The following is a 41,816-nucleotide window of genomic DNA, read 5'->3' on the forward strand; positions in this document are numbered from 1 at the left end:
AAACCGTGAGCAACGCTTCGCGAGCATCGAAGACATATCGGACTTCGTGACCTTCGAACTCAAGGAGTGCCGCGAGCGCTTCTACGCTGTCGCGATTGTCGTCAACCAGCAAAATTCGTTTGGGCATGGGGTACTCAATAGCTACGGGGAATGGCGGCCGTCGTCGGATTGCCACGAGCCTGTTCACTGAAAGGGCGCCGTGGTTCGTGGGCGAATTCGAGTGTACGCCTTCCGTGCTTTCGGCTGGCGGGTCATGACGGGGGTGGTTGCACCCGAAACCAAAATCTACTGAGCCGTGCTGGTTCAAATCACGGGTGCTGCCGCCGGACGATCTACAGAGAAACCCCAGGGCTCCCTCAAGAACTGCTGCCCAGTGCCGTTATTGCGTGAAGACCGCCTTCGGTTTGAATGTTCCGAAGGTTCAGCCGGGCCGGTGTATGCTAGCCGGTCCGCAAAAAGGCCTCTTCAGCCGCATTCAAGGTGGCCAGATAGCAGGGCGCGTCGTCAGCGTCCCTGGCTGGAAAGTTGAGTGGGGTATTCAAGTCATCTTCGTACGACGGAGACACCGTGATTCGACATGGTCTTGGCGGGTTGTTGCTGGCGCTATGCTGCATCGGCAATGCGATGGCGGCTGGCCCCGACTGTTCGCGTTCCTTTACGCTAGCTTTACACGATCACGGTCTGCTCTATTCCGTCGACACGGACAGCGGAATCGACAAGGACTTTGCCGACGAACTGACTCGCCGCAGCGGTTGCCAGATCAGAGTCAGCCTGATGTCGCGGGCCCGGATCTGGAAGCTGATCGAGTCCGGCGCACTTGATTTCAGCCTGTCGGGCATCGCCAACGACGAGCGCAATCAGTACGCGGATTTCGCCTGGTACTTCAGCAACAAATACTATCTGCTGGTGCGCAAAGACGCCGGAATCCGCCGTCTGGGCGATTTCGAGCACAACGATCAGTTTCAGCTCGGCGTGATCCGCAGCTTCCGCTACAGCGAGTCGGCCAACCGGCTGGTCGATACGCTGTCGGCTGAAAATCGTGTGAGCCAGGCCGGCGGTCTGGAGCCCCTGTATCAGGCGCTGATTCTGCGGCGCGTGCAGGGCATGATCATCGAGCCTTTCGACTACCCTGCAATCGACGAAAAGAAAATCCGCGACGTGACCAGCATCGTGGAGTTCGACGACCCCGCCATACCGCATGGCCTGATCATGTCGAAGAAGGCGCTGCCGCCCGCCGAACGGGAAAAGTGGCGCGCTCTCGTGAATGCAATGCGCGCGGACGGCACGGTTCTGCGAATCTTCGAGAAGTATTTCAAACCTGACCTTGCCCAATCGATGGTCAATTTCCAGACGCCGCCGTGAACTGGACGCGCCTCGTCCTGCTGCCGCTCCTCGTCCTGTCCGCGTCACTCAGCGTGACGTGGACGCTTTGGGACCATGAGCGGCAAGCTGCCCGTCATGAACTCCTGAGCCAGTTCGACTTCTCGCTGGGCGATGCCGTCAGCCGGATCGAGCAGCGTATGGGCACGTATGAACTGATGCTGCGCGGCGTGCAAAGCCTGTTCGCCGCCCGCGGGGAATTCGACCGCGAGCAGTTTCGCGCCTATGTCGAGACGCTCAATCTCGACTCCAACTTCTCCGGCATCCAGGCCATCGGCATCGTCGCGTGGGTGCCGGGCGCGCAAAAGGTCGTGCATATCGCCGATATGCGCCGGCAAGGTGCGCCCGGTTACACGATCAACCCGGAAGGCTCGCGCGAAAACTACGCGCCCATCATCCAGCGTGAGCCGTATATCGGCATCAATCGGGCGCCGCCGGGTTTCGATGCGTGGGCCGACCCGGTGCGGCGGCGCGCGATGGAGCAGGCGCGCGACTCCGGCATGGCGACCCTATCCGGCAAGGTCCGTCTGGCAGTGGATGCCGAAACCGGCGCGCGGCCCGGTTTCGTCATGTACCTGCCGATCTATGCGCGAGGTCAGCCGCAAGAAAGCGTCGCCCAGCGCCGCGCGCATCTGGTGGGCTGGGTCTTCGCGTCTTTCCGGATGCACGACGTCATCGCCAGTCTGTACGGCGAGCAACCACCCGGTCTGACGATCGCCATCTACGATGGCGTCGAACCGTCGCCCGCCGCGCTGTTGCACAAGACACCCGAGGTGCCCGGCCATCATCTGGCTGCGAACATGTCGGCCAACGAATATCTGGTCGTCGGCGGACATGACTGGACGCTCACGATGACTGCCCAGGACGACTTCAACGCGCGTTTCGGCCGTAACGCAGGGTTCCTGATCGCCAGCATCGGCACGGGCCTCAGCCTGCTGCTGGCACTGCTCACCTGGCTGATGATGACCGGCCGCGGGCGCGCCATGCGGCTTGCCTCGGCGATGACCAAAGAGTTGCGCGAGAACGAGGAGAAATTCCGCGCGATTGCCGACTGCACCGTCAACTGGGAAATCTGGTGGGGACCCGACGGCAAGCCGCGCTGGATCAACTCTGCGGTGGAGAAGTACATCGGCTATACGGTCGACGAGTGCATGGCGCTGGCGGATTTTGCCGGCACGGTGATCTGTCCGGAGGATATTGCGCGCGTGGCACCCGAGTTCGAGAGGGCGCTCCAGGGCTTTCGCGGCGACGACCTCGAATTTCGCTGCCGCCGCAAGGACGGTTCGCTGACGTGGCTTTCGGCCTCCTGGGTTCCGATCACCGATGCCAAAGGCGCTTTCATCGGCTTTCGCACGAGCGGCCGCGACATTACCGAGCGCAAACAGATCGAGGCTGAGCTTCGAATTGCCGCCGTCGCATTCGACTCGATGGAGCCGATGATGATCACCGACACCAGCGGCACGATCCTGCGCGTGAACTCGGCGTTCACCGAATGCACGGGCTATACGGCCGGCGAGATCGTCGGCCGGACACCGCGAGCGCTACGCTCGGATCGTCACGACGCGGCGTTCTTCAAGGCGATGTGGAAAGCGATTCATCGTGCCGGCGGATGGCAAGGGGAGGTATGGGATCGTCGCAAGAATGGCGAGGTGTACCCGAAATGGCTGACGATCTCCGCGGTAATGGGCGAGGATAAGGTCGTCAGCCACTATGTGATCACGCATCACGACATTACCGAACGCAAGATTGCCGAAGAGCGGATCAAGGAATTGGCCTTCTTCGATGCGCTGACCCGATTGCCGAATCGCACCCTGCTACTGGATCGGCTGAAGCAGGCGATCACGGCCAGCGCCCGGAATGAAGCCTGCGGCGCTTTGCTGTTCATCGACCTGGACCACTTCAAGACGTTGAACGATACGCTGGGTCACGACAAAGGCGATCTGCTGTTGCAGCAAGTCGCGCAGCGTCTGGCGGCAAGCGTGCTCGAAAACGACACGGTGGCGAGGGTAGGGGGTGACGAGTTCGTGGTGGTGCTGGGCAATCTGCATAAAAACCGCCAGGAAGCGGCTAGCCAGACCGAAGCGATGGCCGAAAAAATCATCACCGTTCTGGGCCATCCTTATCAGCTTGGCGAGATCGAATACCGCAGTACGGCGAGTATCGGCGCGACCGTGTTCATGGGGCACCAGGCGTCGATGGACGAGTTGCTGAAGCAGGCCGATCTTGCGATGTACAAGTCCAAGGAAAGAGGACGCAATGCCGTGCGTTTCTTCGATCCCGACATGCAGACCGTGGTGGTGGAGCGCGCTGCGCTGGAGGCGGGATTGCGCAATGCCATCGAGGATAGTCAATTCCTGCTTCACTACCAGGCGCAGATTGACGGCAGCCGCATAACGGGCGCCGAAGCACTGGTGCGCTGGCGGCATCCCACGCGCGGTATCGTGCCTCCCGCCGACTTTATTCCGCTGGCTGAAGAGACGGGACTCATCCTTGCGTTGGGAAGCTGGGTTCTGGAGGCAGCCTGTGCGCAATTGGCGCGCTGGGCAACGCAGCCGGAAATGGCGGATCTCTCGATTGCGGTGAATGTCAGTGTTCAGCAGTTTCGCGAACCTGATTTCGTGGGCAAGGTACTCGCGATCATTCGTCGAACCGGCGCGAGACCGGACAGGTTGAAGCTGGAGTTGACGGAAAGCGTATTGGTGGACAACGTGCAGGACATCATCCAGAAAATGGGCGCGCTCAAAGCGAAGGGCGTCGTCTTTTCGCTGGATGACTTTGGTATTGGTTATTCGTCGCTCTCCTATTTGAAGCTTTTGCCTTTGGATCAGTTGAAGATCGACCGGTCATTCGTGCGGGATGTGCTCGTGGATCCCAATGACGCGGTGATCGCGAAGGCCATTGTGGCGCTTGCGCGCAGTCTTGGTTTGGGGGTGATTGCCGAAGGCGTCGAGACTGGCGAGCAGCGGGACTTTCTCGCTGCGGCGGGATGTCATGCCTATCAGGGCTACTATTTCTGCCGCCCGGTGCCTGTTGAGGATTTTGAGGCGATGTTGGCGAGAGTTGATGCCGGGCAGTGTGTGGCCGAGTGATTGAAGGTTGACGGGTGCCGAGGGCATGCGAGTCCCTTTCGGACAACAGCCATTCGTTCGGCGCCAATCCCGTCGTTCAGGCAACGGATGAGCGTGACGGCGCATGATGAAAGCGTTACCGCCCTTACATCGCCGCCGGCACAAACTACACTGGGAGATGGATCGGCCGTGCTGATCTCCGGCGCGACACGCGCGGCATTTCGCTCGTCGCGTCGAGTTGGGTTCATTCAGCTGTCACGGAGGAATAGCATGTGCCCGGTATTCGTCGATGTAGCGGAACAAACACGCTTGAATGACTCGCGCGAGTCGCACGTACCGTGGAAGAAGTGGGGGCCTTACCTTAGCGAGCGGCAGTGGGGCACGGTGCGTGAAGACTACAGTGATAACGGCGATGCGTGGAACTACTTCACCCATGACCACTCGCGTTCACGCGCCTACAAGTGGGGCGAGGACGGGCTCGGCGGTCTGTGCGACGACCAGCAGCGGTTGTGCTTCGCACTCGCGCTGTGGAACGAGCATGATGCGATATTGAAGGAGCGCCTCTTCGGCCTCACCAACAGCGAGGGCAATCATGGCGAGGACGTGAAGGAGTATTACTTCTATATCGACAGTACGCCCACGCACTCGTACATGAAGTACCTCTATAAATATCCGCAGCGGGAATATCCATACCTGGATCTGGTCGAGACCAACCGCAAAAGATCGCGCGAGGAGATGGAATACGAACTGCTCGACACCGGCATCTTCGACGATGACCGCTATTTCGACGTGTTCGTGGAATACGCGAAGGCGGCTCCGGAAGACATCCTCGTGCGGATTACCGTGCACAACCGCGGACCGGAGGCGGCACGGCTGCGTGTGCTGCCGACGCTCTGGTTCCGCAACACATGGTCGTGGGGCGAGGACGACCGCAAGCCGTCCCTGCACGACGCGGGTGCTGGCGTCATCCGGGCCGCACATCATGATCTGGGCGAATACTGGCTCCACTGCGAAGGCGCGCCGCAGACGCTCTTCACCGAAAACGAAAGCAATGCGCAGCGCCTGTGGGGTCAGCCCAACGCGTCACCCTACGTCAAGGATGCGTTTCACGCCTACGTCATCTCGGAACAGAGCGACGCCGTAAATCCCGAGAGAACCGGGACCAAGGCCGCGGCCCATTACACGTGCGACGTACCCGCCGGCGGCAGCGCGATCATCCGCTTGCGCCTCGCGCCATCCAGACTCGATGACGCCTTCGGGGCCTTCGAGCAGGTCTTCGATAGCCGCATTGCCGATGCGAACGAGTTCTACGAGCGCATCACGCCCAGGTCGTTGACTGAAGACCAGCGCCGGGTGCATCGCCAGGCGCTGGCGGGCATGATGTGGGGCAAGCAGTACTACTACTTCGATCTCGAACTCTGGCTGCGCGAGCATCACAGTCATCCGTTGCTCGACTCCGCGCGGCGCGATGTGCGCAACATGGAGTGGTTCCACATGCTGAACGCCGACGTGATCTCCATGCCGGACAAGTGGGAGTATCCGTGGTACGCGGCCTGGGACCTGGCCTTCCACACGATCGCGCTGGCGCAGGTCGATTTCGATTTTGCGAAGGAGCAGCTGCTGCTGATGCTGCGCAGCCTGTACGTGCACCCGAGCGGTCAGATTCCAGCCTACGAGTGGAATTTCAGCGATGTGAATCCGCCGGTGCATGCCGCCGCCACGCTCTGGCTGTACAAGTACGAGAAGGAACTGGGACGAGCCGACCCGCGTTTCCTGGAGCGCTCGTTTCAGGGGTTGATGCTCAATTTCAACTGGTGGGTGAATCGCAAGGACCCGTCGGGCCGCAACGTGTTCGCCGGCGGCTTTCTCGGTCTCGACAACATCGGCGTGTTCGACCGCAGCGCGGAACTCCCTACCGGCGGATCGCTGGAGCAGGCGGACGGCACGGCATGGATGGCGTTCTACTGCCAGACCATGCTGGAGATGGCGATCAATCTGACTGACTACGACCCGCTTTACGAGGAGGTCGCCTTCAAGTTCGTTCAGCATTTCATGTGGATCGCCTATGCGATGGACCGACGCGGCGAACACGAGGACGAGATGTGGGACGAGCATGATGGCTTTTTCTATGATCTGCTGCGGCTCCCCGACGGCACGACGACGCGCCTGAAGATAAGGTCGCTGGTGGGGCTGCTGCCGCTGTGCGCGTCGACGGTGTTCGAAGCACACTCGCTCGCGCGATATCCGAAGCTGGTGGAACTGATCGCGCAGTTTCGCAAACGCTACCCCGAACTGATCGCGCAGGTTGCCCCGACCGACGCCGGCTTCACCGGCTACAACGAACGCAGGCTTCTGTCGATCCTGAACAAACGCAAGCTCGAACGGGTGCTCGGCTACATGCTCGACGAGAAGGAGTTCCTGGGGCCGCACGGCATCCGTTCGCTTTCCCTGTATCACCTGGACCATCCGTATGTGATTCAGGTCGGCGGACAGGAGTACAAGGTGCAATACCTGCCGGCCGAATCGAATACGGGCATGTTCGGCGGCAATTCCAACTGGCGCGGGCCGGTGTGGATGCCGGTCAATTTGCTGATCGTCCGCGCGCTGGTGAACCTGTACACTTTTTTCGGCGACGATTTCAAGGTCGAATGCCCGACCGGCTCCGGGCAGCACATGACGCTCTTCGAAGTCGCGCAGGAAATCGTCCGTCGCCTGACCGGCACATTCCTGCGCAATGCGGACGGCAAACGACCGGTCTACGGAGGAACGGAAAAATTCCAGAACGATCCGCACTGGCGCGACCTGATCCTGTTTTACGAGTACTTCCACGGTGACAACGGCGCGGGCCTTGGAGCCAGTCACCAGACCGGCTGGACGGGTCTGGTCGCTCCGCTGCTCGACCTGTTCGGGCGCGTCGACGCCCGGACCGTGCTGGAAACGGATCGTGGGCGCGTGATGGCGCGGGTCGTCCGGGAACAGGTGGGCGGAGAAGACACCGGTGAGCAATGAGGAAAGCAGAATGGCCGACGTACGCTACCCGGTGCTGTACCAGATCAACACCCGCGTCTGGCTGACCGGCTTGTCGCGTGCGCTTGGCCGGCGCGCGACACTCGACGATATTCCGGATGCCGAACTGGATCGCCTCGCCGCGCTGGGCTTCGACTGGGTCTGGTTGCTGAGCGTCTGGCAGACCGGCCCGGCGGCCCAGGCCATCTCGCGCGCGCATGCCGGATGGCGCCGCGAATTCGCCGAGACGCTGCCGGACCTCACGGACGACGACATCGCCGGCTCCGGGTTCGCCATCCGCAGCTACACGGTTCATCGCGAGCTGGGCGGCGCCGAGGCGCTCGCCCGCTTGCGGCAGCGCCTGCAGCAACGCGGACTGAAGCTGATGCTCGACTTCGTGCCGAATCACATGGCGCCGGATCACGACTGGATCGACGCGCATCCGGACTACTTCGTGCACGGCAGCGAGGCGGACCTGGCTCGCTCACCGCGCAACTACTGCAGGGTGCAGACGAGTAACGGGCCGCTGATACTCGCGCACGGCCGGGATCCGTATTTCGACGGCTGGCCCGACACGCTGCAGCTCGACTACGGCAATCCGGCGTTGCAGCAGGCGATGATCGGCGAACTGAAGAGAATCGCCGGGCAATGCGACGGCCTGCGCTGCGACATGGCCATGCTGGTCTTGCCCGAGGTGTTCGAACGGACCTGGGGCATCCGCGCCGAGCCCTTCTGGCCGAAGGCGACCGAAGCTGTGCGACGCGAGCATCCGCACTTCCTGTTCATGGCGGAAGTGTATTGGGACCTCGAATGGACGATGCAGCAGCAGGGTTTCGATTATGCGTACGACAAGCAGATGTACGATCGCTTGCGCGATGCGAGCGCACGGCCGGTGCGCGAGCACTTGCATGCCGGGCTCGACTATCAGCAGAAGCTGGCCCGCTTCCTGGAGAACCACGACGAGCCGCGGGCCGCGGCGAGCTTCGAACCCGGCAAACACGAAGCGGGCGCCATCATCACGTTTCTGTCGCCGGGCTTGCGCTTCTTTCACCAGGGCCAGTTCGAAGGCTGCAGAAAACGGATTTCGCCGCACCTGGTGCGGGCGCCCGAGGAGCCCGTCGACGCAAGCTTGCAAGGGTTCTACGAAAACCTGATGGCGGTGCTGCGGCAGCCGGTCTTTCGGGAAGGCACGTGGAGCCTGGTCGAAACCGCGCCGGCGTGGGAGGGCAACTGGACCTCGGATTGTTTCATCACGTGGACCTGGCAACGCGACGACGGTGAACGGTGGCTCGTGGTGGTCAACTACGCGGGCAATCAGAGTCAGTGCTATGTCCGAATCCCGTTTGCCGATGTGATCGGCAGCAAGGTGCGGCTCAGGGACACGATGGGGCCGGCGGCTTTTGAGCGCGACGGCGATGACCTCGTTTCGCGCGGTTTTTATCTGGATCTGCCGCCTTGGGGCTATCACGTCTTCGAACTGACTGCGTGTTGAATACAGGGCCGCCGCCTTCGGCCGCCGATGCTGCATTCTGCATCCCGGCCGCCGACGGCGCGCGCAACAGCATCATGACGTCGCGCCACCGACAAGGTAGGACACCATCCCGACCGATCCTGCTTACGTTCCTTCGGGGCGAATCGATAGCGCGTTCGTGACAGACACGACCCCCGGGAACCATTGCAAGATTGCTGGAGTTGGCGTATTGCATGGAGTCTTTCGAATTAAACAAAGGCGCGCGTCGACTGGCTTTTTTAGCCGTATATCTCGACTGCCAATCAAGAGACCGCGAGAAGCGGTGTCGCGCTGCGCGGGGTTGTTATGGAATTTTTCCATAATTCGAAAGTCGCGCATCAATTTGGTGTCTTGTTACCTGTGCCGACGGTTGAAATAAACAACCGGTTCGTTTCAGGTCATTTAGAAATAAAAACAGTGCTGCGTTTGGGCAGGTTATTCGCGTCACAGAGAGCGTTGATCGCTCGTCAGCGAAGGCCGAGCATTTTGATGAAGTCGATGCCCGGCGCGTTTTTCACTCTATTCGGCGAGAGCAATACGGTCGTGACGGTCGTGGTCGTGTCGATCGGAATAGGGTGATTATTTGGAATTCCCGAATACCCCATTCGCCACTTGCCCCGTACCGCCCGCCCGCACTTGCGAATATCTTTGCCCCGTCGACACCCGATATCACAATGCCGCCCCGACGCGTCACAACACGTTTGTAATCCAACCACGATCGAGCGCAGCAAACGGCTTCACCACGGACATCGACAAACCCGCGCATCCAAAGCCGCGGATCATCGCAAGTTTTTGACTCAACAACCAACGGCGCAGCCAGCGCCAACACATGTCGTCCATCTGCACCCGAGGCCCGCTCGACGAAGTCCTCCGCGTGCGCCGGGCGGCCTATGGAGACACAGATGAAAACGAATGACTGGGACGTGGCCTACGAATGGAAGGCCGTGGTACTGCTGGCCCTCGGCTTCGGGCTGGTTGGGCTCGACCGGTGGCTGATTGCGCCGCTCTTTCCGTCCATCATGAAAGACCTGCATCTGAACGCGCAAGACGTCGGCAACTGCATTGGCATCCTCGGGCTTTCGTGGGGTATTTTCGCGGCGCTGATGGGCGGCATCTCCGACAAGATCGGCCGCCGCAAAGTACTGATCCCGGCGATCCTCGTCTTTTCTCTGCTGTCCGGTTTTTCCGGGCTCGCCGGCGGCCTCGCGAGCCTGCTCGCCGTGCGCGCGCTGATGGGCGTCGCCGAAGGCTCTTTCTGCCCGACGAGCTTCGCGGCCGCCGCGGACGCGTCGCATCCCAAACGTCGCGGCTTCAATCTCGGACTTCAGCAGAGCGGCTTCGCGCTATTCGGCCTCGCGCTCTCGCCAATCATCGCGACGCAGCTGCTCAACGTGATGACATGGCGCTGGGTGTTCGCATTGGTGTCGATTCCCGGGTTGATCCTGGGACTGCTGATGTTCCGCGTGATTCGCGAGCCGCAAGCCGCGCCGAAGCGCGCCGAGACGCGCCCGGAACGCGGCAACTGGCGTGACGTGCTGAAGAGCCGCAACATCCGCGTCGCGATGGTGGCGCTGTTCTGCGCGATGACCGGCGTGTTCGTGCTGGGCGCCATGCTGCCGTTATATCTCACCGAATATCTGGCTCTCGACACGCCGCGCATGGGCGTCGTGGTGTCGGCGATCGGCTTTGGCGGTTTCATCGGCCAGTTCGGCCTGCCGGGCCTGTCCGACCTGGTCGGCCGGCGCGTGGCGGGCATCGCCGGCTTCGCGGGCACCGCTGTCATGCTGTACCTGTTTCGCGGCATCGGAGCGCAGCCGGTCGAACTGTTCGCGGTGCTGTTCGTCGCTTCGTTCTTCACGCTCGGGCTCGTTTCGCTGCTGTCGGGGCCCGTTGCGACGGAGGCCGCGCCGGCCGGCATGATCTCGACTTCGATCGGCGTCGTCGTGGGAGCGGGCGAGATCTTTGGCGGCGGCGTGGCGCCGGCGTTGGCCGGTTTCGTCGCGACGCACTTCGGGATTGAGAACATTCTCTGGCTGCCGATCTGCGCGGTCGTGCTCGGCATCGGCGTGTGCCTGTTGCTCGAAGAAACCGCGCCGGCCAGACTGCGCCGGCGAATCCACCCGGCGATCGAACTGCCGGCGAGCGAGCAGCCCGAATGACGAGCCGACCTAGGCGCTCACGCGCGCGCCGGGTCGAACGCAGCAAGCAAGCGAAGCCGGCGGCCGTGCGCGCCGGCTTTGCGCATCGAGATGTTGTCTTCGCCGGCGAGCATCGACTGCGGCCACCCGGCCCTCCAGCAACACAAGCGCTCCCGCTTGCCGATCGTCGTCGCAATCAACGGTGCGATCCATCGGCATAATCCACCGGCACGCCCGACACCAGCCCGTATAAACTGGCATCCCGAACTGGCGGAGCAGGGAGCAGCATGGACCGTTTTCTGAGTATCGAAGCCTTCGTGAGGGTGGCGGAGACGAGCAGCTTCGCCGAGGCCGCGAGGCAGTTGGGCGTGACGAGTTCGGTCGTCACGACTCGCATCCAGCAGTTGGAGAAGTTCGTCAATGCGCCGCTCTTTCATCGCAGCACGCGGCACGTGCGTCTGTCTGAAGTGGGCGAGGCGTTCTATCGCGAATGCTCCGACGTCGTGGGGCGCGTCAACGAACTGACCGACCAGATGCGCGAGTTGCGCGCCACACCCACCGGCCGCCTGCGCATCCAGATGCTGCCGGGCTTCGCGCTCGGTCACTTCGGCGCGCCGCTCGCGGAATTCAACCGGCGCTATCCGGGCATCCAGCTCGACGTGATCGTCAACGACCGCGTGGTCGATCCGATCGAAGAGGGCTTCGATGTCGCGTTCCAGATCTTTCCGCCAATCGCGGAGTCGCTGATCGAGCGGCGGCTTTTCGCGGTGCGGCGGCTCTTCTGCGCGACGCCCGCGTATATCGACGGGCATGGCGCGCCGCAGCATCCGCGCGATCTGCTGCAGCACACCACGGCGCTCTATTCAGGCTACCCGTCACGCAACCGCTGGGTGATGACGCGAGGCGACGAAGTCGTGGAGATGGAACTGCCCGGGATGATCCGTTCGAACTCGGTGCATCTGCTGCGCGATTACGCGCTGACGGGCGGCGGCGTAGTGTGCCTGCCCACGCTGGTGGCGAGTGCGGCGCTGCTGGACGGCTCGCTCGTGCCGATCCTGACCGACTATGTACTTTCACCGCTGAGCTTCGCGGCCGTTTATCCGGCCACTCAGCGGCAGGCGTTGAAAGTGAAAGCGCTGGTCGAGTTTCTCGCCGATTACCTGGGCCCCGAGCCCGTGTGGGACCGGCCGCTGATCGAGCGCGGCTGGGTCAGCTAGCGCGATGATTATTTGCAAAGCACGAATGCTGTAATCGGCCGATCGCCGGTTGTCGTCATCCTGTAGCGGACCTAAAGTTCAATCCAACGACAGCTTCCAACAACAGGAGACAGCAATGACCGAGTCGTCATTTCATACCGTCTTAGGCTCGCTCGATGGTTACCGCAAGGGCGAGATCGAAATCACCAGCGGCGATGCCCGCCACTATGTGTTCTCCAACGTCTTCGAAGTCGCTTCGAGATCGGCGCCCTATGAAAAGGTCGTGGTCGGCAAGAACCTCGATTACGTGATCGAGGCGCTGCACACCGAAGGGCAATCGACGTGGTTCGCCTGCGCGCACGATGAGTTCGTGATCCTGATGGACGGCGAGGTCCGCATCGACTTCATCAAGCTCGACACGCCGCCGAAAAATGGTGCGGGCAGCATCGACGCGGGCTCGCACCCGGCTGGCCGCGCAATGGGCCATGTCGTGTTGCGCCGCGGCCATCAGGCGCTGCTGCCAGCCGGCTGCGCATACCGCTTCAGCGCGCAGACAACCGGCGTGGCGCTCGTGCAGACCATGTTCGGCGAGCTCTCGGTGCAGAAGTGGGCCGACATCTGTTTGCACTGATCCGCACACGAACTGATCATCCGCTTAACTACGGCGATCATCTTTCAAGGGACCGGAGTAAGTGCTAGGGCATGGGACCGGAGTAGGCGCTAAAGCGCCAACTCCGGATCGACACGCTAAAGCGCCAACTCCCGTCGACATACAACATGCATGGGACGGGAGTAAGCGCTAAAGCGCCAACTCCCGTCGACACCGGAGACAAGACATGGCGACTCTCGACAACATCAAGCACCCAACCGGCTTTGCCGCCGACACCGTGCGCGCGAGCGAGCCCGATCCCGTGACCGGCTATCGCCGCTACACGCTCGGCGCGTTCGAGTTCCTGCGCGACGAGTACTTCGTCAAGATCAACTGGCCGGCCAAAGGCCAGAGCCGCACCCATGCGGTCCCCGCCGACGCGTTCCTGCGCGCGATGATGCGCGACGTCGCATGGGGCTTTTTCTACGGCTGGGTGAACTTCGATCACGTGTTCGGCACGCGCAATCACTACGGCAAGGTCGACGTGTATGCGGGCTCGTTCAACGGCATCATGAAGGAAGCGGGCGTCGACTATATGGAGTCGTTCGAAACCCCGACGATCATGGCGACCTTCAAGGCGATCCTGCACGACTGGACCAACGAAGGCTTCGACCCGTTCGCGGCGCCGGAAGAAACGGGCACCGCGTTCGGCCGCAAGCATGGCGACAACGATGCGGCCATCGAACGCACGCGCATCGCGACGCGACGCATGCCGGGCCTCGCAGGCGACTCGCCGCTGCGCGACGACCTGCCGGTCAACCGCGCGTTTGCCGATGTCGTGCAGGACGAGCCGGAAGTGCACGTCGAGCCCGGCTTCGAAGGCCAGCTGCACGCGTTCAATCTGTTCAAGTATCTGTCGCGCTCCGACGTGACGTGGAATCCGTCGGTCACGTCCGTATGCGGTCAGAGCCTGTTCTGTCCGACCACCGAGGAATACATCCTGCCGGTCTTTCATGGCAACGACCGCGTCGAGTGGTTCCTGCAACTGTCCGACGAAATCGTCTGGGACATCGGCGACAAGAACACCGGCGCGCCCCGTGCCCGCATCACGATGCGGGCGGGCGACATCTGCGCGATGCCGGCCGACATCCGCCATCAGGGCTATTCGACCAAGCGCTCGATGCTGCTGGTGTGGGAAAACGCCACGCCCAACCTGCCCAAGCGCTATGAAAGCGGCGAACTGAAACCGTATCCGGTCGACTTCTGAGCGATCGACTTCCGAAGCGCCGCGCCCGCATTTACCGAGGACCATTCATGCAAACCCAACTGTTCATCGACGGCCGCTTCACGGACGCCGTCGAAGGCGGCACGATCGACGTGCTCAATCCGCACGACGGCTCGCTGATCACGAAGATCGCCGCCGCCACGGCCGCCGATGTCGACCTGGCCGTCGCCGCCGCGACCCGCGCGTTCCCGAAGTGGGCGGCCATGCCCGCCGCCGAACGCGGCCTGCTGCTGCTGCGCCTCGCCGACGCGATCGAGGCGAATGCCGAGGAACTCGCGCAGCTCGAATCGCTCGACACCGGCCACCCGATCCGCGACTCGCGCGCGCTCGACGTGCCGCGCACGGCCGCCTGCTTCCGCTATTTCGGCGGCATGGCCGACAAGCTGCAAGGCTCGGTGATTCCCGTCGAAGCCGGTTTTCTCAACTACGTGCAGCGCGCGCCGATCGGCGTGGTCGGGCAGATCGTGCCGTGGAATTTCCCGCTGATGTTCACGAGCTGGAAGATGGGCCCGGCGCTGGCGGCCGGCAACACGGTCGTGCTCAAGCCTTCGGAGATCACGCCGCTGTCGACGCTGCGCATCGTCGAGCTGATGGCCGAGGTCGGCTTTCCGGCGGGCGTCGTCAACATCGTCCCGGGCTACGGTCATACGGCCGGGCAGCGGCTTGCGGAGCACGAGGGCGTCGGCAAAATCGCGTTCACCGGTTCGACGGCGACGGGGCGGCGCATCGTCGAGGCGTCGCGGGGCAACCTCAAGCGTGTGCAACTGGAACTGGGCGGCAAGGGCGCCAACATCGTGTTCGACGACGCGAATCTCGACGCCGCCATCAACGGCGCCGCGTGGGCGATCTTCCACAACCAGGGCCAGGCGTGCATCGCCGGCTCGCGCCTGATCCTGCACGAGCGCATCGCCGATGCGTTCCTCGAACGTTTCGTTGCGCTGGCCGCGTCGATCCGCGTCGGCAACCCGCTCGATCCCGACACCGAGATGGGGCCGCTCACGTCGCAGCAGCATCAGGAACGCGTGCTGGCTTTCGTCGACGTGGCGCGGGGGCAGGGCGGCCGTGTGCTGACCGGCGGCGCCGCGCCGCAAGACGCGGCGCTCGCGAACGGCTACTACGTGCGCCCCACGGTGGTCGAGGCCGCGGGCCCGAACGACCGCGTCGCGCAGGAAGAAGTGTTCGGCCCGTTCGTGACGGTGCTGCGTTTTCGCACCGACGACGAAGCGCTGGCGATCGCCAACGGCACTGCATACGGACTCGGCAGCGGCCTGTGGACCCGCGATCTGTCGCGCGCGCATCGCGTCGCCGGGCAGATCGAGGCGGGCATGTGCTGGATCAATTGCTACAAGCGCGTCAATCCGGGCAGCCCCTTCGGCGGCGTGGGGCAGTCGGGCTATGGGCGGGAGATGGGCTTCGAGGCGATGCACGACTATACGGAAGCGCGCTCGGTCTGGGTCAACGTGGACGGCAACGTGCCGCCTCACTTCAAACGCTGAGGCCCACCATGGAGCACTTCGTCTATCAGGGGACGCCGTCGCGCGTGGTGTTCGGGTGGGGCGCGCTGGCGACGCTGCCGGCGGAAGTCGAGCGGCTCGGAGCCCGGCGCGCGCTGATTCTCGCAACGCCCGAGCAGCGGCCATTGGCCGACGAGGTGATGCGCGTGCTCGGCGCGCGCGCGGCGGCCGTGCATGCGCAGGCCGTGATGCATGTGCCCGTGGAAGTGGCCCGCGCCGCGCGCGACGCCGCGTTGGCGCTCGACGCCGACTGCTGCGTGGCCGTGGGCGGCGGCTCGACCGTGGGTCTCGGCAAGGCGATCGCACTCGAATCGTCGCTGCCGATCGTCGCCGTGCCGACGACCTACGCGGGCTCCGAGATGACGCCGATCTACGGCTTGACCGAAGGCCGTCTGAAGCGCACCGGCCGCGATGCGCGCGTGCTGCCGCGCACGGTGATCTACGATCCGTCGCTGACGCTTTCGCTGCCGGCGGCCATTTCGGCGGCGTCGGGCGTGAACGCGATGGCGCATGCGGTGGAAGCGCTGTATGCCGAGGACGCCAACCCCGTCATCAGTCTGATGGCCGAGGAATCGATCCGCGCGCTGGGCGAAGCGCTGCCGGTCATCGTGCGCACACCCGACGACGCGGCGATGCGCAGCCGCGCGCTGTACGGCGCGTGGCTCGCCGGCACCTGTCTGGGGGCGGTGGGCATGGCGCTGCATCACAAGCTTTGCCACACGCTGGGCGGCACGTTCAATCTGCCGCACGCGCAAACGCACGCGGTGATGCTGCCGCATACCGCGCACTATAACCACGCGGCCGCGCCCGATGCGCTCTCGCGTGTGGCGCGCGCGCTCGGCGGCAAGGACGCGGCCGAAGCCGGTCCGCTCCTGTTCGAACTGAACCGCGCACTCGGCATTCCGGCGGCGCTCGCGCAGATCGGCATGCCGGAACAAGGACTCGACGAAGCGGCGGACCTCGCGTGCCAGAATCCGTATGCGAATCCGCGTGCCGTCGAGCGCCACGCGATTCGCGCGTTGCTGCAGCGCGCGTGGCAAGGGGCGGCGCCGGCCTGAGCGCCGTCGCGAACAAGATTGGAGGAAGACATGTCGACCAACGACAAAGACGCCGGGCAGGTACTGACGGAGCAGGTGGTGGCGAGCTTCGCCGCCACGCCCGACCCACGGCTGCGCACGCTGATGCAAAGCCTCGTGCGGCACCTGCACGCTTTCGTGAATGAAGTCGAGCCGACCGAGGCGGAATGGATGGCGGCGATCCGCTTCCTGACCGACACCGGCAAGATGTGCGACGACCTCGTGCGCCAGGAGTTCATCCTGCTGTCGGACACGCTCGGCGTCTCGATGCTCGTCGACGCGATCAATCACCGTTACGCGACCGGCGCGACCGACACCACCGTGTTCGGGCCGTTCTACATTCGCGGGATGCCCGAGCGGGCCTATGGCGAAAGCATTGCGTTCAGTCCCGGCACGCCGGCGCTCGTGCATGGCCGCGTGCTGTCCACGGACGGCACGCCGATCGAAGGCGCGGTGCTCGACGTGTGGCAGACCGCCGAAAACGGCATGTACTCCGGACAGGACACCGCGCAGCCGCACGGCAACCTGCGCGGGCGTTTCCGTAGCGACGCGCAAGGCCGCTACGCGATCTCCACGATCGTCCCGGTGAGCTATCCGATTCCGACCGACGGCCCGGTCGGCCGGATGCTCGACGCGACGGGGCGGCATCCGTGGCGCCCCGCGCATCTGCACTTCATGATCGACGCGCCGCAGCACCGCAAGCTCGTCACGCATCTGTTCGACGAGGCCGATCCGTATCTGAAGTCGGACGCGGTGTTCGGCGTCAAGCCTTCGCTGATGGTCGCCTATCGCGAACGCGCGGCGGACCACGAGCTGGCGCGCAGATTCGGCTTTGACGGGCCGTTTCGCGAGGCGCGCTATGACTTCGTACTCGACCTCGAAGGGAGCTGAAGACGATGGGACGTTACTTCGCGGTGTTCGCCACCGACAAACCCGGTATGCGCGACGTGCGCGAACGGGTCCGCCCGGTTCATCGGAGCTGGCTGCGCAGCGCCGCGCATCGCGGCGTGCTCGTGCGGCTCGGCGGTCCAACGCTCGCGCCGCAGTGCGATGCGATGAACGGGACCTTGCTGGTCGTCGAGGCGGAGGGCATCGACGAGGTCATGGACTTCGTGAGCCGCGATCCGTACATGCAGGCGGGTTTGTTCGACCGGGTCGAGATCCGTCCGTGGGACTGGAGCCTGGGCAATCCCGAGCGGAGAGTTTGAGCGATGAGCGGGATGCAGTTGTGCCGTCTTGCCGATGTTCCGGACGGGGGCGCGCGGGTCGTCGACGTAACGCCCGCTGACGCGCCGGTCATCGTCGTGCGGCGGGGCGCACGGGTGTGGGCTTACGCGAACCGCTGTCCGCATTTTTCGGTGCCGCTCGACTTCGAGCCCGGCGAGGTCTCCTGCTACCGGGCGCAGGTGCTGATGTGCGCGCATCACAGCGCGCTGTTTCGCTTCGAGGACGGGCATTGCATCGAGGGGCCGTGCGCGGGTGCGAATCTGGATGCGGTGAAGGTCGAGGTCGATGCGAATGCCTGGGTTGTCCTCGTGCGGTAAAGAGCCGCCGCACCGGCGAGTCGGCGCGACAGCCGGGTGCTCGATCCATGCGGGCTTGCTATGCTGTCGTTCGCACTTTGCGGGTTTTCGCCAGAGCCGCGTGCTGCCGAAGACCCGCTCATCAAGCCGGATCGAATCGAGGATCGCCGCATGAACATGGAACAACTGCTGGAGCGCGCGGGCGTCGCGCGGGACAAGGCCTATGCGCCATATTCGAACTTCAAGGTCGGCGCCGCCCTGCTGACGCGCGACGGCCGCGTATTCGACGGCTGCAACGTCGAAAATGCGGCGTATGGCCTGTGCAATTGCGCGGAACGCACCGCATTTTTCAGCGCGATTGCGGCGGGCTACCGGCGCGACCAGTTCGCGGCGCTCGCCGTGGTCGGCGATACGGACGGCCCGATCGCGCCGTGCGGCGCGTGCCGCCAGGTGATCCTCGAACTCGGCGGCCCCGGCTTGCCGATCCGCCTCGGCAATCTGCGCGGCGCGACACGCGACACGACCGCGCGTGAACAACTGCCGGACGCGTTCTACCTATGACTGCGAGCAAGCACAAGGTCATCTACGATACCGATCCCGGCGTCGACGATGCCATGGCGCTGGTCTTTCAGGCGCTGCATCCGGACATCGAACTGCTCGGTCTGACGAGCGTGTTCGGCAACGCGACGATCGAAACCACGACCCGCAACGCGCGCTATCTGGCCGGACGTTTCGCGCCTGGCGTGGCGGTCGCGCGGGGCGCGGCGGCGCCGCTTAAACGCAGCGCGCCCGAACCGCTCGCGCAGATTCATGGCGACAACGGCCTCGGCAACATCACGCTCGCTATCGTGGGCGAAGCGGTGAGCGAAGCGGCGCACGAAGCGGCGGACGCAGCGGCCGACAAAGCGGTCGACGCAGCGCCGCTCGACGCGCGCCCCGCGCACCGGTTCATCATCGACACGGTGCGCGCGCATCCCGGCGAAGTCACACTGCTCGCCGTCGGTCCGCTCACCAACCTCGCGCTCGCGCTCGCCGACGATCCTCAGATCGCGTCGCTCGTCAAACAGGTGGTGATCATGGGCGGCGCGTTCGGCACGGGCGGCGTGCTCGGCAACGTGACGCCCGCTGCGGAGGCCAACATGCTGGGCGACCCCGACGCGGCCGACCGCGTGATCGGGGCGGCGTGGCCGGTGGCGATCGTCGGTCTCGACGTCACGCAGCCCACCATCATGAGCCGCGACTACCTCGCGTCGCTGCGCGATCGCGGCGGCGCGGCGGGCCAGTTCGTGTGGGACGTGTCGCGGCATTACGAGGCGTTTCATCAGGAAAGCGCGCAACTGCGGGGCATCTATACGCACGATTCGTCGGCGGTCGCGTACCTGCTGGCGCCGCATCTTTATACGACGCGCAGCGGTCCCGTGCGTGTGTTGACGGAAGGCATCGCGGTGGGTCAGACCATCCAGAAGCCTTCGACGCTGCCCGTGCCCGCGCCGGATTGGGACCATCGCCCCGCCTGCACGGTGTGTGTCGGCGTGGATGTGGCAGGCATGCTGGCGCTCTATGAACGCACCATTTGCGGCACGCCCGGCTCTAGTTGACGAGCGGGTTTTGACAGGCCGGAGCCGGGCGCGGACATGAACAGCGCCGAGAGGACGCGAAGCATTGCAGGCTGACGCGCTCGCACCGGTTGCCGCGCTCGCGCCAACTCAAGCTGCGTTCAGGCCGACCCAAGCCGCGACGCTGCATTGCAGCACGCCCCGTCCCGGCGCACGCGTCCAATGCCGATCGCCATTCTTTGCTACATTTCTGCACACGCACTGCGTACGCGGCCCCGCAACTCTTCGCTGCTGTGCGCGGCGCGCGTGACTGAAATTCATCAAGAGGCCAAAGATGCGAATTCTGGTAGTAGGGGCGGGTGCGGTCGGTGGTTACTTCGGCGGGCGTCTCGCGGCGGCGGGTCAGGACGTGACCTTCCTCGTGCGCGCGGGCCGGGCCGAAAAGCTCGAGCGCGAGGGGCTCGTCATCAGCAGCCCGCGAGGCGACTTCACGCTGAGCGAGGTCAAGACGATTCTCGCGGGCGTGAGCGCCGAACCGTTTGATCTGGTGCTGCTCAGCTGCAAAGCCTACAGTCTCGACGACGCAATCGACTCCTTTGCACCGCTGGTCGGCGAATCGACGCTGATCCTGCCGATGCTCAACGGCATGCGCCACATCGACGTGCTCACCGCGAAGTTCGGGGCGTCGCGCGTGCTGGGCGGCCAATGCGTGATCGCTGCGACGCTCAACGCTCAACAGCACGTCGTGCATCTGAACGACATGCATACGATCACCTTCGGCGAGTTGGCGGGCGGCACGTCGGAGCGTGTCCAGGCCATTGCGGACGCGATGGCCGGCGCGAGTTTCGACGTGTCGGTCAGCGACAACATTCTGCTGCGCATGTGGGAGAAATGGGTCTTCCTGGCCACGCTGGCGGCGAGCACGTGCTTGATGCGCGGTTCGGTCGGCGATATTCTGGCTGCGCCCGACGGCAAACGCGTGATCGAGAATCTGCTGGGCGAGTGCCGCGCGGTGGCCGAGCACAACGGCTTCACGATGGGCTCGGACTTCGACGCGCGGGCCACGCAGACGCTGTTCACGCCTACGCCGCTCACCGCGTCCATGCTGCGCGACGTGGAAAACCACGCGCATACCGAGGCGGATCACATTCTCGGCGACCTGATCTCGCGCGGCGGCGACGCGCAAAAGGGCGAGCACGGTCTGTCGCTGCTGCGCATCGCCCATAGCCATCTGAAGACGTATGAAGCACGGCAAACCCGCACGTCCTGAGTGAGCGATTGCCGGCGCCGGCGCGGGAACGAAGGGGATCGAGAAGGACCGCCATCGCAGTCTAACGACCGGAGGTTAAGCATGCCCGCTCCAACCGGCTCGGTGCCTGCGCTCAGTGCCGCTTCGGCGACGATCTTCTCGATCGGCATCGTCTTTCTCGGCTACTGGGGCTTGTATGAGCCGACCAAGTGGCGCGTCGCCGACATCGTCGTGTTCGTGGCCGCGCTGACCGGCTTTGCCTGCCTCGGGCTCGTGCCGTGGATGGCGACGAGCCCCGTCGAGCCGGAAAACAGCGATGCCCGGATTCGTATCGCGCGGCATCTGTTTCTCACAGGCGTGATCGCGATCTGGTTCGCGGTGGCGACTTCGGTGATTTTCTAGCCGGATGTTTGCGCTTGCCGCGACCCAGCGGCTCGCGAGCCGACGTGCAGGATTCCTGACCTAGCGCAAGACAGACGCCGCCCGCTTTCGCCATGCTTGCGCGCGTCTGTCACGAGACGCCCCTTATCGCCGATATCGGCTCCGCTCGCCGCGGGCAACGGTAAGCTTACGTCCATCACTCGTATTCCCGAAAAACCATTTCCCGGATATCCGAAGTAGCCACCCGAATGGACATTCATATCGCGGTCGAAGGGCATCACGATCTGTCCGGACAGATATATCGGCAACTGCGCGCTGGCATTCTCGAAGGGCGTCTCGCGGGCGGCACGCGCTTGCCGTCCACGCGCGATCTCGCGACGCAACTGGGCGTATCGCGCAAGACCACACTCGATGTCTTCGAGCGCCTGCTCTCCGAGGGCTATCTGAGCGCGCGGGCCGGTTCGGGGACCTTCGTCGCCGACGGTCTGGACCGCCTGCCGGTGGAGCGCTCCGCGCATGCGCGGGCCGCCGGGCCGTCGCGCGAACGGCCCCAGGCCAAAGCGTCCGCCGCGCGCGCCCAGCCGCTGTGGGAGCAGATGCCCGAGAGCTTGCCGCTGCCGCGCCCTTCGGTGGCGTCGCCGTACGATTTCGTCGGCGGCGCGACCGACAAGGCGCTGTTCCCGTTCGACGTCTGGCGCCGTTGCGTGAATCACGCGCTGCGCGCGCAGGCGCGCGGACCGGGCACGTATCGCGACGCGGCCGGCGAGCAGGAGCTGCGCCTCGCGATTTCGCGCTACCTCGCGTTCAACCGGGCGGTATCGAGCAATTGGGAAGACGTGATCGTGACGCAAGGCGCGCAGCACGCGCTCGATCTGATGGCGCGCATCACATTGCGGCCAGGCGAAATCGCCGCGCTCGAAGACCCCGGCTATCCGCCCGCGCATGCATGCTTCACGGCCACCGGCGCGCGCGTCGTGCCGGTGCCGGTGGACCGCGAAGGGCTGATCGTCGGCAAGCTGCCGGACAAGGCGCGGCTTGTCTACGTGACGCCGTCGCATCAGTTTCCGCTCGGCATGCCGATGAGCCTCGAACGCCGCGTCGAACTGCTGGAATGGGCGCAAAAGCGCGGCGCGGTGATCATCGAGGACGACTACGACTGCGAGTACCGCTTCGAAGGCAGGCCGATGGAACCGCTGAAAAGTCTCGATCGCGCGGGACTCGTCGCCTACGTGGGTACCTTTTCGAAGACGATCTTCCCGGAGTTGCGGGTCGGCTACGTGGTGCCTCCGGCGTCGCTCTACGGGCCGCTCTTCAAGGCGCGTCAGATCGCCGACTGGCACGGCTGCACGCTCACGCAAACCGCGCTCGCGTCCTTCATGCTCAACGGCGACTTCGCCAAGCATCTGCGGCGCATGCATAAGATCTACGCGGCGCGGCGCGCGATGCTGCTCGACCATCTGCGCGGCGACCTCGCGCGCTGGTTCGAGCCGATCGTGCCGACCGCGGGCATCCATATGGCCGCGCGATTGCGCGCGCCGTTGACCGAGCAGGCGGTGGTGAGCGCGGCGCGCGAAGCGTCGATCGGGCTGTATGGTCTCGCGCCGTTTCATCGGCGTGCGCAGCCGCAGCCTGGGCTGATGTTCGGCTACGGCAGCATCGCGGTCGAACAGATCGACGCGGCGCTCACGAAGCTGGCGGGCATCCTGCCGCGTGTGGCGCGATGACGGCTGGCGTCGATTCGCCGGAGCCGGGCTCGACGCTTGTGTCTATCGGCTGCGTGAGCGGCGCCGGGTTGACCAACGCGCTCGTGATGAACCGCAGCTGTCGCCGCGACTCTCACGCGACTCATCCGCAACGCGTCCGTTGACGAAAAGTGCCTGTATTCAGGCATCGAAACGAACTGTAACGTGCGTTACGTGTTGGTGTTGCCGACCTCGTCCCCACAGGTTTACCCGCTAAAACAAGCATCAAAATGTGTTGCGGAGTCTGCGCCGCGCAACAAACCTTTGCCGAGATACATAAAAGAGTCGCGCAAATCGCATTGGCGCTTGTAGAATCCGGCGTTGAAGCGTGCACATGCCGTGTGCGCTTCGAGCAATTCACTGACCACAACAGGTAGGAGAAACATGCCGACTTCCGCAAAAAAGGTGGCCAAGAAGGCTGCTGCCCCGGTACCGACCAAGAAGGTTGCTGCAAAGAAAGTCCCTGCGAAGAAAGCCGTCGCAGCTAAGAAGGTCGCCGTGAAGGCGTCCAGCGCACCGTCGCCGATCAAGGACACCTTCACGAAGGCCTCGTTGGCTGCTCACGTCGCTGAACGCGCCGCTGTTGAACCGAAGACCGCCAAGGCCGTGCTGGCCGCGCTCGAAGACACGATCCTCGGCGCAGTGCACAAGAAGGGCGCTGGCGAATTCACGCTGTCGGGTCTTCTGAAGATCGTCGTGCAAGCTGTGCCGGCAAAGAAGAAGCGCTTCGGCAAAGACCCGTTCTCGGGTGAAGAGCGTTGGTTCCCGGCCAAGCCGGCCAGCGTGCGCATCAAGGCACGTGCGCTGAAGAAGCTGAAAGACGCTGCAGCAGGCTGATCGCGCATCACGCGTCGCCGTGGTGCGCTCAGCGCCGTGTTTTAGCCATGGTTGAAGTTTGAGCGGATCCGCAGTGCAGGTTGTCCGAATCCCCGTGGGTGTGAATCCACGGGGATTTTTTTGCGCGCTCGCAGGTTGCGAAGCACGCGTGCGTTCATCGCGGTGCCGCTCATGCACCGTACTAGCGCATCGTGAGCCGCCGCAGTACGATGACAGCGCAGCCATGCCGTCCGGGATATGCTGTTAGCGTGCATGCAACGTGTCTCACGCACCAAAAGCTCAATGGCATAGCGTTTGCTTGATTGAGGTCGAACACCGAATGCGCAGCGCATTCGCCTTCTATCCGACAACAAGAGCGGGGCGTGACATGCGATGCTATGACGAGATGCGTCATCATGACGATGCCGTGCGGCCACACTATGCTCGTTTCGAGCGATGGTTGGTCCAGCAGGGCAACGAGGCGATCGCGCGCAAACGTGCGGAAGCCGACCTGCTGTTTCGCCGGGTCGGCATCACCTTCGCGGTGAACGGCGATCTGTCCGGTACCGAGCGGCTGATTCCTTTCGACCTGATCCCGCGCATCATTCCGCGCGGCGAATGGCAGACTCTCGAAGCCGGTTTGCGCCAGCGGGTGCAGGCGCTCAATCTGTTCATCCACGACGTCTATCACGATCGCAACATCGTACGCGCGGGCATCGTGCCGGCCGAGCAGGTTTATACCAATGCGCAGTACCGGCCGGAGATGCAGGGCGTGAATGTGCCGCTCGGTGTTTACGCGCATATTGCTGGTGTCGATGTGGTGCGCGCCGGCGACGCAGGCGAGTTCTACGTGCTCGAAGACAACCTGCGCGTGCCGTCGGGCGTCTCCTATATGCTGGAAAACCGCAAGATGATGATGCGGCTTTTCCCGGAGCTGTTCGTGCAGAACCGCATCGCGCCGGTCGCGCACTATCCCGATCTGCTGCTCGATACGCTGCGCTCGGTCGCACCCGAAGGCGTCGACGATCCGGTCGTGGTGGTGCTCACGCCTGGCATGTACAACTCCGCGTATTTCGAGCACACGTTCCTCGCGCAGCAGATGGGCGTGGAACTGGTGGAAGGCAAGGACCTGTTCGTTGACGACAACTATGTGTTCATGCGCACCACGCAGGGGCCGAAACGGGTCGACGTGATCTACCGCCGTGTCGACGACGACTTTCTCGATCCGCTCGCCTTCCGCAACGACTCGGCGCTCGGCGTGCCGGGTTTGCTGACTGCGTATCGCGCCGGGCGAGTGGCGCTCGCGAACGCGATGGGTACCGGCATCGCCGACGACAAATCGATCTACCCGTACGTGCCGGACATGATCGAGTTCTACCTCGGCGAAAAGCCGATCCTCAACAACGTGCCCACGTTCCAGTGCCGCAAGCCCGACGACCTCGCCTACACGCTCGCGCATCTGCCGGAGCTGGTCGTCAAGGAAGTGCATGGCGCGGGCGGCTACGGGATGCTGGTGGGACCGGCGTCGATGCAAGCCGAAATCGAAGCGTTCCGCGAACGTCTGATCGCGCGGCCGGCCGGCTACATCGCGCAGCCCACGCTCGCGCTGTCCGCGTGTCCGACGTTCGTCGCAGCGGGCATCGCGCCGCGCCATATCGACCTGCGTCCGTTCGTGCTGTCGGGCAAGACCGTCACGATGGTGGCCGGCGGCCTCACGCGTGTCGCGCTGCAGGAGGGTTCGCTGGTCGTCAACTCGTCGCAGGGAGGCGGGACCAAAGATACCTGGATGGTCGACTGACGCAGTTGCCGGTGCGCTCGGCTGGGCCGCTCATCGAGCGCTCGGGCCAGCGCGTTCGCAACCCAGCGCGCCGCGGCGGCCCGCAATCCGCCGCCGGCGCACACGGATAACCAGCGCGGGCCTTTCTCTTCGACGCAGGCCCGCGTCATCAGATACGGAACGCCGTCATGCTAAGCCGCACCGCCGATCACCTTTTCTGGATGGCCCGCTACATGGAGCGCGCGGAGAACACCGCCCGCATGCTCGACATCAATCTGAAGGCGCTGCTGTTGCCACAGACGCCGGAACAGGAGGCGCGCGCGCAGCGTTCGGTGCTGCGCATCTCCGAACTCGAATCCGCGTTCGCGCAGCGCTACGACGAGCCGACGCGCGAACACGTGCTCGATTTCATGGTGGCGGACGCGAACAATCCGTCGAGCATCCATTCGTGTCTGCAGGCGGCGCGCGAAAACGCCCGCGCCGTGCGCGGCACGCTGACCACCGAATGGTGGGAGACCATCAACGACACGTGGCTCGAATTCAACGAGCGTGTGTCGTCAGGCCAGGCCGCGAACAATCCGGGGTCGCTGTTCGAATGGGTGAAGTTCCGCTCGCATCTGTCGCGCGGCGTGACGATCGGCACCGCGCTGCAGGACGACGCGTTCTTCTTCACGCAACTCGGCACCTACCTCGAACGCGCCGACAACACCGCGCGGATACTCGACGTGCGCTTCGCGGACGTCGAACCGAATTCGCGCGATGCCGCGCGCCAGCTCGAAGACTTCTATTACTGGACTTCGATTCTGAGTTCGGTGTCGGCGCTCGAAATCTACCGCAAGGTGTATCGCGACGTCGTCACGCCCGCGCGCGTGGTCGAACTGATGATCCTGAACCAGCAAATGCCGCGCTCGCTGCTCGCCTCGCTCGAAGGCGTGTGCGCGAATCTGGCGATGCTGCGCACCTCGGGCTCGAACCAGTGCGAACGCTTTGCCGGCAAGTTGCGCGCGGAGCTTGTCTATTCCGACATCCGGCAGATTTTCGAAGCCGGGCTGCACGCCTATCTGACACAGTTCCTGGCTCGCGTGTTCGAGCTGGGCAATCTGGTCGCGCGCACCTATCTGATGCTGCCAGTCGCCTGACGGAGTTTTTTTATGTACCTGACGATCCGCCACGACACGTCCTATCGCTACGAAGCGACGGTCCATTATTCGATCCAGCAATTGCGTCTGACGCCCTCGAGCGGCGCGTCGCAGGTGGTGCGCCGCTGGAGCATCGACGCGCCGGGCAAGCTAGACGCGACCTTCGATGCGTACGGCAACATCCTGCACACGCTGGTCATCAACAAGCCGCATAGCGAAATCCGTCTGCATGTGGCTGGCGAGGTGGACACGATCCCGCTCGTCGACGGTCTGCTGCGCGACGCGGTCGGCCCGATTCCCCTCGAGCATTTCACCTGCTCGACGCGCCTGACCGAGGCCGATGCGGCGGTCCGCGAGCTGGCCGAGTCGGTGCCGAGTCTCGCGAGTTCGGCCAATCTGATCACGCTGTCCGAGCAGATCGTGCAGCGCGTGCAGTACAACCCGGGCGTCACCGAAGTCACCAGCACGGCCGCGCAGGCGCTCGCGCTCGGCAACGGTGTGTGCCAGGACCATGCGCATCTGATGCTGGCGTGCTGCCGCTTGCGCGGCATTCCGGCGCGCTATGTGAGCGGCTATATCGAACCCGGCGATGTTCCGCACGGCGCAAGCCATGCGTGGGTCGACGTCTGGCTCGACGGCAAGGGCTGGATTTCGATCGACGTCACGCACGCCGCGTTTGCCAGCGAGATCTACTGCCGGCTCGCCGTGGCGCGCGACTATGAAGCGGCCGCGCCGGTGCGTGGACGGCGTATCGGCGGGCTTGAAGAGCAATTGAAGGTGTCGGTGTCGGTCAGCGCGCAATTGCCTCAGTAGAGAGCTCGTAGCGCGTTTCGCGGACCGCGTGCGGGACGGCTCGCTCATCGACGCAGGCGGCGGGCGCGGGCCCGCGCATTCCTTCAGACGGGGCCGCAAAAGCCGCAATACAGCAAGGCGCGGGACAGAAGAGCATGCGCGCGGCATTACAATAGCGCCGTTGAGTTGCTTTTCGCGGGTACCTTATGACCTACTGCGTAGCGATGGCCGTCGATGAAGGACTCGTGTTCCTGTCGGACACGCGCACCAATGCGGGCGTCGATCACATCAGCACCGCGCGCAAGATGTCGGTGTTCGAGCAACCGGGCGAGCGCATGCTCGTACTGCTGGGCGCCGGCAATCTGTCGCTCACGCAAGCGGTGCTGCACGAGCTGTCCGAGCCGACCGACGTCGCGTTGCCCACGCTCTGGAGCGCCCCCACGATGGCCGATGCGGCACGCGTGGTCGGCCGCGCGGTGCGCTGCGTGCATCAGCGCGAAGCGCAGCCGCTGCAGGAATTCGGCGTCGACTTCAATTGCAGCTTCATTCTCGGCGGACAGATCGCGGGCAACCGGCCGCGCCTGTTCATGATCTACTCGGCGGGCAACTTCATCGAAGCCTCGGCGGCGAACCCGTATTTCCAGATCGGCGAGGCGAAGTACGGCAAGCCGATCATCGACCGTGTGCTGACGCCGTCCACGCCGCTCGACGAAGCCGCCAAGTGCGCGCTGATCTCGATGGATTCGACGTTGCGCTCGAACCTGTCGGTGGGCTTACCGCTCGATCTGCTGGTCTACGAGAAGGACGCGCTGCGAGTCACGCGTTTCGTGTCGATCGACCGCGACAACGCGTACTTCGAGATGATCCACAGCACGTGGGGCGAGCAGTTGCGCCAGGTGTTCGGCGCGATTCCCGATCCGGACTGGCAGGACGCGTCCAACGTGCCGTCGATGCAAAGCGAACGGGGGCTGGTGCTGCATCGCGCGCCGGTGGGCGCCGATGGCATCGAGCATGAACTCGACGCGAAACCTGCGCAGACGCTGGCGCAGGCGGACAAGGGGAAGGTGCAGCGGCGCTAGGGCGGCTGTTACCGCTACGAAGGCCGCCGCCGAATCCGGTCACGGATTTCGCGGCGGTTTTTTTTGTCGCCGCCGTCTGTCACACCCGCCGTGCGACAAAACCTCAAGACGAAAAAAAACCAGCCATCGGCATTGCCTCTGGCTGGCTTTTTACTATGTCGCTTTCAGCTACGCAGCAAGTTCCGATCAGAACTTGTGACGCATACCGAGGCTGACCATGACCTGGTTGCTGGTGCTCGACTGGTTGCCGTAGGAACCGATCGAAGCCGTAGCCGCCACGAGGCCGCCGCCCGCTCCCGGTACACGCTGTTCGCCGCTTGCATGCTGATATGCGCCAATCAGGTAGAAGTCCGTGCGCTTCGAGACCGAGTAATCGCCGCCCAGCGACACCTGGTTATACGACGCGGACGAGTCGCCGTGCGCCTTCGTGTAGGCGTAGCCAATACCCAGCAGCGCTGCCGGCGTGAGCTGATAGCCCAAATAGGCGCGGCCCACTTCGTACTTCTGGGTCTGACCGAAGGTCGAACTTCCGTCATGGTAGTACTGCGCGTTGCTGTAGCTCAGGTTGCCCGTCCACGGACCGGTAACGTACTGAACAGCCACCGAAGCGATACCGATCGCGCTCGCCGACGCGTACGCGGCGTTGACGCCAGCGTTGGCCGGGAAGTTGGTGTCGAACGTGCCGGTCGTCGTCGAGCTATTCCAGCCGCCATTGCGGGTAGCCGGGTTGCTTGCATTGCTGGTGTGCAGGTAGCCAGCAGCGACGCTGAACGGACCCGTTGCATACGTTGCCGCGCCTGCCCACGTCTGGCCGGAACCCGCCGCGCCTGCGACGCCGCCCACCCCGTACAGACCTTCCAACTGGAAGCCGCCCCACACTGGCGAGACGTACTTGACGGAGTTGTTGACGCGGAAGCTGTTGTCGTTATTGTCGACGTCGCCCGGCGTAGTGAACGTGCTGCCGAAGTAGTTGTCAGCCGTCAGCGGCTGGACCATGTCGACCAGCGGGTCGTACTGACGGCCGGCCGTCATGGTACCCCACGAGTCACCGGTCAGGCCGACATAGGCCTGGCGACCGAACATGAGGCCGCCTTGACCCAGCTTGCCGTTGTTGACGTCAAAACCGTTTTCCAACTGGAAGATTGCCTTCAGGCCACCGCCCAGGTCTTCCGCGCCCTTCAGGCCGAAACGGGGGGCCTGAATGTTGCCGCCGAACAGTTGCACCAAGCTACCACCATGGGGGGTGGCGTTGTTTACGTATTGGATCGATTCATCGATCAGGCCATACAGGGTCACGCTGCTCTGAGCATGTGCCACGCCGGTGACGCCCAGCAGCGCCAGCGAGAGGGTAGACAGTGCGATTCGTTTCATCCATTTCTCCACGCAGATGATTAGTCGTTGTTGCGAAAAGGAGAATAGCTCACTGCGCGTATCGGTAAGAACCGGAAAAAAAAGAGTGTCGCCAAAAACTGACAAACCACGCAAAGCCTTGTATTTAAAGCCCGTTATTGATTGTTTCAGTTTGCGCAATAGTAATTGGTGGACTACGCATTATTGTTGTTTTGTTGACAGTGGCAGTGGGGTTGACTGCAGTTTTGGCACTAATTTGAAGGTAATTTGTAATCAAGTCGTCTAATGTTCTGGACCATTCCGCGAAAAGTCGGCCAAGCCGGCAACGAGGACTTTTCACGGCCGGCTAGACAGAAGCGATGCGTTGTGAGCACAGCAGGCGCAACCTATTGGTCGAAAGGGTGCAACCATTGCCCGCGGGTTCGAAGCTTAGGTTGCGGCGGCGGACAGCGCGCAGCGGTCGGCACTTTCAGCGGCGCTCGGCGCGCTCTTCGCCGCGGTCCTCGGCCGCGGCGCGTTCGTCGCTATTGCGGCGCGCCGCCGTGACTGCGGCGAGGCCCGCCACCGCGGCAAGCACCACCGACGTCCACGGGTTCCGCCTGACATAGCGATCGGCGGCCTTGGCCTGGCGGCGGGTTTCGGCCAGCGCGAATGCCGCGAGACGGGTGGCTTGAGCTTCGGCATTCACGACGCCACGCGCCACTCTGACGGCGGTCGAGCGCGCGGAAGCCAGGTTGCGCGCTTGCACCCCGAGAGTCCCTGTCGCGCGCATCGGGGTGGAAGACGCGTCGGGCGAGTCGGCGGCGTGACGGTCGGCACGCGCTTGCACATACCCCGCGACCGTCGACGCCGCGAGCACCGACGCGAGCTTCGCGCGGCTGCCCGGGGGCCCGCCCCCCTGCATGCCCCAGCTGCCGCGCGGATCGTGCAGACGTCCGCGGGCCGCCGAAAATTCCGCGCCGAGCAGCAGCACGGCGGCCGAGAAGTACAGCCACATCAGCAGCACCGCGAGCGAGCCGGCCGCGCCGAACGAAGTCGCCATGCCCGCGTGCGCCAGATATAAAGCGAACAGTTTCTTGCCCGCCGAAAACAGCACCGCCGCGACGATCCCGCCGACCAGCGCATCGCGCCAGCGCACGCTGGCGTCCGGCAGGAACTTGAGCAGCCCGGCAAAGGCGAACGCCAGCACCAGCAGGCCGACCCCGAGTTGCAGCAGGTTGCCGATCACCACGTAGGGTGAATCGCCCCACAGCCAGTTGCCGACAAAGGTGATGACCGTATCGAGCACCAGCGAGACGATCAGCAGAAAGGCGACGCCCAGCACCAGTCCGAACGAGATCAGGCGTACCCGCACCAGCGCGATCACGCTCGAGGTGCGCGGCCCGGTGTAAGGCCACACCTGGTTGAGCGCGCTATTGAGCGACGAGAAGGTGGCCGACGCGCCGATCGCCAGCGCCGAGAACGAAATGATCGCCGCGATGCCGCCGGCGCTGCCGTTGTGATGCGCGTTCTCGACGATGGTCTGCACACCCACGGCGGCCTGGTTGCCGAGCAGTCCGTTGATGTGGTGGTACAGCTCGCCGCGCGCGGCGGCCGCGCCGAAGAACCATCCGGCCACCGCGATCACCATGACCAGCGTCGGGGCGAGCGAGAACGCTGCATAGAAGGCGATGCTGGCGGCCATGGCTGCACAGCGGTCCTCGGAGAACTGCTTGAACGCGCCGATCGCCCAGTTGGCCTGCTTGCGGGCCACATGCTGGAGGTTATCCGCGGAAAGGCTGTCGATGTCCATGGTCGTCTTTCTCAATCGAGTGCCGGCGTGGGATTTGCGTTGGTCGAGCCGGTGAGGCGGCCCCGGCGCAGTGTTCGCATCAAGCCTTTCGCAAACCTTGTGCCTGTGACTATACAAGTGAACCGTGCAAACAAACGGCGCAAAAGAACCGCGCAGCCAGGCGCTGCTCGACTCGACCGATGCCGCGCGCCGCGCCACCGTCCGCGCAGTGTGCCGTTAGAATGCCAGGGGATCCTCACACACCTTGCTCACCATGCACTCGCACGAACTCGTACAGCAGCTGGATGTCATTGCCGCGGAACAATTGGGCGCGCACTTGCCTGCCCATGTCGTCGAAGAGTTGCCGGCTCACGGCGTGACGGTTTTCGCCGTCACCGACGACGCGTCGGACACCGCCGCATTCAGCGCGCGTTATGGCTTCGGTCTGGAAGACTGCGCGAACACCATCGTGGTGCGCTATAAGAAAGAGGGCGCCGAGCATTACGCGGCGCTGGTCTCGCTGGGTTCGCGGCGGCTCGACATCAACGGCGCGGTGAAGGCCGCGCTGGGCGCGCAGCGGCTTTCGTTCGCCAAGCGGGAACAGGCGGTCGAGCACAGCGGCATGGAGTTCGGCGGCATCACCGCGTTCGGCTTGCCGGCCGACTGGCGCGTTCTGGTCGACGCCGCGGTGATGGAGCGCGCGCAGATCGTAATGGGCGCGGGCGTGCGCGCGGCGAAGCTGCTGCTTGCGCCCGGCGTGCTGCGGCAATGGCCGCGATGCGAAATCGCGTCGCTGACGCTGCCGCTGGAGTAACGCGCAGCGAGCGTTCCCCGCGAACCGCCGGACTGGCCCCGCGCGCCTCCACGCACGCAGCTCGCCGCGGCCGGCACGATGCCGCTCGCCGACGCGCAACGCGCGGCGATGGACGACCTGCGCGCGATGCGCTACGACGGCGCCGGCGGCTACCTCGTGCTCGAGGACAGCCACGCCCGGGTGCTGATGCACGGCACGCGCTCCGACCTCGTCGGCAAGGACATGACGGGCGTCACCGACCCGGACGGCCGCCATGTGTTCAAGGAAGGTTCGGAGCAAACCCAGCGCGAAGGCGAAGCGTTCGTGCATCTGCAATTCCCGAAACCGGGTTCCAGCGAACTCGCGCCGAAGATCAACTACATGCGGCTCTACAAGCCGTGGGACTGGACCATCGTCACCGGCGTCTACACCGATGACATCGACAGCGCGTTTTACACGGCGCTCGCGCAGTACGCCGGCGCGTCGCTGATTCTGAGCTTGCTGGTGTCGCTCGTGATCGGCGTGATCCTGCGCAGCATCCTGCGGCAACTCGGCGGCGAACCGGCCTACGCGGCGCAGATCGCGTCGCGCATCGCCGACGGCGACCTCGACGTGGCCGTCGCGACCAGGTCCGGCGACGAAACCAGTCTGCTCGCCGCCATGCAGCGCATGCAGCTGCGCCTTGCGCAAGCGATCACGCAGATTCGCGGCGGCGCGACGCTGATCGCGACGGTGTCCAACGAGATCGCCGCCGGCAACGCGGACCTGTCGCGCCGCACCGAGCAGCAGGCGAGCGCGCTCGGTGAAACGGCGTCGAGCATGGAGCAGATCACCGCGACCGTGAAGCAGAACGCCGACAACGCGAAGCAGGCCAGCCAGCTCGCGCACCACGCCTCGGAAACGGCGGCGCGCGGCGGCGACGTGGTCGGCCAGGTGGTTGAGACGATGCGCGGCATCTCGCAGTCCTCGCATCGGATCGGCGACATCATCGGCGTGATCGAAGGGATTGCGTTTCAGACCAACATCCTGGCGTTGAACGCGGCGGTCTAGGCGGCGCGTGCCGGCGAGGAGGGCCGCGGCTTCGCGGTGGTGGCGGGCGAGGTGCGCACGCTCGCGCAACGCAGCGCGGCGGCCGCGAAGGAGATCAAGGCGCTGATCGAAGAGTCGGCGGCCCAGATCGCGGACGGTTCGCAATACGTGGGTCGCGCCGGCGAAACCATGCAGGAAGTCGTGCTGGCGGTGCGCCGCGTAACCGACATCATGGGCGAAATCAGCGCCGCGTCAGTGGAGCAAAGCTCGGGTATCGAGCAGGTCAACATCGCGGTGGCGAGCATGGATCAGACGACGCAGCAGAACGCGGCGCTGGTGGAAGAAGCGAGCGCTTCCGCCGACGTGGTGAAGGCGCAGACCGGTCAGCTCTCCGCAGCGATTGCCGTGTTCACGTTGCCACAGCAGCGCTGAATCACCTTCACGCGAAGCCCATCCCCGCGCGGCTCAGCAGGCGCTGATTGCGCTCCGACAGATTCTTCATGCGCAGTTGCTTGCCGGCTTTGCGATAGCGCTCGGCCAGTCCCTGCAACGCCGCCAGCGCCGAATGATCCGCGAGCAGCAGGTGGCTGCAATCGATCGTGACGCGCTCCGGATCATCGAGCGGATCGAACAGCTCGTGAAAGCGCGTGGTCGAGGCGAAGAAGAGCGTGCCGCGCGGCACATAGGTTTTGTCGCCGGCGCGGTCCTCGACGTGCGCGTGAATTTCGCGCGCATGCTGCCACGCGAAACTGAGCGCGGCGATCACGATGCCGCACATCACGGCGATCGCCAGATCGGAGAACACGGTGATGAGGGTGACCGCGACGATCACCAGCGCGTCGTTGCGCGGCACCTTGCCCAGTACGCGCAGCGAACCCCATGCGAAGGTTTGCTGCGCCACCACGAACATCACGCCGACCAGCGCCGCGAGCGGAATCCGCTCGATCAGCGGCGACAGGAACAGGATGTACATCAGGATCATCACGCCGCTGACGATGCCCGACAGCCGCGACCGGCCACCCGAATTCAGGTTGATCATGGTCTGGCCGATCATCGCGCAGCCGCCCATTCCGCCGAACAGTCCCGAGGCGATATTCGCCGCGCCGAGCGCGAGGCATTCGCGATTCGGCTGACCGCGCGTTTCGGTGATCTCGTCGGTCAGATTGAAGATGAGCAGCGTTTCGAGCAGACCGACGATCGCCATCAGCACCGCGTAGGGCAGCACCACGTGCACGGTGTCCAGGTTCAGCGGCACGGCCGGCAGGTGCAGCGTGGGCAAGCCGCCCGCGATGTGCGCCATGTCGCCGAGCGTTCGCGTGGGCAGATGCAGCAGCTGCGTGAAGAGGCCCACACCGACGATCGCCACCAGCGCGGGCGGCGCGGCGCGCGTGAGCCTCGGTAGCACGTAGACGATCGCCATGGTCAGCGCGACGAGCCCGCACATCCACGCCAGTGCGCCGCCGTGCAGCCATTGTTCGCCTTGCGGCGTGCTCTGTCTGAAGTGCGCGAGCTGCGCGGTGGCGATGACGATCGCGAGGCCGTTGACGAAGCCGAGCATCACCGGATGCGGGACCATGCGGATCAGCTTGCCCAGGCGCAACGCGCCGAACAGCACCATCAGGATGCCGCTGAGGACCACCGTGGCGAGCAGGTATTGCGCGCCGTGCTGCACGACCAGCGCCACGATGACCACCGCCATCGATCCGGCGGCTCCGGAAATCATGCCTGGGCGTCCGCCGAACAGGGCCGTGGCGGTGCAGATAAAGAACGCGCCGAACAGACCCATCAACGGATTCAGGTGGGCGACCAGCGCGAAGGCGATGCATTCTGGCACCAATGCGAACGACGAGGTCAGGCCTGCGAGCACATTGCTCTTGATGCCGGCCAGCTTGGCGAGCCGGCCGTGAGTGGAACTAGCGGTGGTCATCTTCAACGAAATGGGGAGTGGGGAGCGCGTGGGGCAAGCGGCGTATGTCGCCCTGCGCAGAGATGCTTCGACCGGCCCTGGCTGAAACGATGGCCGGAGAACCGCAAAAGGGACGGATTTTACAGCAGTGCGGCCGATGCCGCCGGCGCGCCGTCACGCACGCCGCTGGGGCGGCGACGCCGTGACGGCAAACGCGCGGGTTCTTCAGATGACTGTCAGATGATCAGACGCGAAACCTTGGTCCCTTCGAGCGACACGCCAGCCATCAGGCCGCCGTTCGTCAGCACGAATGCTTCGACGGGACTCGTCGCGGTGGACGTGTCGACCGCGCCGTTCGCGCCGACCTTCAGCACGGCGACGGTGGCATCCGCGCCCGCCGCCCATCCCTGGCTGTGGAGGAATGTGTCCAATGCTTCCTGCGTCATGAACAGGAACACGAGAGCCTTGGACTGCGCGCCGATCTGCAAACCGAACGAGCCGGCGACGGTGCTGTAGTAACCGGTCGTCTGGCCGTTCATGCGTAGCGCCCCTTCGCCGTACTGGCCGCCGATCCAGAACCCCGCCGAGATCACCGATGGAAACACGAGGACGCCGCGCGCCTTTGCGACCAGTTCGCGCGAGCCGTTGACGTTTTCGTAGAGGCGCGAGAGCGTCGAGTCGACGCCTGCGTTGATCGTGTCGCGCTTGCCGGCGTTGGCAGCGGGCGACGCGCTGGAGGAAGGCGAAGTCGTCGTGCAACCGGCGAGGCCGAGGCCTGCAGCGGCCAAAGCAGCGCTGCCGGTGAGGATGAACTGTCGTCTGCGCATGATGGTTTTTCCTTTTAAGTTATAGAGGTGGGCGGGGATGTACATGAGTTCGAGTCGTTCTATCCGCTCCCGTTCACACGCGGGCCGTCATGTCGGGATGCCGGCAGGCCCGTATGGCAATGACCAGTTAGCAGATAGCGTGCCCGAGTGCGCCGCCTGCGCAGCGGCGGCGGGCTTTGGACGATATGAGCGGGGAACCGCGCGGCACGGCCGCGCGATTGAACTGACCGAAGTCAGATTAAGCAGCTGGACGAATGTTCTGGTTGCAACGGAAAAGATTGTGCGGATCGTAGCGGCCTTTTACCGCGACGAGCCGTTCGTAGTTCGGCCCGTATGCATCGGCGACGCGGCCGCCTTCTTCCTGCGTCATGAAGTTCACGTACACGCTGCCGAGCGCGAACGGCGCGGCCGCATCGAAGAACGCGCGCGCCCACGCGATGCAGCGCTCGTCGTCGGCGGCATCGTCCCAGCGGCCATGCACGTTCATCGCGTACTGCGTATCGCGGCTCGAATAAGCGGTGGCCGCGACCGGCACACGTTGTGTTTGCGCGCCGATCTGTCCGAAGAAGATCTCGCATTGCGGCGAGGGCAGATTGCCGATCGCCTGGAGCAGCGCGTCAATCATGCCGTCCTCGATGCCGGCGAGATTGTGCGACTTCCAGTAATTGCGCGCGCCTGGCGTGAGCAGTGGATCGAACGCCTGTTGCCATGCCACGTAAGGCATCGGGCCGAGATGTTCGCCGAGCGGCGTCCCATAGCGGCGCACCGGTTCCACCACGGACGGCCCGTTTTCAATCGGGCCGCAATAGCACATCGCGAAGATGAGCACCGGCTTGCCGTGCACTTCGGGCGGCAGGAACGGCAACGGCGGCGCGAGCCGTGCGACCGCCCAGACGGCGAGTTCGTCGGGGCGTTCGTCGGCGCGGTATTTGATCAGCGCGTCCTTCGCCTGTTCGAGCGGCAGCACGACGAGGCCGCCGTAGATGAGCGGGCCGACCTGATGCAGCTGGAACTCGAATAGCGTGACGACGCCGAAGTTGCCGCCGCCGCCGCGAATCGCCCAGAACAGATCTTCGTGAGCATCGGCGCTGACGTGCAGCAACTCGCCGTCGGCGGTGACGATGTCCGCTGACAGCAGATTGTCGATCGTCATGCCGTACTTGCGGCTGAGCCAGCCGAAGCCGCCGCCGAGCGTCAGGCCCGCGACCCCAGTGGTCGAGTTGATGCCGAGCGGCGTGGCGAGCCCGAAGGCTTGCGCCTCGTGATCGAAATCGTGGAGCGTCGCGCCCGGCTCGACATATGCGCGCTTCGCCGCCGGGTCGATACGCACGGATTTCATCGAGGACAGATCGAGCACGAGACCGTCATCGCACAGCGCGCTGCCGCCAATGTTGTGACCGCCGCCGCGAATCGCCAGCGGCAGTCCGTTGTCGCGCGCGAACGCGACGCCGCGGCGCACGTCGGCGGCGCCCGCGCAACGCAGGATCATCGCCGGATGCCGATCGATCATCGCGTTCCAGATGCTGCGCGCCTGATCGAAGCTCGCGTCGCCGGGGTGCAGCAGCTGGCCCCGGATCGTGGATTTCAAGTCATCGACTGCGCTGCTGGAAACATTGACCATGGCTTACCTCGTTGGAGAGTGGCGGGCGTTCTCAGAACACTATTCACTTAGGTAAACGCAGATGAAAGCGTATTGAGAGGTTGGTGTGCGTCCAGTAAACGGGGCTGCCCCGTCTTGTCAAACAAAGGTTTACCCGCGCTCGCCACTGCGTTCGCGCAAGCGCTGGCGCGACAGGCATCAGCGGGCGGCCGCGGCTGCGATGATGCGGGCCCGGGCCGTGGATGGTGGAAATACTTCGGGAAAAATTCGCACGGCGAAGTGTTGGTTTGCGCCGCGCTGATGGTTGCGCGACGACACTTTGCGCGATGCCCGCGTGCTGATGCCCCCAACGCGCGGGCCCATGCACGGGCAATGTGCAGATCAATGTGCGGGTCGACGCGCGGGCGGTCAGCCCTTCACGAGACCCCCGTCGACGATCAGATTCTGGCCCGTGACCGCGCGCGCCCATGGCGACAGAAAGAACAACACGGCGTCGGCGAATTCCTCGGGCGTCGTGACGCGGCGCACTGGCGTGGAACTGGCGATCAGGTCGAACACGAATTCCGGCGTCGCCGCGCTCGCGTCGGTGGTGCGCAGCAGACCGCCCGACACCATGTTGACCGTGATGCCGTCGGGGCCGAGGTCGTGCGCGGCGGTACGCGTCAACGACAGCAGCGCCGCCTTGGCGGCAGTGTAGTCGTGATAGGGGACCACGGGATTCTGAAACAGGTTGGTGCCGACGTTGACAATGCGGCCGAACCCTCGCGCGCGCATGCCGGGCGCGGCTGCTTGCAGCGTGTTGAGTGCGCCCTTGAGCGAGCCGTCGAGTTGCTGCTGGAAACGCGACCAGTCGATGGAGTCAATCGGCGGGCGCGCGTCGCCGTCGAACTGGAAGTCGGCCAGCGCGTTGTTCACGACCGAAGCGATGGGCCGGCGAGTTTGCGCCTGCGCTGCTTCGAACAGGCGCGCGACGGCGGCGCGGTTGGTGACATCTGCCTGGAGCGGCAGTACACGCTCGCCGAGTTCTTCTTTCAGCGCGAGCGCCAGGGATTCGCTCTTGTGGTAGTTCACGACCACGCTCGCGCCTTCGCGCACCAATGCGCGCGTGATCGCTGCGCCGAGTCCGCGGGCGCCGCCCGTCACCAGCACCCATTGTTCGGGAAGAAGCATCTGTGTTCCTGTTGTCGATGAAGTTGCGATGTTTCTATTGTCGCCCGATTCGCGTTTTGCGTGCTCTGTGAGGCAACGCACGAAGTTAGGAATAGCGCCTGGGTGGTCGTGTGTCGGAGTGGCGATGACTTCGAGTCAGGCTCTTGTGGGTGTCGAGCGGCGAGTGGTTGACGACTCGTCGAATCGATGACGGATGCTGTGGAAAGGCGAGCCCCTTTGAACAAGTCTGTTTGATTGCGCTCACTCGGCTTGGACAGTTGAGCGTTTGTGTGCGGCGTAACACTTAAAAAGAGCCGCCGGCTACGTCATTGCCCTAAGTGTTTGAGAAAACCCGCGTTGGGAAGTGTTGCCGGTTATCTGATTTATCCGGTCACGAGGCCCGGCAAATTCGAATAAATAATAGTTCGGACTGCAGAGGTAAATATGGGAGTTTCCGGTGTTTGACGCACTCTTCGATCCTTGTCAATTCGGCTATCCGTGCGCGGCAATGATCCGCGATATCGCATTGCGTGGGCTAACGCACGGTCACCGCATGACGCTGCGCATAACTTCAACGTCCATCAGGCCTTGCTGTGCCGTTCTATCGACGAGGTTCGCGCGCAGCCAGTTGTTTCTCTCGGATCACGCCAAATCGGACCGGGATTTTCCGCGCGAGAGAAGCCATAGACGAGGCGTTTTTTGCATCGCGTGAGGCAGCGCCGACTGGGCTTTGAATTTTTCTTTTAACGGGGAACAGAGATTCGCTCGTTATCCGGGCCGGTCACTCTAGATGAATAGTTAGGAGAATGAAATGAAAAAGCAAAACGGGGATGGGCGGGTGCTGGGGACGCGCAAGGCGGTATTGGCCGTTGCAGTGAGTCTGTATACGGCGATGGCGGGCGCTCAAATCAATCCGGCGCCGTCCGCCGCACCGTTGGCGAGTTCCACGCTCGTGCTTGCACAGGCCTCGTCGGGTGGCTGCCCGGCCTCCGGCGCTCCTGGTTGCAGGCCGCAAAACGATGGCTTGTATACGATTGGCCGCGGCGGACTCGCCGCGGCAAGTGTGGGAACGACGTCGAATGCGGGGTCGCAAGGCGGCAATGGCAGCTCGTCGGCGGGGTCGGGGAGCAGTGGCGGTGTGACCAACTCCGGCTCGGGTGGTGGGCTTGGGTCGGGTAGCACGGGTAGCGATGGAGGCGGGAAGGGCGGCGGATCGGGCGATGGCGGGGCAGGTAAGGGCGGCTCGGGTGACGGTGGGTCGGGGACGGGAGGCGACGGCGGTAGCGGTGATGATGGTGGTGATGGTGGTGGTCATGGGCACGGCCATGGCCATGGCGATGGCGATGGCGACGGTGGCCATGGAGATGGCGGTCATCATGGCGATGGTGGCCATGGCCATGGTGGCGATGGCGACGGTGGCCATGGAGATGGCGGTCATCATGGCGATGGCGGCCATGGCCATGGTGGCGATGGCGACGGTGGCCACGGTCAAAGCGGCCACGGCGATGGCGACGGTGGCCATGGAGATGGCGGTCATCATGGCGATGGCGGTCACGGCCATGGTAGCGATGGCGACGGTGGCCATGGAGATGGCGGTCATCATGGCGATGGTGGCCATGGCCATGGTGGTGATGGCGACGGCGGCCACGGTCAAAGCGGCAAAGGCGATGGCGGTCATGGCGACGGCGGCCACGGTGATGGTGGCCATGGAGATGGTGGCCATGGAGATGGTGGTCATCATGGCGATGGCGGTCATGGCCATGGGGGTGATGGCGACGGCGGCCACGGTCAAAGCGGCCACGGCGATGGTGGTCATGGAGACGGTGGCCAAGGCGACGGCGGTCACGGCCAAAGCGGCCACGGCGATGGCGGTCATGGCGACGGCGGTCACGGCCAAAGTGGCCACGGCGATGGTGGTCATGGAGACGGTGGCCACGGCGATGGCGGTCATGGCGACGGCGGTCACGGCCAAAGTGGCCACGGCGATGGTGGTCATGGCGACGGCGGTCACGGTCAAAGCGGCCACGGCGAAGGTGGCCATGGAGACGGTGGCCAAGGCGATGGTGGTCATGGCGACGGCGGTCACGGTCAAAGCGGCCACGGCGAAGGCGGCCATGGAGACGGTGGCCAAGGTGATGGTGGTCACGGCGACAGCGGTCACGGTCAAAGCGGCCACGGCGAAGGTAGTCATGGAAACGGTGGCCAAGGTGATGGTGGTCACGGCGACAGCGGTCACGGTCAAAGCAGCCACGGCGAAGGTAGTCATGGAAACGGTGGCCAAGGTGATGGCGGTCATGGCGACAGCGGTCATGGTCAAAGCGGTCACGGCGATGGCGGTCAGGGTGCTGGCGGCAACGGTCAAAGCGGTCATGGCGAAGGCAGCCACGGCGGCAGCGGTTCGGGCAACGGTGGCTCCGGCAACGGCGGTCACGGCGGTGGTGCTTCGGGCAACGGTGGCTCCGGCAACGGCGGTCACGGCGGCGGCGGCTCCGGCAACGGTGGTCCCGGAGGCGGCGGCAACGGTGGCGGTTCGGGCAACGGTGGCTCCGGCAACGGCGGTCACGGCGGCGGCGGC

31 protein-coding genes and 1 pseudogene are annotated in these 41,816 nt (G+C 64.4%); 26 read left to right on the forward strand and 6 right to left on the reverse strand.

All coding sequences use genetic code 11. The annotated features are described in order from the left end of the window. Window positions 1–567 precede the first annotated feature (567 nt). From PQR02_RS30240 to PQR02_RS30350, 23 genes are all read left to right on the forward strand, one after another. On the forward strand, window positions 568–1,362 hold the full coding sequence (locus tag PQR02_RS30240; protein WP_408240276.1) for a substrate-binding periplasmic protein: 795 nt from the start codon (window positions 568–570) through the stop codon (window positions 1,360–1,362). Beyond that, complete coding sequence (locus tag PQR02_RS30245) at window positions 1,359–4,469, forward strand: bifunctional diguanylate cyclase/phosphodiesterase (protein WP_408240279.1); 3,111 nt, start codon at window positions 1,359–1,361, stop codon at window positions 4,467–4,469. The genes PQR02_RS30240 and PQR02_RS30245 overlap by 4 nt, the downstream gene beginning before the upstream one ends. Before the next feature lie 249 nt (window positions 4,470–4,718). Beyond that, complete coding sequence (locus PQR02_RS30250) at window positions 4,719–7,457, forward strand: MGH1-like glycoside hydrolase domain-containing protein (protein ID WP_408240282.1); 2,739 nt, start codon at window positions 4,719–4,721, stop codon at window positions 7,455–7,457. Between the two features lie 10 nt (window positions 7,458–7,467). Then, window positions 7,468–8,946: an alpha-amylase family glycosyl hydrolase gene (locus PQR02_RS30255; RefSeq protein ID WP_408240286.1), complete on the forward strand. Its 1,479-nt coding sequence runs from the start codon at window positions 7,468–7,470 to the stop codon at window positions 8,944–8,946. Window positions 8,947–9,866: 920 nt separating this feature from the next. After that, on the forward strand, window positions 9,867–11,123 hold the full coding sequence (locus PQR02_RS30260; protein WP_408240289.1) for an MFS transporter: 1,257 nt from the start codon (window positions 9,867–9,869) through the stop codon (window positions 11,121–11,123). A gap of 266 nt (window positions 11,124–11,389) precedes the next feature. Beyond that, window positions 11,390–12,319 (forward strand): LysR family transcriptional regulator, encoded by a 930-nt coding sequence (locus PQR02_RS30265; protein WP_408240292.1) that lies wholly within the window; start codon window positions 11,390–11,392, stop codon window positions 12,317–12,319. A 115-nt stretch (window positions 12,320–12,434) separates the two neighbouring features. Then, window positions 12,435–12,929, forward strand: coding sequence for a cupin domain-containing protein (locus PQR02_RS30270; protein WP_408240295.1), 495 nt, complete (start codon window positions 12,435–12,437; stop codon window positions 12,927–12,929). Between the two features lie 205 nt (window positions 12,930–13,134). Then, window positions 13,135–14,154 carry a hydroxyquinol 1,2-dioxygenase gene (locus PQR02_RS30275; protein ID WP_408240298.1) on the forward strand — a complete coding sequence of 340 codons (1,020 nt, stop codon included), beginning with the start codon at window positions 13,135–13,137 and terminating at the stop codon, window positions 14,152–14,154. A gap of 47 nt (window positions 14,155–14,201) precedes the next feature. Then, complete coding sequence (locus PQR02_RS30280) at window positions 14,202–15,668, forward strand: aldehyde dehydrogenase family protein (RefSeq protein WP_408240301.1); 1,467 nt, start codon at window positions 14,202–14,204, stop codon at window positions 15,666–15,668. Between the two features lie 8 nt (window positions 15,669–15,676). After that, window positions 15,677–16,744, forward strand: a complete 1,068-nt coding sequence (locus PQR02_RS30285; protein WP_408240304.1) for a maleylacetate reductase — start codon at window positions 15,677–15,679, stop codon at window positions 16,742–16,744. A 30-nt stretch (window positions 16,745–16,774) separates the two neighbouring features. Beyond that, window positions 16,775–17,653: an intradiol ring-cleavage dioxygenase gene (locus PQR02_RS30290; RefSeq protein WP_408240307.1), complete on the forward strand. Its 879-nt coding sequence runs from the start codon at window positions 16,775–16,777 to the stop codon at window positions 17,651–17,653. A 5-nt stretch (window positions 17,654–17,658) separates the two neighbouring features. After that, window positions 17,659–17,970 carry a YciI family protein gene (locus PQR02_RS30295; RefSeq protein WP_408240310.1) on the forward strand — a complete coding sequence of 104 codons (312 nt, stop codon included), beginning with the start codon at window positions 17,659–17,661 and terminating at the stop codon, window positions 17,968–17,970. Between the two features lie 3 nt (window positions 17,971–17,973). Further along, window positions 17,974–18,306 (forward strand): Rieske (2Fe-2S) protein, encoded by a 333-nt coding sequence (locus PQR02_RS30300; protein ID WP_408240313.1) that lies wholly within the window; start codon window positions 17,974–17,976, stop codon window positions 18,304–18,306. A 150-nt stretch (window positions 18,307–18,456) separates the two neighbouring features. Then, the gene (locus tag PQR02_RS30305) at window positions 18,457–18,846 is read left to right on the forward strand and encodes a cytidine deaminase (protein WP_408240316.1); all 390 of its coding nucleotides are present in this window, start codon (window positions 18,457–18,459) and stop codon (window positions 18,844–18,846) included. Next, window positions 18,843–19,883 (forward strand): nucleoside hydrolase, encoded by a 1,041-nt coding sequence (locus PQR02_RS30310; protein WP_408240319.1) that lies wholly within the window; start codon window positions 18,843–18,845, stop codon window positions 19,881–19,883. Before PQR02_RS30305 ends, PQR02_RS30310 begins: the two co-directional genes overlap by 4 nt. 292 nt (window positions 19,884–20,175) lie before the next feature. Next, on the forward strand, window positions 20,176–21,111 hold the full coding sequence (gene panE, locus PQR02_RS30315; protein WP_408240322.1) for a 2-dehydropantoate 2-reductase: 936 nt from the start codon (window positions 20,176–20,178) through the stop codon (window positions 21,109–21,111). A gap of 81 nt (window positions 21,112–21,192) precedes the next feature. After that, window positions 21,193–21,492 (forward strand): hypothetical protein, encoded by a 300-nt coding sequence (locus PQR02_RS30320; RefSeq protein WP_149670953.1) that lies wholly within the window; start codon window positions 21,193–21,195, stop codon window positions 21,490–21,492. Between the two features lie 227 nt (window positions 21,493–21,719). Then, the gene (gene pdxR, locus PQR02_RS30325; RefSeq protein ID WP_408240325.1) at window positions 21,720–23,195 is read left to right on the forward strand and encodes a MocR-like pyridoxine biosynthesis transcription factor PdxR; all 1,476 of its coding nucleotides are present in this window, start codon (window positions 21,720–21,722) and stop codon (window positions 23,193–23,195) included. Between the two features lie 402 nt (window positions 23,196–23,597). Then, window positions 23,598–24,050, forward strand: a complete 453-nt coding sequence (locus PQR02_RS30330) for an HU family DNA-binding protein (RefSeq protein WP_042326082.1) — start codon at window positions 23,598–23,600, stop codon at window positions 24,048–24,050. 367 nt (window positions 24,051–24,417) lie between these two features. After that, on the forward strand, window positions 24,418–25,827 hold the full coding sequence (locus PQR02_RS30335) for a circularly permuted type 2 ATP-grasp protein (RefSeq protein ID WP_408240328.1): 1,410 nt from the start codon (window positions 24,418–24,420) through the stop codon (window positions 25,825–25,827). Window positions 25,828–25,994: 167 nt separating this feature from the next. Then, window positions 25,995–26,945: an alpha-E domain-containing protein gene (locus tag PQR02_RS30340; RefSeq protein ID WP_408240331.1), complete on the forward strand. Its 951-nt coding sequence runs from the start codon at window positions 25,995–25,997 to the stop codon at window positions 26,943–26,945. 12 nt (window positions 26,946–26,957) lie between these two features. Next, window positions 26,958–27,758, forward strand: a complete 801-nt coding sequence (locus tag PQR02_RS30345; protein ID WP_408240334.1) for a transglutaminase family protein — start codon at window positions 26,958–26,960, stop codon at window positions 27,756–27,758. A gap of 185 nt (window positions 27,759–27,943) precedes the next feature. After that, window positions 27,944–28,816, forward strand: coding sequence for a proteasome-type protease (locus PQR02_RS30350; protein WP_408240337.1), 873 nt, complete (start codon window positions 27,944–27,946; stop codon window positions 28,814–28,816). 186 nt (window positions 28,817–29,002) lie between these two features. Here PQR02_RS30350 and PQR02_RS30355 read toward each other — a convergent pair whose 3' ends face one another. Both PQR02_RS30355 and PQR02_RS30360 read right to left on the reverse strand, forming a co-directional pair. After that, entirely contained in the window at window positions 29,003–30,187 is a 1,185-nt protein-coding gene (locus PQR02_RS30355; RefSeq protein ID WP_408240340.1) for a porin, read from the reverse strand. A 448-nt stretch (window positions 30,188–30,635) separates the two neighbouring features. Next, entirely contained in the window at window positions 30,636–31,958 is a 1,323-nt protein-coding gene (locus PQR02_RS30360; RefSeq protein ID WP_408240343.1) for a YihY/virulence factor BrkB family protein, read from the reverse strand. Window positions 31,959–32,211: 253 nt separating this feature from the next. Here PQR02_RS30360 and PQR02_RS30365 point away from each other — a divergent pair, with 253 nt between their 5' ends. After that, window positions 32,212–32,751 carry a YbaK/EbsC family protein gene (locus PQR02_RS30365; RefSeq protein ID WP_408240361.1) on the forward strand — a complete coding sequence of 180 codons (540 nt, stop codon included), beginning with the start codon at window positions 32,212–32,214 and terminating at the stop codon, window positions 32,749–32,751. A 60-nt stretch (window positions 32,752–32,811) separates the two neighbouring features. Further along, window positions 32,812–34,191: pseudogene (locus PQR02_RS30370) on the forward strand (methyl-accepting chemotaxis protein); the annotation flags it as partial. Between the two features lie 7 nt (window positions 34,192–34,198). Here the strand turns inward: PQR02_RS30370 and PQR02_RS30375 are convergent. The 4 genes from PQR02_RS30375 to PQR02_RS30390 all read right to left on the reverse strand — a co-directional run bounded on the left by PQR02_RS30375 (window position 34,199) and on the right by PQR02_RS30390 (window position 39,262). After that, entirely contained in the window at window positions 34,199–35,686 is a 1,488-nt protein-coding gene (locus PQR02_RS30375) for a SulP family inorganic anion transporter (protein WP_408240346.1), read from the reverse strand. Between the two features lie 215 nt (window positions 35,687–35,901). Next, on the reverse strand, window positions 35,902–36,492 hold the full coding sequence (locus PQR02_RS30380; protein WP_408240349.1) for a BPSL1445 family SYLF domain-containing lipoprotein: 591 nt from the start codon (window positions 36,490–36,492) through the stop codon (window positions 35,902–35,904). Window positions 36,493–36,730: 238 nt separating this feature from the next. Beyond that, a complete protein-coding gene (locus tag PQR02_RS30385) occupies window positions 36,731–38,113 on the reverse strand; it encodes an FAD-binding oxidoreductase (RefSeq protein WP_408240352.1) in 1,383 nt (460 codons plus the stop codon). A 387-nt stretch (window positions 38,114–38,500) separates the two neighbouring features. Continuing rightward, window positions 38,501–39,262: a 3-oxoacyl-ACP reductase gene (locus PQR02_RS30390; protein ID WP_408240355.1), complete on the reverse strand. Its 762-nt coding sequence runs from the start codon at window positions 39,260–39,262 to the stop codon at window positions 38,501–38,503. A gap of 1,268 nt (window positions 39,263–40,530) precedes the next feature. Between PQR02_RS30390 and PQR02_RS30395 the strand changes: the two genes are divergently transcribed. Continuing rightward, on the forward strand, window positions 40,531–41,816 hold a 1,286-nt coding region (locus PQR02_RS30395), incomplete at its 3' end, for a hypothetical protein (RefSeq protein ID WP_408240358.1).

The organism is Paraburkholderia sediminicola, assembly GCF_046026895.1.
Classification (GTDB): Bacteria; Pseudomonadota; Gammaproteobacteria; order Burkholderiales; family Burkholderiaceae; genus Paraburkholderia; species Paraburkholderia sediminicola_C.

Coding starts and splice junctions, on each gene's coding strand:
- PQR02_RS30250 (WP_408240282.1), top strand. CDS start 4,719: ATGTGCCCGGTATTCGTCGATGTAGCGGAACAAACACGCTTGAATGAC.
- PQR02_RS30255 (WP_408240286.1), top strand. CDS start 7,468: ATGGCCGACGTACGCTACCCGGTGCTGTACCAGATCAACACCCGCGTC.
- PQR02_RS30260 (WP_408240289.1), top strand. CDS start 9,867: ATGAAAACGAATGACTGGGACGTGGCCTACGAATGGAAGGCCGTGGTA.
- PQR02_RS30265 (WP_408240292.1), top strand. CDS start 11,390: ATGGACCGTTTTCTGAGTATCGAAGCCTTCGTGAGGGTGGCGGAGACG.
- PQR02_RS30270 (WP_408240295.1), top strand. CDS start 12,435: ATGACCGAGTCGTCATTTCATACCGTCTTAGGCTCGCTCGATGGTTAC.
- PQR02_RS30275 (WP_408240298.1), top strand. CDS start 13,135: ATGGCGACTCTCGACAACATCAAGCACCCAACCGGCTTTGCCGCCGAC.
- PQR02_RS30280 (WP_408240301.1), top strand. CDS start 14,202: ATGCAAACCCAACTGTTCATCGACGGCCGCTTCACGGACGCCGTCGAA.
- PQR02_RS30285 (WP_408240304.1), top strand. CDS start 15,677: ATGGAGCACTTCGTCTATCAGGGGACGCCGTCGCGCGTGGTGTTCGGG.
- PQR02_RS30290 (WP_408240307.1), top strand. CDS start 16,775: ATGTCGACCAACGACAAAGACGCCGGGCAGGTACTGACGGAGCAGGTG.
- PQR02_RS30295 (WP_408240310.1), top strand. CDS start 17,659: ATGGGACGTTACTTCGCGGTGTTCGCCACCGACAAACCCGGTATGCGC.
- PQR02_RS30300 (WP_408240313.1), top strand. CDS start 17,974: ATGAGCGGGATGCAGTTGTGCCGTCTTGCCGATGTTCCGGACGGGGGC.
- PQR02_RS30305 (WP_408240316.1), top strand. CDS start 18,457: ATGAACATGGAACAACTGCTGGAGCGCGCGGGCGTCGCGCGGGACAAG.
- PQR02_RS30310 (WP_408240319.1), top strand. CDS start 18,843: ATGACTGCGAGCAAGCACAAGGTCATCTACGATACCGATCCCGGCGTC.
- panE (WP_408240322.1), top strand. CDS start 20,176: ATGCGAATTCTGGTAGTAGGGGCGGGTGCGGTCGGTGGTTACTTCGGC.
- PQR02_RS30320 (WP_149670953.1), top strand. CDS start 21,193: ATGCCCGCTCCAACCGGCTCGGTGCCTGCGCTCAGTGCCGCTTCGGCG.
- pdxR (WP_408240325.1), top strand. CDS start 21,720: ATGGACATTCATATCGCGGTCGAAGGGCATCACGATCTGTCCGGACAG.
- PQR02_RS30330 (WP_042326082.1), top strand. CDS start 23,598: ATGCCGACTTCCGCAAAAAAGGTGGCCAAGAAGGCTGCTGCCCCGGTA.
- PQR02_RS30335 (WP_408240328.1), top strand. CDS start 24,418: ATGCGATGCTATGACGAGATGCGTCATCATGACGATGCCGTGCGGCCA.
- PQR02_RS30340 (WP_408240331.1), top strand. CDS start 25,995: ATGCTAAGCCGCACCGCCGATCACCTTTTCTGGATGGCCCGCTACATG.
- PQR02_RS30345 (WP_408240334.1), top strand. CDS start 26,958: ATGTACCTGACGATCCGCCACGACACGTCCTATCGCTACGAAGCGACG.
- PQR02_RS30350 (WP_408240337.1), top strand. CDS start 27,944: ATGACCTACTGCGTAGCGATGGCCGTCGATGAAGGACTCGTGTTCCTG.
- PQR02_RS30355 (WP_408240340.1), bottom strand. CDS start 30,187: ATGAAACGAATCGCACTGTCTACCCTCTCGCTGGCGCTGCTGGGCGTC.
- PQR02_RS30360 (WP_408240343.1), bottom strand. CDS start 31,958: ATGGACATCGACAGCCTTTCCGCGGATAACCTCCAGCATGTGGCCCGC.
- PQR02_RS30365 (WP_408240361.1), top strand. CDS start 32,212: ATGCACTCGCACGAACTCGTACAGCAGCTGGATGTCATTGCCGCGGAA.
- PQR02_RS30375 (WP_408240346.1), bottom strand. CDS start 35,686: ATGACCACCGCTAGTTCCACTCACGGCCGGCTCGCCAAGCTGGCCGGC.
- PQR02_RS30380 (WP_408240349.1), bottom strand. CDS start 36,492: ATGCGCAGACGACAGTTCATCCTCACCGGCAGCGCTGCTTTGGCCGCT.
- PQR02_RS30385 (WP_408240352.1), bottom strand. CDS start 38,113: ATGGTCAATGTTTCCAGCAGCGCAGTCGATGACTTGAAATCCACGATC.
- PQR02_RS30390 (WP_408240355.1), bottom strand. CDS start 39,262: ATGCTTCTTCCCGAACAATGGGTGCTGGTGACGGGCGGCGCCCGCGGA.